Origin of the sequence: Pseudomonas sp. IPO3774 (genome assembly GCF_013386835.1) — a bacterium.
Taxonomy (GTDB): domain Bacteria; phylum Pseudomonadota; class Gammaproteobacteria; order Pseudomonadales; family Pseudomonadaceae; genus Aquipseudomonas.
Genome location: NZ_JACAQY010000014.1, coordinates 154500 through 212170 on the forward strand (window position 1 = coordinate 154500; position 57671 = coordinate 212170).

General features: G+C 58.3%; 52 protein-coding genes (2 of these 52 cut by a window edge). 36 read left to right on the forward strand and 16 right to left on the reverse strand.

Annotated elements, in window-relative coordinates:
- A protein-coding gene (locus tag HYE77_RS09180) for a LysR family transcriptional regulator (RefSeq protein ID WP_173883044.1) crosses the window boundary here: on the forward strand, positions 1-868 show its 3' portion. 29 nt of this gene lie to the left of the window's left edge; the window shows 868 of its 897 coding nt (coding positions 30-897); its start codon lies beyond the left edge, outside the window; it ends in the stop codon at positions 866-868.
- Here the strand turns inward: HYE77_RS09180 and HYE77_RS09185 are convergent.
- Positions 865-1713, reverse strand: coding sequence for a LysR substrate-binding domain-containing protein (locus HYE77_RS09185; protein ID WP_177068707.1), 849 nt, complete (start codon positions 1711-1713; stop codon positions 865-867). The genes HYE77_RS09180 and HYE77_RS09185 overlap by 4 nt on opposite strands.
- Before the next feature lie 97 nt (positions 1714-1810).
- Between HYE77_RS09185 and HYE77_RS09190 the strand changes: the two genes are divergently transcribed.
- The gene (locus HYE77_RS09190) at positions 1811-2710 is read left to right on the forward strand and encodes a DMT family transporter (RefSeq protein WP_177068708.1); all 900 of its coding nucleotides are present in this window, start codon (positions 1811-1813) and stop codon (positions 2708-2710) included.
- A 160-nt stretch (positions 2711-2870) separates the two neighbouring features.
- A complete protein-coding gene (locus HYE77_RS09195; protein ID WP_023659079.1) occupies positions 2871-3200 on the forward strand; it encodes a YXWGXW repeat-containing protein in 330 nt (109 codons plus the stop codon).
- A 15-nt stretch (positions 3201-3215) separates the two neighbouring features.
- Here the strand turns inward: HYE77_RS09195 and HYE77_RS09200 are convergent, their stop codons facing one another.
- The 3 genes from HYE77_RS09200 to HYE77_RS09210 form a co-directional block, all read right to left on the reverse strand.
- Complete coding sequence (locus tag HYE77_RS09200) at positions 3216-3590, reverse strand: hypothetical protein (protein WP_168197525.1); 375 nt, start codon at positions 3588-3590, stop codon at positions 3216-3218.
- A 74-nt stretch (positions 3591-3664) separates the two neighbouring features.
- Positions 3665-4060 carry a PIN domain-containing protein gene (locus HYE77_RS09205; protein WP_003218874.1) on the reverse strand — a complete coding sequence of 132 codons (396 nt, stop codon included), beginning with the start codon at positions 4058-4060 and terminating at the stop codon, positions 3665-3667.
- Positions 4057-4371 (reverse strand): AbrB/MazE/SpoVT family DNA-binding domain-containing protein, encoded by a 315-nt coding sequence (locus HYE77_RS09210; protein WP_174717775.1) that lies wholly within the window; start codon positions 4369-4371, stop codon positions 4057-4059. The genes HYE77_RS09205 and HYE77_RS09210 overlap by 4 nt, the downstream gene beginning before the upstream one ends.
- Positions 4372-4469: 98 nt before the next feature.
- Here HYE77_RS09210 and HYE77_RS09215 point away from each other — a divergent pair, with 98 nt between their 5' ends.
- The gene (locus HYE77_RS09215; RefSeq protein WP_003218870.1) at positions 4470-4862 is read left to right on the forward strand and encodes a RidA family protein; all 393 of its coding nucleotides are present in this window, start codon (positions 4470-4472) and stop codon (positions 4860-4862) included.
- 1 nt (position 4863) lies between these two features.
- On the opposite strand, the gene ppnN is transcribed toward HYE77_RS09215, so the two are convergent.
- Positions 4864-6237 (reverse strand): nucleotide 5'-monophosphate nucleosidase PpnN, encoded by a 1374-nt coding sequence (gene ppnN / locus HYE77_RS09220; protein WP_003218868.1) that lies wholly within the window; start codon positions 6235-6237, stop codon positions 4864-4866.
- Between the two features lie 147 nt (positions 6238-6384).
- Positions 6385-7209, reverse strand: a complete 825-nt coding sequence (locus tag HYE77_RS09225; RefSeq protein WP_177068709.1) for an aspartyl/asparaginyl beta-hydroxylase domain-containing protein — start codon at positions 7207-7209, stop codon at positions 6385-6387.
- A gap of 384 nt (positions 7210-7593) precedes the next feature.
- On the opposite strand from HYE77_RS09225, the gene fabV reads away from it, so the two are divergent.
- On the forward strand, positions 7594-8787 hold the full coding sequence (gene fabV, locus HYE77_RS09230; RefSeq protein WP_003218863.1) for an enoyl-ACP reductase FabV: 1194 nt from the start codon (positions 7594-7596) through the stop codon (positions 8785-8787).
- Between the two features lie 100 nt (positions 8788-8887).
- Positions 8888-9511 (forward strand): HAD family phosphatase, encoded by a 624-nt coding sequence (locus tag HYE77_RS09235; protein WP_177068710.1) that lies wholly within the window; start codon positions 8888-8890, stop codon positions 9509-9511.
- On the opposite strand, the gene HYE77_RS09240 is transcribed toward HYE77_RS09235, so the two are convergent.
- Complete coding sequence (locus tag HYE77_RS09240) at positions 9508-10413, reverse strand: LysR family transcriptional regulator (protein ID WP_102368413.1); 906 nt, start codon at positions 10411-10413, stop codon at positions 9508-9510. The genes HYE77_RS09235 and HYE77_RS09240 overlap by 4 nt on opposite strands.
- A 103-nt stretch (positions 10414-10516) precedes the next feature.
- On the opposite strand from HYE77_RS09240, the gene HYE77_RS09245 reads away from it, so the two are divergent.
- Complete coding sequence (locus HYE77_RS09245) at positions 10517-11686, forward strand: aspartate aminotransferase family protein (RefSeq protein ID WP_102368414.1); 1170 nt, start codon at positions 10517-10519, stop codon at positions 11684-11686.
- 65 nt (positions 11687-11751) lie between these two features.
- Here the strand turns inward: HYE77_RS09245 and punR are convergent, their stop codons facing one another.
- Positions 11752-12684 (reverse strand): DNA-binding transcriptional activator PunR, encoded by a 933-nt coding sequence (gene punR / locus HYE77_RS09250; RefSeq protein WP_003218855.1) that lies wholly within the window; start codon positions 12682-12684, stop codon positions 11752-11754.
- Positions 12685-12806: 122 nt separating this feature from the next.
- On the opposite strand from punR, the gene punC reads away from it, so the two are divergent.
- Positions 12807-14000 carry a purine nucleoside transporter PunC gene (gene punC, locus HYE77_RS09255; protein WP_177068711.1) on the forward strand — a complete coding sequence of 398 codons (1194 nt, stop codon included), beginning with the start codon at positions 12807-12809 and terminating at the stop codon, positions 13998-14000.
- Here punC and HYE77_RS09260 read toward each other — a convergent pair.
- Both HYE77_RS09260 and HYE77_RS09265 read right to left on the reverse strand, forming a co-directional pair.
- Positions 13997-14830, reverse strand: a complete 834-nt coding sequence (locus HYE77_RS09260; RefSeq protein WP_177028733.1) for a nucleoside-binding protein — start codon at positions 14828-14830, stop codon at positions 13997-13999. The genes punC and HYE77_RS09260 overlap by 4 nt on opposite strands.
- Positions 14831-14974: 144 nt before the next feature.
- Positions 14975-15925 carry a LysR family transcriptional regulator gene (locus tag HYE77_RS09265; protein ID WP_177068712.1) on the reverse strand — a complete coding sequence of 317 codons (951 nt, stop codon included), beginning with the start codon at positions 15923-15925 and terminating at the stop codon, positions 14975-14977.
- A 172-nt stretch (positions 15926-16097) separates the two neighbouring features.
- Between HYE77_RS09265 and HYE77_RS09270 the strand changes: the two genes are divergently transcribed.
- Entirely contained in the window at positions 16098-17609 is a 1512-nt protein-coding gene (locus tag HYE77_RS09270; protein WP_177068713.1) for a nucleobase:cation symporter-2 family protein, read from the forward strand.
- A gap of 116 nt (positions 17610-17725) precedes the next feature.
- On the opposite strand, the gene HYE77_RS09275 is transcribed toward HYE77_RS09270, so the two are convergent.
- Together HYE77_RS09275 and HYE77_RS09280 are read right to left on the reverse strand one after the other, a co-directional pair.
- Positions 17726-18658 (reverse strand): proline iminopeptidase-family hydrolase, encoded by a 933-nt coding sequence (locus tag HYE77_RS09275; protein WP_003218843.1) that lies wholly within the window; start codon positions 18656-18658, stop codon positions 17726-17728.
- Positions 18659-18752: 94 nt separating this feature from the next.
- Positions 18753-19517, reverse strand: a complete 765-nt coding sequence (locus HYE77_RS09280; RefSeq protein ID WP_008437673.1) for a LuxR family transcriptional regulator — start codon at positions 19515-19517, stop codon at positions 18753-18755.
- A gap of 182 nt (positions 19518-19699) precedes the next feature.
- On the opposite strand from HYE77_RS09280, the gene HYE77_RS09285 reads away from it, so the two are divergent.
- From HYE77_RS09285 to HYE77_RS09310, 6 genes are read left to right on the forward strand one after another with little or no spacing between them, the layout of a single operon-like run.
- Entirely contained in the window at positions 19700-20587 is an 888-nt protein-coding gene (locus HYE77_RS09285) for a proline iminopeptidase-family hydrolase (protein WP_008437674.1), read from the forward strand.
- A gap of 3 nt (positions 20588-20590) precedes the next feature.
- Positions 20591-21538 carry an ABC transporter permease gene (locus HYE77_RS09290; RefSeq protein ID WP_003218838.1) on the forward strand — a complete coding sequence of 316 codons (948 nt, stop codon included), beginning with the start codon at positions 20591-20593 and terminating at the stop codon, positions 21536-21538.
- Positions 21535-22392, forward strand: a complete 858-nt coding sequence (locus HYE77_RS09295; protein ID WP_177050895.1) for an ABC transporter permease — start codon at positions 21535-21537, stop codon at positions 22390-22392. Before HYE77_RS09290 ends, HYE77_RS09295 begins: the two co-directional genes overlap by 4 nt.
- On the forward strand, positions 22389-23345 hold the full coding sequence (locus tag HYE77_RS09300) for an ABC transporter ATP-binding protein (protein ID WP_102368420.1): 957 nt from the start codon (positions 22389-22391) through the stop codon (positions 23343-23345). Before HYE77_RS09295 ends, HYE77_RS09300 begins: the two co-directional genes overlap by 4 nt.
- Positions 23342-24313 (forward strand): ABC transporter ATP-binding protein, encoded by a 972-nt coding sequence (locus HYE77_RS09305; protein WP_177068714.1) that lies wholly within the window; start codon positions 23342-23344, stop codon positions 24311-24313. Before HYE77_RS09300 ends, HYE77_RS09305 begins: the two co-directional genes overlap by 4 nt.
- A 51-nt stretch (positions 24314-24364) precedes the next feature.
- Positions 24365-25879, forward strand: coding sequence for an ABC transporter substrate-binding protein (locus HYE77_RS09310; RefSeq protein ID WP_008437683.1), 1515 nt, complete (start codon positions 24365-24367; stop codon positions 25877-25879).
- Between the two features lie 140 nt (positions 25880-26019).
- Here the strand turns inward: HYE77_RS09310 and HYE77_RS09315 are convergent, their stop codons facing one another.
- The 4 genes from HYE77_RS09315 to HYE77_RS09330 all read right to left on the reverse strand — a co-directional run bounded on the left by HYE77_RS09315 (position 26020) and on the right by HYE77_RS09330 (position 29719).
- Positions 26020-26760 (reverse strand): YciK family oxidoreductase, encoded by a 741-nt coding sequence (locus HYE77_RS09315; RefSeq protein ID WP_177068715.1) that lies wholly within the window; start codon positions 26758-26760, stop codon positions 26020-26022.
- A 189-nt stretch (positions 26761-26949) separates the two neighbouring features.
- Positions 26950-27621, reverse strand: coding sequence for an N-acetylmuramic acid 6-phosphate phosphatase MupP (gene mupP, locus HYE77_RS09320; RefSeq protein WP_003218827.1), 672 nt, complete (start codon positions 27619-27621; stop codon positions 26950-26952).
- A gap of 4 nt (positions 27622-27625) precedes the next feature.
- Positions 27626-28324 carry a bifunctional 2-polyprenyl-6-hydroxyphenol methylase/3-demethylubiquinol 3-O-methyltransferase UbiG gene (gene ubiG, locus HYE77_RS09325; protein ID WP_003218825.1) on the reverse strand — a complete coding sequence of 233 codons (699 nt, stop codon included), beginning with the start codon at positions 28322-28324 and terminating at the stop codon, positions 27626-27628.
- A gap of 63 nt (positions 28325-28387) precedes the next feature.
- Positions 28388-29719, reverse strand: a complete 1332-nt coding sequence (locus HYE77_RS09330) for a TRZ/ATZ family hydrolase (protein ID WP_003218823.1) — start codon at positions 29717-29719, stop codon at positions 28388-28390.
- 108 nt (positions 29720-29827) lie between these two features.
- Here HYE77_RS09330 and mtnA point away from each other — a divergent pair, with 108 nt between their 5' ends.
- The 21 genes from mtnA to HYE77_RS09435 form a co-directional block, all read left to right on the forward strand.
- The gene (mtnA, locus tag HYE77_RS09335; RefSeq protein WP_003218821.1) at positions 29828-30904 is read left to right on the forward strand and encodes an S-methyl-5-thioribose-1-phosphate isomerase; all 1077 of its coding nucleotides are present in this window, start codon (positions 29828-29830) and stop codon (positions 30902-30904) included.
- 302 nt (positions 30905-31206) lie between these two features.
- Complete coding sequence (gyrA, locus tag HYE77_RS09340) at positions 31207-33870, forward strand: DNA gyrase subunit A (protein ID WP_003218817.1); 2664 nt, start codon at positions 31207-31209, stop codon at positions 33868-33870.
- 218 nt (positions 33871-34088) lie between these two features.
- Positions 34089-35174 (forward strand): 3-phosphoserine/phosphohydroxythreonine transaminase, encoded by a 1086-nt coding sequence (serC, locus tag HYE77_RS09345; protein WP_003218814.1) that lies wholly within the window; start codon positions 34089-34091, stop codon positions 35172-35174.
- Entirely contained in the window at positions 35174-36268 is a 1095-nt protein-coding gene (pheA, locus tag HYE77_RS09350; RefSeq protein WP_003218812.1) for a prephenate dehydratase, read from the forward strand. The genes serC and pheA overlap by 1 nt, the downstream gene beginning before the upstream one ends.
- Positions 36269-36277: 9 nt before the next feature.
- The gene (gene hisC, locus HYE77_RS09355; RefSeq protein ID WP_008437685.1) at positions 36278-37390 is read left to right on the forward strand and encodes a histidinol-phosphate transaminase; all 1113 of its coding nucleotides are present in this window, start codon (positions 36278-36280) and stop codon (positions 37388-37390) included.
- A 28-nt stretch (positions 37391-37418) separates the two neighbouring features.
- Positions 37419-39629, forward strand: a complete 2211-nt coding sequence (locus HYE77_RS09360; protein WP_256347164.1) for a bifunctional prephenate dehydrogenase/3-phosphoshikimate 1-carboxyvinyltransferase — start codon at positions 37419-37421, stop codon at positions 39627-39629.
- A complete protein-coding gene (gene cmk / locus HYE77_RS09365) occupies positions 39626-40315 on the forward strand; it encodes a (d)CMP kinase (protein ID WP_003172653.1) in 690 nt (229 codons plus the stop codon). Before HYE77_RS09360 ends, cmk begins: the two co-directional genes overlap by 4 nt.
- A 119-nt stretch (positions 40316-40434) precedes the next feature.
- Positions 40435-42129 carry a 30S ribosomal protein S1 gene (gene rpsA / locus HYE77_RS09370; protein WP_003218806.1) on the forward strand — a complete coding sequence of 565 codons (1695 nt, stop codon included), beginning with the start codon at positions 40435-40437 and terminating at the stop codon, positions 42127-42129.
- 339 nt (positions 42130-42468) lie between these two features.
- Positions 42469-42765 carry an integration host factor subunit beta gene (gene ihfB, locus HYE77_RS09375; protein ID WP_008437689.1) on the forward strand — a complete coding sequence of 99 codons (297 nt, stop codon included), beginning with the start codon at positions 42469-42471 and terminating at the stop codon, positions 42763-42765.
- A 24-nt stretch (positions 42766-42789) separates the two neighbouring features.
- Complete coding sequence (locus tag HYE77_RS09380) at positions 42790-43035, forward strand: lipopolysaccharide assembly protein LapA domain-containing protein (protein WP_008437692.1); 246 nt, start codon at positions 42790-42792, stop codon at positions 43033-43035.
- 387 nt (positions 43036-43422) lie between these two features.
- Positions 43423-44793: a Wzz/FepE/Etk N-terminal domain-containing protein gene (locus tag HYE77_RS09385; RefSeq protein ID WP_174717776.1), complete on the forward strand. Its 1371-nt coding sequence runs from the start codon at positions 43423-43425 to the stop codon at positions 44791-44793.
- Between the two features lie 786 nt (positions 44794-45579).
- A complete protein-coding gene (gene wecB, locus HYE77_RS09390; RefSeq protein ID WP_008437695.1) occupies positions 45580-46710 on the forward strand; it encodes a non-hydrolyzing UDP-N-acetylglucosamine 2-epimerase in 1131 nt (376 codons plus the stop codon).
- Positions 46711-46719: 9 nt separating this feature from the next.
- Entirely contained in the window at positions 46720-47985 is a 1266-nt protein-coding gene (gene wecC, locus HYE77_RS09395; protein WP_008437696.1) for a UDP-N-acetyl-D-mannosamine dehydrogenase, read from the forward strand.
- Positions 47982-49430, forward strand: coding sequence for a mannose-1-phosphate guanylyltransferase/mannose-6-phosphate isomerase (locus HYE77_RS09400; protein ID WP_008437697.1), 1449 nt, complete (start codon positions 47982-47984; stop codon positions 49428-49430). Before wecC ends, HYE77_RS09400 begins: the two co-directional genes overlap by 4 nt.
- Before the next feature lie 26 nt (positions 49431-49456).
- Positions 49457-50494, forward strand: coding sequence for a GDP-mannose 4,6-dehydratase (gene gmd / locus HYE77_RS09405; protein WP_177068717.1), 1038 nt, complete (start codon positions 49457-49459; stop codon positions 50492-50494).
- Positions 50478-51392 (forward strand): GDP-mannose 4,6-dehydratase, encoded by a 915-nt coding sequence (locus tag HYE77_RS09410; protein WP_008437699.1) that lies wholly within the window; start codon positions 50478-50480, stop codon positions 51390-51392. The genes gmd and HYE77_RS09410 overlap by 17 nt, the downstream gene beginning before the upstream one ends.
- Positions 51393-51473: 81 nt before the next feature.
- Positions 51474-52454 carry a glycosyltransferase gene (locus HYE77_RS32570; RefSeq protein ID WP_238544257.1) on the forward strand — a complete coding sequence of 327 codons (981 nt, stop codon included), beginning with the start codon at positions 51474-51476 and terminating at the stop codon, positions 52452-52454.
- Between the two features lie 47 nt (positions 52455-52501).
- Positions 52502-53749, forward strand: coding sequence for a hypothetical protein (locus HYE77_RS09420; protein ID WP_177068718.1), 1248 nt, complete (start codon positions 52502-52504; stop codon positions 53747-53749).
- 8 nt (positions 53750-53757) lie between these two features.
- Positions 53758-55077 carry an oligosaccharide repeat unit polymerase gene (locus HYE77_RS09425; RefSeq protein WP_371132929.1) on the forward strand — a complete coding sequence of 440 codons (1320 nt, stop codon included), beginning with the start codon at positions 53758-53760 and terminating at the stop codon, positions 55075-55077.
- Between the two features lie 10 nt (positions 55078-55087).
- On the forward strand, positions 55088-57016 hold the full coding sequence (gene asnB, locus HYE77_RS09430) for an asparagine synthase (glutamine-hydrolyzing) (protein ID WP_177008091.1): 1929 nt from the start codon (positions 55088-55090) through the stop codon (positions 57014-57016).
- A 99-nt stretch (positions 57017-57115) separates the two neighbouring features.
- A protein-coding gene (locus HYE77_RS09435; RefSeq protein ID WP_032899671.1) for a bi-domain-containing oxidoreductase crosses the window boundary here: on the forward strand, positions 57116-57671 show its 5' portion. It continues 1589 nt past the right edge of the window; 556 of the gene's 2145 nt are visible here — the first part of the coding sequence; the start codon lies at positions 57116-57118; its stop codon lies off the right edge, out of view.

Here is a 57671-nt window from a genome sequence, read left to right on the forward strand (position 1 = left end):
CTTTGTGATGGCTGCCGAACTGGGGTCCTACGCCCGTGCTGCCGAACGCCTGGGAATGTCGCCTCAGATGGTAGCCAAGCATGTGGCGGCGCTGGAGCGGCGGCTGGGCGCACGCCTGCTCAACCGCACCACACGCCGGCAAAGCCTGACGGAGTTGGGAAGCGCGTACTACGAGCGCTGCAAACATATCCTGACAGAGGCAGAGGCCGCAGACTCCCTCGCCCAGATCATGAATGACACACCACGGGGCAAGCTCAAGATCAGCGCCCCAGTGACTTTTGGCTCCTACAGCCTGATGCCACTGGTGACCGAATTTTTACGCGACAACCCCGAGGTGGAAATCGACCTGCACCTGACCGACCGGTTTGTCGACCTGGTGGAGGAGGGCTACGAAGTGGCGTTCCGTATCGGCCCGCTGGCGAACAGCAGCCTCACCGCCCGGCCGCTGCAGCCCTACCGCCTGGTGGTCTGTGCGGCACCCAAATACCTGGCCGAGCGCGGCACGCCGCTGACGCCCGCTGACCTTGAACACCACGAGTGCCTGGGATACGCCTACTGGTCACGTCCGGCTGATCGCGAATGGTCGTTCTACCAAGGCGCCGTCCTGCACAAGGCCCAGGTCGCCAGCCGCCTGCACGTGAATGAAAGCCGGGCCTTGATGTCGGCCGCGCGGGATGGTTTCGGGATTGTGCTGGGGCCTGAGGATTTCTTACGCTCGGCGCTCAAGAGCGGTGAGTTGGTGCGAGTGCTGCCGGACTATGAGGCGCCAAGTCGGCAGATGCATTTGCTCTACACCGCGAATCGCCAGCGCACCGCCAAGCTGCGGCGATTTGTCGATGCGGTGCTGTTGCGTTTCGGACCACCCTAGACGCTGAAGCCGGCCTTGACCTGCTCATACAGATGCAGTGCCAACAGGTTGCTGCTGTCGCCAAGCAGGTACAGGTGATGCAGCGGCAGCGGCGGCAGTTCAGCTCCAGCAATCCGGCGCGTCAATCCCTTACCCATGCGGCTTTCTTCCACCAACCCCACCGCCATGCCACTGCGGATACACGCTTCAACAGCGGGCGAACTCGCGCTTTCCAGCAGCACCCGATAGTAAGTGCCGTGCTCCTTCAGCGCTCGAATCGCTGCAGCGCGATAAGGGCAACCTGTCAGTTGCACGGCAATCGGCAGTGGCGCCTGCGGTGGGCAGCTGAAGTGTTCGGCGGCCACCCACAGCGGCTGGATTTCTCCCAGGCGCTCGCCTTGTTCCAACGGCTGGGCGCTGACAATCAGGGCCAGGTCCAGCTGCCTGCTGGCGAACAGCGTGAGCAGTTCGCCACTGGAGCGCGCTTCTACCTCCAGTTCCAGCAATGGGTTGTCGGCGACCAGGCGGGGCAGGAACTCCTGCATGAAGTCTGGCGCGTAAGAATCAGGCAAACCCAGGCGAATCTTGCCCTGCATGCGTTGCGGCGTGAGGGAGGCCAGCAAGCGGTCGTGGCTCTTGAGGAATTCGGTGGTTTCGCCCAGGAGTTTCTTGCCGTACATCGTCAGTTCAACCCCCTGGTTGCTGCGGCTGAACAGGCGTTGGCCGACCTGGTTTTCGAGCTTCTGGATCTGCGTGGTCACCGTCGAGGCACTGCGATGCACATGATTGGCCGCTTCGTTGAATCGCTGGAAGCGGGCCACCGCGTGGAAAGTGCGCAACAGGTCAATATTCAGTTGTTTGCTCATGATTCCACTTTTAAGGATTAGTGGTACAGATTATTCAAATATACAGAATCATGCGCGGCACTTAGCCTTTTGGTCAATCAAGCGAACCGGAGGCTCAATGAAGCGATCAACCGTGGGGCGGTTGCTGTTACAGGCGGTGTTCGTGCTGTCGTGGAGTTCGGGGTTTATCGGCGCGAAACTGGCGACCCGGAGTGATGGCGTGTTCAACGTGCTGTTCTGGCGTTTCTTGCTGGTGTCGTTGTGCCTGGCGCTGTTTTTGAACGTGCGGCTGCTGAAGGTTTCCTGGGCACAGATCCGCCATCACGCGGTGGTGGGTTTCCTCTCGCAGTTTCTCTATTTGACCTGTGTCTACGTGGCGATCCAGAACGGTTTGCCGCCGGGGATTGCGGCGATCATCGCGGCCCTGCAGCCATTGATGACGGCGGCGCTGTCATCGGGTAGCCACGCCGAACGCAGCGGCGGCTGGCAGTGGCTGGGGTTGATGATCGGTTTTGCCGGCGTGTCGATCGTCATCTTCGGGCAATACCGCAACAGCGGGGCCGAAGTCGGGTGGGTCATGTATGCATTGCCCCTGGTGTCGGCACTCGGTCTGACCGTGGCCACGCTGTACGAACGGCGGGCGGCCCGCACTGATTCCGGCGACCTGAGCCTGGCGTTGTTTATCCAGTCGTTGCTGACCTTGATCGGCTTTGCTGCAGCGGTGCTGTACACCGATACGCTGAGCATTCCGCAGACCCCCGACGTATTGATCTCCATCGTTTGGCTGACGGTGTTCTCTACCTTCGTGGCTTACCTGAGCCTGTGGATGTTGTTGCGCGTAATGACGGCTACCCATGTGGCGACATTGGTGTACCTGGAGCCTCCCGTGACACTGGTGTGGGCGGCACTGATGTTTGGCGATGAGATTCATGCATCGACGTATGCAGGGATCGCCGTGGTGGTGGCCGGGCTGATTCTGGTGCGACTGAAACAGCCGGTCGCAGTCTGTGCCTCTTGAAAAGGTCAGTTTTTCTTTACCTGCTGTCTGCCCGTGGGTTCAGCAAGCTGACAGTTGGCACCTGTTAAAAAGTCTTATAGCCAAGCAGGAGCGCGGCTGGAACAAGGGGGCACTTTTTTTACCGGTATAAACGCTGGGCGGTCACGCCCGAGGATTCTGTATGTTGTTACGTTATGCGGCATTGGCGGCTTTGGTCGTCGCGGCTTCCGGGTGTGTAGAGGAGCGGGTCGTACATGATCGACGACCGGTGCAGCGTGAATATGTAGAAGTCGTCGCGCCGCAACCGCCGCCGGTGCAGGTCATCGAGGTCGAGCCCGAAGGGCGGCCAGGTTACCTGTGGTCGCGTGGCTACTGGCGTTGGGAAGGCGGGCGCTATGTGGCGGTTCACGGCCACTGGGAGCCGGTACGGCCAGGTTATCGTTATGTCCACCCGCATTGGGAGCAGCGTAACGACGGCTATCACTGGCAGGGCGGCGGTTGGGTTCGCTGACCGTTATCCGATGGCTTAAATCGGCTTCTTCGTACCCAGAAGCCGAACTTCCCTGAGCAGCGCCGCGCCCAACTGGCCGGTGCCAAGCTCCTTGTAACCTACCGCTTTAACATCGCCATTCTCTTCCGCCTGGATGAGGATCACCGGTGTTTCCTTGCCGGTGCCTTCGTCGACATGCATGGCGTACTGCGGGATATCCAGCTTGATCGGCGTGCCTGCCGCCTTGCCCTTCACATTGATCAGAAACGCCGCACAACCGGTGTCCACATCCTGACTGGTAGCGGAGCGACCGCTGACGAAGCAGGTGTCGGGCAGGTCGGGCCAGGTGATGGCTTCGGCGAGGGTCAATGGGGACGTTAATGCCAGGCCGGCGAGAAAAAGCGTGCGCACGTTGGTCTTGTCTCTGGATAAAGTCAGTAAGGGCATTTTCTACCAAAGCCTTGACGCTTCTGCAACGCGACGCCTCAGGTCAGCCGCCGCATGCCGGTAGCCTTGGCCGCGCTGACATCAAATGTCGCCGTATATTCACAGCCTGCTGCGTGGGCGCAGCGTTCAATCAGGCAGTCGGCGAAATCGGCCCTGGTGCTTGTAAATCGCCGGAGTGCCTGCCAGATAACGTCGGCGTGCTCTACGGTCAGTTCGCGGGTACGCAGCAGCGTCTCCAGGACCGCAACCACTTCACTCTTGGCTGACTGGTAACTGGACTGCAGGACCCACACCAGTTCCACCACTGAAACCAGGCTGACAAAACCCGGCGAGGCAGTGGTGAGCGACTCGATCAGTCTGGATGCCTTTGGCGATTGGACGGGATCATCCTGGGTGACGTAACGCACCAGCACATTGGTATCCAGTCCAATCATCGTGCTTTGGCTCCCTGTGCAGCGATGGCCAGGTTCATTTCTTCGATGCTGACGGGATTGGCGGGTTTGCGGATCAGCCCTTTGAGGTCCGACACAGTCTTGCTGGCCGCGATGATCGCAAACTTGCCCTCTTCCATTTCGACGAATTCGACCCGGTCGCCAGTGTTCAGCCCAAGTGCGGCCCTGACTTGAACGGGAATGGTTATTTGGCCTTTTGAAGTGAGTGTGGCGGTAGCCATGTTGAAAGCCTCTCTCGTGATACTCCTTACCTTAGGGTAAGGAATAGTGGAGGGCAAGATCCATTGGTCCATAGGTTACTCATCTGGCGTGGGTGGGTCGGAACAGGTAAAACGATAGTCCGAACGTTTCCCGTCGACACGCCTGAAACCAGCCTTAAGAGATACAACATATGACCGACCGCCACCTCATCATCCCCACTTCCATGCACCCCATCGTCGAGCGCGCCGGCTACGTCCCGGCGGTAAAAGTCGGCAAGACCCTGTACTGCGCAGGGCAGGTCGGCCGCACGGAACACCTGGAAGTCATCACCGATCCCGAGGCACAGTTCGTCGCCGCCTGGGAGAGCCTGCGCCTGGTATTGGAGGAGGGGGGCTGTACGTTTGAAGACGTGGTCGACATGACCACCTACCACGTGAACATGAGCGAGCACATGGCGGTTTTCCGTGAAGTGAAAAACCGCCTGTTCCCTCGCGGGTTGTGCGCCTGGACGGTCATTGGCGTATCAGAACTGGCCAACCCGGGCTTGCTGCTGGAGATCAAGTGCGTAGCGGTTCAGCGCTGACTCACTGCACCACGCGGTAGCACGGCACGTAGGCGGCGCCGCCTGGCAGTTTCATCCGGTGCTGCTCTACGAACGCCTTCAGCAACTCATCCAGCGGTTTCATGATCGCTGGGTCGCCATGAATCTCATACGGCCCGTTCTGCTCGATCAGGCGGATGCCCTTGTCCTTGACGTTGCCCGCCACAATCCCCGAGAACGCCCGGCGCAGGTTGGCCGCCAGTTCATGGGGCGGCAGCGCGTGGCTCAGTTGCAGGCTGGCCATGTTGGCGTGGGTCGGGTCGAACGGGCGCTGGAAGCCCTCGTCGATCTTCAGCAGCCAGTTGAAGTGGAACGCGTCGTTGCGCTCGCGGCGGAACTGTTTGACCGCTTTCAAGCCGACGGTCATCTGCCGTGCCACCTCAGCCGGGTCGTCAATGATGATCTGGTAATGAGCCTGGGCCGCTTCGCCCAGGGTCGCGCCGACGAACGCGTGCAACTGTTGCAGGTACGGCGCGGCGTGTTTCGGCCCGGTGAGGATCACCGGGAACGGCACGTCGCGGTTGTCCGGGTGCATCAGGATGCCCAGCAGGTACAGGAACTCTTCGGCGGTGCCGGCGCCGCCCGGGAAGATGATGATGCCGTGGCCGACGCGCACGAAGGCTTCCAGGCGCTTTTCGATGTCCGGCAAAATCACCAGCTCATTGACGATCGGGTTCGGCGCCTCGGCGGCGATGATCCCCGGCTCGGTCAGGCCCAGGTAGCGCCCGCCGGTAATGCGTTGCTTGGCGTGGGAAATGGTCGCGCCCTTCATCGGGCCTTTCATCACGCCGGGGCCGCAGCCGGTGCACACGTCGAGGCTGCGCAGGCCGAGTTCGTGGCCGACTTTCTTGGTGTATTTGTATTCTTCGGTATTGATCGAGTGCCCGCCCCAGCACACCACGATCTTCGGCTCGACGCCCGGGCGCAGGGTGCGGGCGTTGCGCAGCAGGTGGAACACGTAGTCGGTGATGCCCTGGGAGCTGCTCAGGTCGATGCGCTGGCTGTCCAGTTCGTTTTCGGTGTAGACGATGTCACGCAGGGCGCTGAACAGCATCTCCCGGGTACTGGCGATCATTTCACCATCGACGAACGCGTCAGCCGGTGCATTCAACAGTTCCAGGCGCACGCCACGGTCCTGCTGGTGGATGCGCACTTCGAAATCTTTATAGGCGTCGAGGATGGTCTTGGCGTTGTCGATGTGCGCGCCGGTGTTGAGGATGGCCAGGGCGCATTGACGGAAGAGGGTGTAGATGCTGCCGGTACCGGCTTCGCTCAGTTGCTGGACTTCACGTTGCGACAGCGTTTCAAGGCTGCCTTTAGGGCTTACGGAGGCATTGATGACTTGTCTTTGGGGCATTCTGATTCCCTGAAAGCACAGCCACCGGACCATGCATGGCCAGTGGCTTGAGGATAGTGCGCGCCGTTTTCGGTCGCATTGGACTGGCATTTTCCCCGGCACTGGAGCCGAGCGCAAACACTGTCGCGCACCATCATGCCGCAGAAGTTACTGAATCAGCTTCCAGTTTTTGTAGAAAAACCGACGCAGGGTAAAGACTGCTCCGGCAAAGGCCGCGATCAGGCCGTTGAGCACCGACGGCACCAGGGTTGGCCGCACGATGTCGATGAACAGGCAGTAGCGCTTGGCGTCGTTCTTGTTGAAGGAGGCGTGCATCAGCGTGTCATCGAAGATAAACAGCGGATCATCGTGCCAGTAGTGTTTGTGCTTGCCGACCTGGATGTAGACGCCGTCGTGATGGGGCGCCGGTGCCATGTTGTAGAGCACGCGGAACATCATGCGCAGCGGGCCGAAGTGAAACGAGGTGGAACGGTTTTCGTTGAATACCGACACGCCGATGGTTTTCACGTAGGGCAGTTTTTCCCGCAGTTGCGGGATATCCAGGGTGGTCTCGATCGGGCGGCCGTACCATTGGAAAAACAGCATGCCGCGTTTTTTCTCGGCCATGCGCTCGTCCAGGTACTGAATGATCTCGTCTTTGTTGGCCATGGCGTCGTCGATCACCTTTTGCAGGTCTTCGCGCCAGGCCGGCGGCAGGTCGTTCATTTTATAAACGTGGCGATTGCGCTGGCTCATCAGGTCAAACAGCGTGTTGAACGGCGCCAGCAACCAGGTATTGCGGCCGTTGCCGATGAAATACTTCTTGATGGTCGCGCCGTCGTACAGGCCATTGCGCAGGAAATCGTACAGGCCGCAGAACACCACCAGCAGCAGAAACACCAGGGTGGTCTTGGGGAAGCAATAAATGAACAGCAAGACGCCAAGGACCCATGCGGCGGACGCCAGGCGTTTGCGGATGACACTCTTACTCATGAAACTGGGCTCCATCAGACGGTTTTCGATTGCTTCAAAACCGTCCGCGGTTGACTGGCAGGCCAGGCAAAGGAGTCAGTCAACCCGTGGGCATCATGCCCGAGCCGAAACATATCGAAATAATATGGTCATGATAGGGTGTTATCGCCCTCACGTGGCGTTTTAAATGCTGGAAATTTGTGAAGTCACTGCACAGATTTTTACCGCTGTCCCCCTAAAATGCCTCGGCGGATGGCCAGGCTGGCGGTGTTGCGGATAGCATTTTGTGAACAGAAGATTTGCGACTATCGTGACGCTTCGGTTTTCCGGGCGTCATAGACCCGTACGATTGACGCTGTAATGGCCACCATTGGCCTTCGGCACCTTGGAAGAGGCAGAAATTTTATGATCATCAAACCGCGGGTTCGTGGCTTTATCTGTGTGACCGCTCACCCGGTTGGCTGTGAAGCGAATGTCAAAGAGCAGATCGACTACGTGACCGAACACGGTGCCATTGAAGGCGGCCCGAAAAAGGTGCTGGTCCTCGGGGCTTCCACCGGCTACGGCCTGGCCGCGCGCATCAGCGCTGCCTTTGGCTGCGGCGCCGACACCCTGGGCGTGTTTTTTGAGAAAGAAGGCGAAGAAGGCAAGCTCAGCTCTGCCGGCTGGTACAACAGCGCCGCCTTCGAGAAGTTTGCGCTGGAAAAAGGCCTGTACGCCAAGAGCATCAACGGCGATGCGTTCTCTGACGAGATCAAGCGCCTGACCATCGAAACCATCAAGAAAGACCTCGGCAAGATCGACCTGGTGGTCTACAGCCTGGCCGCGCCACGCCGTACCGACCCGCAAGGCGTGGTGCACAACTCCACCCTGAAGCCGATCGGCAAGGCTGTGACCCTGCGCGGCATCAATACCGACAAGGGCGTCGTGGTCGACACCACCCTCGAACCGGCCACCCAGGAAGAAATCGACGGCACCGTGAAAGTCATGGGCGGCGAAGACTGGCAGCTGTGGATCGACGCCCTGCGTGACGCCGACGTGTTGGCCGAAGGCGCCAAGACCACTGCGTTCACCTACCTCGGCGAGAAGCTGACCCAGGACATCTACTGGAACGGCTCCATCGGCGAAGCCAAGAAAGACCTGGACAAGAAAGTCCTGACCCTGCGCGAAAACCTCGCGGCGCTGAAAGGCGACGCCCGTGTGTCGGTACTCAAGGCAGTAGTGACCCAGGCCAGCTCGGCGATCCCGATCATGCCGCTGTACCTGTCGTTGCTGTTTAAAGTGATGAAAGAGCAGGGCACCCACGAAGGTTGCATCGAGCAGGTCTACGGCCTGTTCAAGGACAGCCTGTATGGCAAAGAGCCCAAGCTCGACGCCGACGGCCGCCTGCGCGCCGACCTCGCGGAACTTGAGCCTAAGGTTCAGGACGCGGTAGCGGCCCTGTGGAATCAGGTCTCCGATGACAACGTCAACGAGATCAGCGATTTTGCCGGCTACAAGGCGGAATTCCTGCGCCTGTTCGGTTTCGAGATCGACGGCGTGGACTACGACGCTGACGTGAATCCGACCGTGAAGATCAAGGGCCTGATTCAGGCTTAAGCGCTTGCGGTAACGAAGAAGCGGCCTCCAGGGGCCGCTTTTTTGTGCGCGTCATGCCAGACTGCGGTCGTTATCACACCCACGCTAACGGAGGATCTACATGACGATTCGTGCAGTCGTTTTTGATTTCGGCGGTGTCCTGTTCGACTGGAACCCGCACCATCTCTACCGCCAGCTGATTACCGACGACCGGGAGCGCCAACAGTTCCTGGACACCGTCTGCACCCAGGCCTGGAACACCGAGCAGGACGCCGGGCGCAGCCTGGCCGAGGCGACCCGCACGCTGATCGCCGAACATCCGCAGCATGCACCACTGATCCAGGCGTACTACGACCGCTGGCACGAGATGCTGCGAGGCTCATTGCCGGAGGGCGTGGCGATCCTCGAAGCCTTGCATGAGGCGAAGATGCCGCTGTTCGGCCTGACCAACTGGTCCGCCGAGACCTTTCCCTATGCCCGCGCCCACTATCCCTTCCTGCAGTATTTTCGCGACATCGTGGTGTCCGGCGAAATCAAGCTGATCAAGCCCGATCCTGCGATTTACCACGCCAGCCTGGCGCAGGTGCGCGCCCATTTGCCGGATATCCAGCCGGGTGAAGTGGTGTTTATTGACGATGTAGCCGGCAATACCGAGGCGGCCACTGCGCTGGGTTGGCAGGGGATTCACCACGTGTCTGCCGCGCAGACCCGTGAGCGCTTGATCGAGCTGGGGGTGAGCCTCTAGCGCGCCCATTTCTCCATGACGAAGTCCACAAACGCCCGCAGCTTGGGCAGGCGATAGCGGTCCTGGGCGTACAGCAAATGCATGGGCCGGCTGGGCAGTTGGTAGTCCGTCAGTAATGCCACCAGTTTCCCGGCCCGCAGGTCTGGCTCGACCAGGGCGTCAGGCAGCATCACGATGCCCATGCCTTCCAGGGCAGCCTGGCGCAAGGCCTGCGAACTGTTGATGGTCAATGAGCCGGAAACCGGAATTTCCACTTCGCCCTCTGCGCCGCGCATTCGCCACAACTTGTCGGCGTTGCGCCAATCGTCGGTCGCCGGGTAAGCGAACGCCAGGCAGTCATGTTGCTGCAGATCATCGGGGCGTTGAGGTGTGCCACGGCGCGCCAGGTACTCCGCAGAGGCGCAGAGGGTGATGGTGTAATCCTGCATGGGGCGGGCAATCAGGCTTGGCGCGTCCAGGTCGCCCAAGCGGATGGCCACGTCGAACCCGCTGTCGACCATGTCCATCCGCTGGTTGCTCAGCACCACGTACAGCTTGATCTGTGGGTAGCGCTGGGAAAATTCGCTGAGCGCCGGTGCCAGGCGTTCGGTGCCAAAGGCCGGTGGTGCGGTGATCCGCAGCAGGCCCTTGGGCACGTCACTGTTGGCTTGTTCGGCCATCTGCTCGGAGTCGGCCACCAGGCCCAGCACCTCCAGGCAACGCTGGTAATAAATCCCGCCAAACTCGGTCAGGCTTTGCTTGCGCGTGGTGCGCTTGAGCAGGCTGACGCCCAGGCGTTGTTCCAGCGCGCGCAGGTGATTGCCGACCATGGTGGTGGACATGCCGCACGCCTGCGCTGCCGCCGTCATGCTGCCGGCTTCCACCACTTTTACGTACACCGTCATCGCCTGGAACAGATCCATTATCAAGCCCTGGTTTAAAGTGATCGCAGTGTTGTGCAGTTTATCCAGCTCGGGTGGCTAACGATACTGGTGCCATCACTACGATGCACTGGAGCCTGATGCCATGACCGCCGCCTGCCTGATGACCACTTATCAACCGTCGCCCCTGAGCTTTACCCGAGGCCTTGGCACGCGCCTGTGGGACCAGCAGGGCCGTGAATACCTGGATGCGGTGGCAGGTGTGGCGGTGACCAACGTCGGTCATTCCCATCCGCGGCTGGTAGCGGCCATCAGTGAGCAGGCCGGTTTGCTGCTGCACACCTCCAACCTCTACAGCATCGACTGGCAGCAGCGCCTGGCCCAGCGCCTCACCCGGCTTTCCGGGCTGGACCAGGCGTTCTTCAACAACTCCGGTGCCGAAGCCAACGAAACGGCGCTGAAGCTGGCCCGGCTGCATGGCTGGAAAAAGGGTATCGAACAGCCGCTGGTGGTGGTGATGGAGAATGCCTTTCACGGGCGCACCCTGGGCACCCTGTCCGCCAGCGACGGGCCTTCCGTGCGGTTGGGATTTCAAAAACTGCCGGGGGACTTTATCAAGGTCGGCTTCGGTGACTTGAAGGCGCTGGAGGCCGTGACCCGGGAGTTTGGCCCGCGCATTGTTGCGGTGCTGCTTGAGCCGATCCAGGGCGAAAGCGGCGTGCAAGTCGCGCCGCCGGGCTATCTGAAAGCCTTGCGCGAGCACTGCACCCGGCAAGGCTGGTTGTTGATGCTCGATGAGATCCAGACCGGGATCGGCCGCACCGGTCGCTGGTTTGCCTTCCAGCATGAAGGCATCGTGCCGGACGTGATGACTTTGGCCAAAGGCCTCGGCAACGGTGTGCCGATTGGCGCGTGCCTGGCCCGGGCCGCTGTTGCGCAACTGTTTACCCCCGGCAGCCACGGCAGCACCTTCGGCGGCAACCCGCTGGCCTGCCGTGTCGGTTGTACGGTGCTGGAGATCATCGAAGAACAAGGCCTGCTGGACAACGCGGCGCAACAGGGTGAGCGGCTGCTGGCGCGCCTGCGGGTGGAATTGAACGAGCATCCCCAGGTGCTGGCGATTCGCGGGCAAGGGCTGATGATCGGCATCGAACTGGCAACGCCTCAGCGCGACCTGGCCCACCGTGCGGCGCAAGAGCATGGCCTGCTGATCAACGTCACCCGGGGCAAGATCATCCGCCTGCTGCCGCCGCTGACCATCGATGCCAAGGAAGTGGAGATGATCGTGCGCGCACTTTCCCGGCTTCTGGACTAAACACGGATGAGGCTGACGCGGAGCGTCACTGGCTGCATTCCCACGCAGAGCGTGGGAACGATCAGTCAAACGGGGTAGCCGGAGCCCACCTGCACCCCGTTCAGCCATTCCTGGTTCAGGGTCTCGGTATCCCCCAGGTAATCCAGCAACCAGGCCATGGCCGGCGACAGTTTGTTCTGTGCCCAGGCCACGCACGACGGGCTGGCAGGGAAGGGCCGGGAAAGTTGCAGGGCGCTCAGCTCGCCGCGCTCGATCCACGGCTGCACCAGGTGCGCCGGTGCCATGCCGACGCACAGGCCATCCCGCAGGCAATCAATCGCCGAAGCCCAGTGCGGCACCACCAAACGACGCTGGTTATCCAGGGTCCAGGTGTCGCGCTTGGGCAGGTTGCGCGAGGTGTCGGTCATGCACAGGGAGGCGAAGGGCCGCAGTTGGTCATCGCTGAGCAGGCCTTCGACCGCTGCCAGCGGATGCCGGCTGCTGACCACGCACAGCCAGTTCAGCAGGCCCATGTCACGAAACGTGAATTGACTGGCCACCGGCACCGCGCTGGTGGCGCCGATCACGATATCGGTGCGGTCATCGGCCAGGGCATCCCACACCCCGTTGTACACCTCGTAATCCAACAGCAATTCCACCTCCGGGAACTGCCGATAGAAATCCAGTACCAACTGCCGGCAGCGCTGCTGTTTAACGATGGAGTCCACCGCGACTTTCAACTGGCCACTCCAGCCATTTGCCACTTGCTGGCACAGCCGGCGGGTGCCGAGCATTTTTTTCATGACGCCGCGGGCTTCGTCGATGAACAATTTACCCGCGGGTGTCAGCTCCACATCCCGATGCCGTCGGACGAACAGCGGCACCGCCAGCCATTCTTCGAGTTGCCGCACGGTGTAGCTGATGGCTGACGGCACGCGGTGCAGTTCCTGGGCGGCGGCGCTGAAGCTGCCGTGGCGGGCCACTGCATCCACCACATCCAGGGAATATTCAGACCACATGGGGTTTGCCTTCAAAATTATTGATAAGAGTGTCCAATTATTATCGCTTCACAGGGATTTGCTCAGCTTCATAATAGGCGCCAGTCAGCAAATAGTTTGATGGCAGGTTATACAAGGCTTCAATGAAAAATTCTTTTGGATTCACCTGGTACCTGGCGGGGCTGAGCATGCTCGGCTATCTGGCCATGGATATGTACTTGCCGGCGTTTGGCGCCATGGGCGAGCAACTGCAGATTTCCCCCGGCGCGGTGGGCGCGAGCCTGAGCATTTTCCTCGCCGGCTTTGCCGTCGGGCAGTTGCTGTGGGGGCCGCTATCCGACCGGTTGGGACGCAAGCCGGTGCTGCTTACGGGCCTTTCCCTGTTTGTGCTCGGCTGCCTGGGGATGTTCTGGGTCGAGACCGCACCGCAGCTGTTGGCCTTGCGTTTTGTCCAGGCGATTGGCGTGTGTTCCGCCGCCGTCAGTTGGCAGGCGCTGGTGATCGACCGCTACCCGGCGGACAAGGCCCATCGGGTGTTCGCCGGCATCATGCCGCTGATGTCACTGTCTCCGGCCCTGGCGCCACTGCTGGGAGCGCTGTTGCTGAATCACTGGGGCTGGCAGGCGATCTTCGGTGTGTTGTTGGTGGTTTCGCTGCTCCTGCTGCTGCCTACGTTGTTTCTCAGGCCGCTGCCGAAACGCCTGACAACCGACGGCGAACCGTCCCGACTCGGCTATGGGCAATTGCTCAAGTCGCGGGTGTTCACCGGCAACGTGATGATCTTTGCCGCATGCTCGGCCAGTTTCTTCGCCTGGCTTACCGCCTCGCCGTTCATCCTTGGCGGGATGGGCTACAGCCCGAATGACATCGGCTTGAGCTACGTATTGCCAACGCTGTCGTTCCTGATCGGTGGCTACAGTTGCCGCAGTGCGTTGCAGCGGTTCCAGGGCAAGACTTTGTTGCCGTGGCTGCTGCTGGCGTACTGCATCAGCATGGTCGCGCTGTACCTCGTCGCGACCTTGACCGTGCCGACGCTCGCCACCTTGCTGATTCCGTTCTGCCTGATGGCCCTGGTCAATGGCGCCAGCTACCCGATCGTGGTGGCGAATGCACTGATGCCGTTTGCGGAAAATTCCGGCAAGGCGGCGGCATTGCAGAACACCTTGCAGTTGGGGTTGTGCTTCCTGGCGAGCCTGATCGTGTCGTCGATGATCGACCAGCCGCTGTTGATCACTGCGATCGTGATGCTGGCGACCGCGCCATTGGCCGTGTTGGGCTACTGGCTGGCGCGACCGAAGGTCGACGATGGCGATGCCGACCTGGTGCGCGCCCGCTAGAACGTCACTTCCATGTTCACCGTCGGCGTTGACGTGCGGCTACCCCGGCCGCCGTCCACGCCGAACTTGTTATGCCAATACTCATACCCGACGCCCAGGTAGAGATTGGGCTTGACGCCTTTGCCCGGACGCACCGCCACCATCAGCGCGGTGCGCATCAGGGTTTCCGGCGCGGTGTCGCGGCCATGGAAGTCTTCGCCCTTTTCCCCGACGTGATTGATAAACCCCTGAAACTTCGCCCCGTGGTTGCCGATCTCGAAAGGCCGCATCCAGGTCAGGTTGAGCATGTAGGTATCGTCGAAGGTGTGATCGGGTTCTTTCGCGCCAGGGATGCCGGAATGGTTTCTTTCCTTGTAGTACATCAGGCTCAGGTCCAGCACGCCGACGGTGTTGAACTTCAAGGTCGGGCCAATCACCAGCGCACGTTTTTTCGCCGACGCCAGGTTGTTGTTGCGGTTAGCATCAAAGCCGAAGGTCAGTGCGTAATCCTTGATCACCCCGGTGCCCAGCGGCACATCGAATACCCGTGAGGCGTACAGCTGGTGCCGGTACACCGCATACACTTCGCTGCCGCCGTGGTCGGTGCCCTTGCGTGGGTCGCGGCTGTCGGACAGGAACACATCGAGGTTTAGGTAGTTGCTGCCGTACTGGTAGCCGCTGGCGTGGGTGAAGCTGTAGATGCGCTTGCTGAATTCATCCGGGTTGTTCGGGTTGGTGAACTGCTGGCCGTAGCGAAATCCCAGGCTGTTGTTCATCCATTCCAGCGCGACAGCCTCCCCGCCGCCGAACAGGGTGAGTAATACGGTTGCGCCGTGCAGTGCCTTTTTCATTGTTTTAATTCCTTTGGCGTTTTGGCTCATGGCGACCGCGCAAGGGTCGCCGGGCGCAGTATCGGCACATCCGTTGTGGGTTCCAAAGAACAGAATCTCGCCTGGGCCGATGCCGAAACGGCAGCACTGAAGCTGGCCTGAGAGTCAGGAAATACGTGGCGCCGAGGGCGTTTCCTGATGTTCGCGCAAACTGATTTCTTCACTGAGCAGATGGGCCATGGCTTGCACCGCCATCGGCAAGTCTCGGTCTTTGCGGGCGTACAAGCCCAGGTCGCTGAAGATCCCGCCCTGGTCGCTGAGCGGAATGTGCAGCAGTTCGCCGCGGGCTAAATCCACCTCCACGCCAATGCGCGTCTGGAACGCGATGCCCAGTTGCTGGCGCGCCAGTTGCCGGGCCAGCTCCATCGAGTTGCTGTGCAGCAGTGGCTTGTTCGTCGCCGCCGAACGCTTGTGCAGCGGTGCGATCAGGTGGTGAACCGAGAGCTCGCTCTTGGCCTGGATCACCCCGTGTTCACAGCAGCGCGCGTAACTCACGCTACTTTCACCGGCCAACGGATGCCCCGGTGCCATCAACGCCCCCAGGCGGAAATGGCCGACACACACCTGGATGGTTTCGCTGCTACGCGGTAAGGCAAAGGCCAACCCCAGGTCAGCCTGGCCGTTGACCACCGCACCGGGAATCGATTGCGAACCTTGTACCGTGACGCCAATGGTCACTTTCGGATAACGCTCACGCATGCGCTTGAGGGCGGCGGGCAGCAGCTCCACAGTGGCGCCTTCCACCGTGGCGATTTCCACGTGGCCGGTCTGTACACCGTTCAAGCCATCCAGTTCATCGCGCACGCGCTCCACGTCCTGCAACAGGAAACTCACGTGGCGGGTCAGGATTTCCCCGGCCGCCGTCAGGCGCAGGCCGCCGGGCAGGCGCTCGAACAGCGCCGCGCCCACCTCGTCTTCCAGCTTGAGGATCTGCCGGTTCACCGCCGAAGACGCCACGTTCAGGCGGCGCGCGGCTTCGCGGATCGAGTGGCAGCGGCGAACCATGTCGAAGTAGTAAATCGCCGGGGCGTGGATGCGCAGCTTGCGGTTGAGCATTTTTTTCAAGTCCTTGTGCGCAGCGCTTCGAGCCACGGGGCAGGGCGGCTGAATGGATTTTTGTAACGGCGTTCAGGGTGTTCTTGTGAAAATGATTGTATACAACTCTATGGACATCCAATCTTTCTATTGCATACAGTGAGTGCACAACAAAAACAGAGAACCCCTCACCATGACTATCCCGAAGACGTCACCGCAGCGGCCAGAAGATGAGAATCTCGGCGTCGCGGCCAACATGGCTTACGGCCTGCAGCATGTGCTCACCATGTACGGCGGCATCGTGGCTGTACCGTTGATCGTCGGCCAGGCGGCCGGGTTGTCGCCGGCCGATATTGGCCTGCTGATCGCTGCCTCGCTGTTTGCCGGAGGCCTGGCTACGCTGTTGCAAACCCTGGGCCTGCCGTTTTTCGGCTGCCAGTTGCCGCTGGTGCAAGGGGTGTCCTTTGCCGGGGTGGCGACCATGGTGGCGATTGTTGGCAGCGACGGCGCGGGTGGCGTCCCGGCGATTCTCGGGGCGGTGATGGCCGCCTCCCTGATAGGCCTGCTGATCACCCCGGTGTTCTCGCGAATCACCAAATTCTTCCCGCCGTTGGTCACCGGGATTGTGATCACTACCATCGGCCTGACGTTGATGCCCGTCGCCGCCCGCTGGGCCATGGGCGGCAACAGCCGCGCCGCAGATTTCGGCAGCATGCCGAACATCGGCCTGGCGGCGCTGACCCTGGTACTGGTATTGCTGCTGAGCAAGATCGGTAGCGCGACCATCTCGCGACTGTCGATCCTGCTGGCGATGGTGATCGGCACGGTTATCGCGGTGTTCCTCGGCATGGCTGACTTCTCCAGCGTGACCCAGGGCCCGATGTTCGGCTTTCCCACACCCTTCCATTTCGGCATGCCAACCTTCCATCTCGCGGCGATCATTTCCATGTGCATCGTGGTCATGGTGACCCTGGTGGAAACCTCGGCGGACATTCTGGCGGTGGGTGAAATCATCGACACCAAAGTCGACTCCAAGCGCCTCGGCAATGGCCTGCGTGCGGATATGCTGTCGAGCATGTTTGCGCCGATCTTCGGCTCGTTCACCCAGAGCGCGTTTGCACAAAACGTCGGACTGGTGGCGGTTACCGGGGTCAAGAGCCGTTATGTGGTCGCCACCGGTGGGATATTCCTGGTGATCCTCGGCCTGCTGCCGTTCATGGGGCGGGTGATTGCGGCAGTGCCGACTTCGGTGCTGGGCGGGGCCGGAATCGTATTGTTCGGCACCGTGGCTGCCAGTGGTATCCGGACCTTGTCCAAGGTCGATTACCGCAACAACATGAACCTGATCATTGTCGCCACTTCCGTCGGTTTTGGCATGATCCCGATTGCGGCCCCGAGTTTCTACGATCACTTCCCGAGCTGGTTCGCGACCATTTTCCATTCGGGGATCAGTTCGTCGGCGATCATGGCGATCCTGTTGAACCTGGCGTTCAACCACTTCACCGCGGGCAACTCGGACCAGCAGTCGGTATTCGTTGCCGGGACGGAACGCAGCCTGTGCTTCCAGGATGTGGCGGCGTTGCGGGACGGGGATTACTTCAGCGGCGGCAAGCTGTTTGATGCCGAGGGCAAGGAAATTCCGTTGCTGGAGGAAGTGCCGAAGAAAGCGGCTGTGCACGGCAGGGCACAGACCAGCGAGGTGTAACAGCCACAAAGAGTCCAATGTGGGAGCGGGCTTGCTCGCGAAGGCGGTGTGTCAGTCGCTAAATATGCTGACTGATCCACCGCCTTCGCGAGCAAGCCCGCTCCCACATTTTGATCTCAGCCAGTCTTGAGCGTTCTGTGGGGCACCGAACAAGCCTCATCCAAAAACTGCACCACCGTCCCCATGCACGCCTGTCGCTCTTCAACATGCGGCATGTGGCTGGAGTCTTCGAACAGCGCCCAGCGCACATCGGCAATCTCATCCAGGAACGGCTTGACCACCAGCGGCGTGGCCTCGTCATGGCGACCGGAAATCACCAGGGTCGGCACATTGACCTTCGACAGCCGGCCGATCACGTTCCAGTCTTTCAAGCTGCCAATCACATGGAATTCCGTCGGGCCGCTCATGGCGTGATACACCGTCGGGTCCGAATCCACCTGGGCGAATGTGCGGGCGACTTCTTCCGGCCACGGATTGACCCGGCACACGTGCTGGTCATAGAAAATCCGCGAGGCGGCCAGGTACTCAGGGTCCTGGTAGGTGCCGGCCTGTTCATGCTTGAGCAAGGTCTCGTGCACGCCTTCAGGCAGTAGCTTGCGCAGGCGGTTGGCCTCGGCAACCCAGGTACGCATGCAGGTCGGCGAGTTGGCCGGAATAAATGCACGCAGGCCCTTGGGTTGCAGGATGGCGTGTTCGCTGCCGAGCATGCCGCCCCAGGATTGACCCAGGATCGCGTAGTTGTTGCTGATCTGCAGATGGTCCAGCAGGTTGTCCAGTTCTTCGAGGAACAAGCCGACGGTCCAGAATGAAGGGTCTTTGTCAGGCAGGTGGGTGGAGCGGCCGTTGCCCAGTTGGTCGTAGTGAATGACCGCGTGGCCACTGGCGGCTACGTCCTTGTAGGCATCGACATAATCATGGGTACAACCCGGGCCACCATGGAGGATGACCAGCGGCGTGAGGCCGCTGTCCAGGTCGCCGGTTACCCGATACCAGGTCTGGTAGTCGCGAAAGGCCGCATAGCCTTCGCGGATTGTTTCGATGAATTCCATTTCGTGCCCTGCCCTGAGAAAAAGTGATCAGGTACACGATAGTCGGCACAGAAAGTTTAAGTAACTAGCAAAACAGCTAGGTTTTTCCTTCGGATCAGTCTTCCAGCAGCCGGTAATGAGTGGCCCGTACCACCGCTTGCACCCGGTTCTTGGCCCCCAGTTTGTGCATGGCCGACGCCAGGTGCAGGGTAACCACTGCCAGGGAGCGGCTCAATTGCGTGGCGATTTCGGCGGCGGTCAGGCCGTCGGCGGCCCATTTCAGGCATTCGCGCTCACGCTTGGTCAGGCGGATATGCGGGTAGGAGCGCAGTTCCTTGCTGAAAAGCGGGTAGGCCGCTTCCTGCAAGGCGTGGGTAATCAGGCTGAATTCCGACAGCGTCTGGCGGGCGTCCTGCAACACTGCGCTGGCCTTGCCGGTGCGCAGGCCGGTCAGCGAGGCGAAGCCGCCACGGGGCAAATGGATCGGCACGCTGACGCCGCAGGTCATCTGGCGGTCGTGCAGGTAGCTGGAAACCGGGGCGTGGCAAGGGTCGATGATTTTTTGCAGAGCGGTATCGGCCTTGGCCTCGTAGGACCACACAAACGGTGAAACCGTCGACAGCGCGAGGTGTTGCACCGGATCGATCTGATAAAAACCGGAGCTGCACCACAGGTTGTACCAGTCGGGCGGGGTATTGCGCAGTTGCAGCACAGAAGGGGTGATCAGTGCACCATTATGGTCAATGGGCACGGGGGTGTAGTCGTAGACCAACGCATCAAAACCCAGGTCCTGGGCCAATACGAGGGTGTTGTCCATCTGTTCATCCAGGCTCCTGCCGGGGATGAGACGGTCATTAAACGCAGTTAGCCTGGCCAGCATCCGTTCTGCTCCCGATTTCATTTGAATCTCGTCTTGCTGCAAGTAGAATGCCACGCCCCGGCGAAGGACTGCCAGACCAAACCTATAAGAATTACCAGGTTATGGACACGCGGCATCCTCGGTAGTGTTGGCCTCTAAACGGCCACTCTCCACAGGGCCGACACACAACAAGGAATGTATGCATGTGGCGTGAAATTGCCCCCGACCAGCGGTACAACGTGCAGGTCGATGGCCACAACCTCGTGGCCTATAGCTTTGGCGAAGGCGATGAGGTGTTGCTGTGCCTCAATGGCGGCCCCGGGCTGCCTTGCGACTACTTGCGCGACGCCCATGGCTGGCTCAAGGACAATGGCCTGCGAGTGGTTGCATTCGACCAGCTTGGCACGGGCGCTTCAGCCAGACCGACCGATGTTTCGCTGTGGGAAATCAGCCGTTATGTCGAAGAAGTCGAAACCGTGCGCCAGGCCCTTGGCCTTGGCCGCGTGCACTTGCTGGGGCATTCCTGGGGCGGATGGCTGGGCATCGAGTACGCCATTCACTACCCCGATGCGCTGAAAAGCCTGATCCTGGAAAACACCGTCGGCGACATTCCGCACCTGTCCCTCGAGCTGGAACGCCTGCGCGGCGCCCTGGGCAGCGAAACCGTGGCGATGATGCAACGCCATGAAGCCATGGGAACCCTCGATCACCCGCAGTACCAGGCCGCCATCACCTTGCTCAACTACCGCCACGTCTGCCGCCTGGACGAATGGCCGGCGCCGGTCCAGCGTTCCCTCGGCGACTGGAACATGGGCCCCTACGAAACCATGCAGGGCCCCAACGAATTTCTCTACATCGGCAACCTGAAGGACTGGAACCGCATCCCCGAGATGGCCGAGTTCAAGATGCCGATACTGATCACCACCGGCCAGCACGACGAACTGACCCCGGCCTGCGCCATGCGCATGAAAAGCGCGGCCCGGCACGCCGAGCTGCACGTGTTCCCCAACAGCAGCCATATGCCGTTTTACGAAGAGCCCCAGGCATACTTCCCGGTGTTGCTGGACTTCCTCGCTCGTCATCGAGGCTGACGGATGAACCTGGCGCGTTACCGTTTTGTGCTGTCCCGGCCGCTGCAATTGCTGCCGGTGCTGTTTGGCATCAGCCTGATCACCTTTGTGCTGGTGCGCTCGATTCCCGGCGACCCGGCGCGGGCCCTGCTGGGTTCGCGCAGCACCCCGGACGCGTTGCTGAAGATCCGCGCCCAGTACGGCCTCGACCAGCCGCTGTGGCTGCAATATTTCTACTTCCTGAAAAACCTGCTCAAGGGCGACCTCGGCCAGTCACTGCTGTACAAGGTCGACGCGCTGAAACTGATCGTCACCCGCATCGAGCCGACCCTGTTCCTGGTGCTCGGCAGTGTGCTGCTGGCGCTGTTGATCGCGGTGCCGCTGGCCACCGTGGCCGCGCGTAATAAAGGTGGCTGGGCGGATAACCTGATCCGGCTGTTCACTACGGTGGGCCTGGGCATGCCGGCGTTCTGGCTGGGGTTGATGCTGATCCTGTTGCTCAGCGTGCAATGGGGCCTGTTCCCGGTCTCCGGGTATGGGCGCACCTGGCTGGACAAGGCGCACCACATGGTTCTGCCGTGCCTGACCATCGCCCTGGCGCTGTCGGCGGTGCTGGTGCGCAACCTGCGGGCGAGCATGTTGATGGAGTTGCAGGCTGACCACGTTACCGCCGCCCGGGCGCGCGGGTTGTCGGAGGCGGCGGTGTTTCGTCGTCATGTGCTGCCCAATTCCCTGGTGCCGGCGGTGAACCTGCTGGCGGTGAACATTGGCTGGCTGATCAGCGGCACGGTGGTGATCGAAAGCCTGTTTGCGATTCCCGGCATCGGCCAATTGCTGGTGCGCGGCATCTTCACCCGCGACTACATGGTGGTGCAGGGCGTGGCGATGGTGCTGGCCTGTGCCACCGTGCTGGTCAACTTTGTTGCCGATGTGGTGACGGTCACGCTGGACCCGCGAGTGAAGATGCAATGAGCAGCCGCCCATTGATCGCCCCATGGCGCCTGCGCCTGCGCTTTGGTTTTCGCAATGGCCGGCTGACGGCGGCCTGGGGCCTGTTGATTCTGCTGACATGGCTGGCGCTGGCCGTGTTCGCCCCCTGGATCGCACCCTTTGACCCGATTGCGCAAAACACCGACATCAGTTTGCTGGGTCCCAGCCAGGTCCATCCATTTGGCACGGACAACTACGGGCGAGACATCCTTTCGAGGGTGATCTGGGGTGCACGCATCGACCTGCAACTGGCGGTGGTCGGGGTGATCTTTCCGTTCCTGATCGGCACCTTCGTCGGTGCGGTGTCCGGCTACATCGGCGGGCGTTTCGACAGCTTCTGCATGCGGGTGATCGACGTGATCCTCGCGTTCCCTTTCCTGGTGCTGATGCTGGCGATCATGGCCATTCTCGGTCCGGGTTTGAAAAGCTTTTACATCGCCATGGCGCTGGTGGGCTGGGTGTCCTACGCGCGGCTGATCCGCTCGCAGATCCTGGTGCTCAAGGAAAGCGACTTCGCCCTGGCCGCCAAAAGCCTGGGCTTTGGCCATGGGCGCATTCTGTTCCGGCATTTGTTGCCCAACGCGATGTTCGGTTCGATTGTGTTCTCGATGTCTGACGCAGTGCTGGTGCTGCTCAACGGCGCAGCGGTCAGCTACCTCGGCCTGGGCGTACAACCGCCGACCGCCGAGTGGGGCACCATGGTTGCCGAAGGCCAGGCGTTCATCACCACCGCCTGGTGGATTTGCACCTTCCCGGGCCTGGCCATCGTGACCCTGGCCATGGGCTTCAGCCTGCTGGCCGATGGTGTGGCGCAAGTGCTGGGGGATCGCTCATGAGCCTGTTGCAGGTGCAGGACCTGAGCGTCATCGCCAATAACACCGGGCGCGACGTAACGTTGGTGGACCGGGTGTCGTTCGACCTGGCCGAAGGTGAAATCCTCGGCCTGGTGGGCGAAAGCGGTTCGGGCAAGACCATGGCCTGTCGCGGGCTGATGCGCTTGCTGCCGTCCCCGAGCCTGCGGGTGCAGGGCGGTTCGGTGCGCCTGGCGGGCCAGGACCTTCTGCAGCTGGATGACGCCGGCATGCGCGCGGTACGCGGTGGGCAACTTGGGATGATTTTCCAGAACCCCAGTAGCCACCTCGACCCGTTGATGCGCATCGGCGAGCAGATCGCCGAAGGCATCCGACTGCACCAGGGCGCGTCGAAAAAGGAGGCGCGCTTGCAGGCTATCGAAGTGCTGCGCCAGGTCGGCATTCCCGATCCCCAGGCGCGGATCGACAATTACCCCCACGAGTTTTCCGGCGGCATGCGCCAGCGGGCAATGATCGCGGTGGCCCTTGGCTGCAATCCCAAGGTGCTGATTGCCGACGAACCGACCACCGCCCTCGACGTGACCGTGCAAGCCCAGATTCTGCGGCTGTTGCTGGACCTGCGGGACCAGCGTGGCCTGTCGATCATCATGATCACTCACGACCTGGGCGTGGTGGCGCAAACCTGCGACTCCATCGCCGTGATGTACGCCGGGCGCCTGTGCGAACACGGCAGCAAATACGAGCTGCTGGCACACCCGCAACACCCTTACACCGCCGGCCTGATCGAGTGCCAGCCCGCCACCAGCAGCGGCCACGCCCTGTTGCGCACCATCGCCGGCCAACCGCCATTGCTCGACGCATTGCCCAAGGGCTGCCGGTTCAACCCGCGCTGCCCGCAAGTCGGCAGTTTGTGCACCGAGCTGCTGCCGGAAGGCGCGCGGGTGGCCTGTCACTATCCCCTGGGAGTTCGCCCATGACGTTGTTGCAGGTGAATGACCTTGAGGTGCGTTTCGCCGCCGCCGGCAGCGGCCTGTTCGGCCTGAATAAACAGTGGGTGAGGGCGGTCAACGGGGTGTCGTTGACCCTGGCCGCCGGTGAAACACTGGGTTTGGTGGGCGAGTCCGGCAGCGGCAAAAGCACATTGGGGCGGGCGATCCTGCACCTCAACCCCATCAGCGCCGGGCAGGTGGTGTTTGACGGCATCGACATGGCCCACGCCGGGCCGGTCGATATCGCCCGTTTGCGGCACGAGACGGCGATGATCTTCCAGGATCCCTACGCGGCCCTGAACCCGCGTCTTACCGTCGGCGAAACCATCGCCGAAGTCCTGCGGGTGCAGCGCAAGGTGGCGTCGGAAAACATCCCACGCCGGGTCGACGAATTACTCGACCTCGTAGGCCTGCGCCCCGAGCTTGCCAGCCGCAAGCCCGGCTCCCTGAGCGGCGGCCAGTGCCAGCGCATCGGCATTGCCCGGGCGCTGGCGGTGGAGCCGCGGCTGATCATCGCCGACGAATGCGTGGCTGCCCTGGATGTGTCGATCCAGGGCCAGATCATCAACCTGCTGCTGGAACTGCAACAGCGCATGAACCTGGCGATCCTGTTTATCGCCCACGACCTGGCCATCGTCCGCCGCCTGTGCGACCGGGTGGCGGTGATGTACCTGGGGAAAATCGTTGAGGAAGGTCCGGTGGAGGCGGTGTTCACCACGCCGCGCCATCCCTACACAGCAGCGTTGATCCAGGCGATCCCGGAGATTGATCCTTACCGCCCGTTGCCCAGCGAACCGTTGCCGGGCGAGCCGCCGAGCCCGTTGAAACTGCCCAGTGGTTGCGCCTTTCACCCGCGTTGCCGACATGCACGAGCCGTGTGTGCCGAGGTATTGCCGCCGACTCACGTTGTGCAAACGCATCGGTACAGTTGCGTGCTTGAAGAACCTTTGCTTTGAACCCTTCCTGCCGATCATGAACAACCGCCGTTATAGACAAGGAGTTATGACATGCAATCCCGTCACTTGAAGTTGCTCGCCGCCGCCACACTCACCGCCTGGTCGCTGACCGCCGGTATCGCCCACGCGGCGGGTGTGCTGACCATCGGCTGCCGCGAAGACAGCACCACGTTTGACCCGATCAAAAGCGCGCAGAACCGCGACACCTGGGTGTTCGCCAACGTCTATGACACCCTGGTACGCGTGGACAACCTGGGCACCAAGATGGAACCGGGGCTGGCAGAAAGCTGGGACATTTCCAAGGACGGCCTGACGTACACCTTCAAGCTGCGTGCCGCGAAGTTCTCGGATGGCTCGCCGATCACCGCCGACGACGCTGCCTTCAGCCTGTTGCGCATCCGCGACAACAAGGCCTCGCTATGGAGCGACCCGTTCAGCCTGATCAACACCGCCAAGGCAGCTGATCCGCAGACGCTGGTCGTGACCTTGAAAACCCCGGCGGTGGCCTTCCTCTCGCAACTGGCTTCGCCGACGGTGTCGATCCTGTCGGAAAAAGCCATGACCAAGATGGGCGAAGACGCCTACTCGGAAAACCCGGTGACCTCCGGCGCGTTTACCGTGGACGAGTGGCGCAAGGGCGATCGGGTGATCCTGAAGAAGAACCCGAACTTCTGGCAGGCCAGCAACGTCAGCCTGGATGGTGTGGAATGGGTCTCCGTCACCGACGACAACACCCGCATGCGCATGGTGCAGAACAACGAGCTGGACACGGCGATCTTCGTCCCGTTTTCCCGGGTTGAAGAGCTGAAAAAAGACAAGAACGTGGTGGTGCACTCCGACCCGTCTACCCGTGAAGATCACTTGTTGATCAACCACGCCCACGGCCTGCTGGCCAAGCCGGAAGTGCGCCAGGCGCTGGACATGGCCATCGATAAACAATCGCTGGTGAAAACCGCCACCTTCGGCCAGGGCACCGTGGCCTATTCCTACATTCCAAAAGGCTCGTTGTACCACTACGCCAACAACCTGCAACGCCCGTATGACCCGACCGAAGCCAAGAAGCTGCTGGCGGCTGCCGGCGCCCAGGATTTGAAGCTCAACTACGTGGTCAACGCCGGCAACGAAGCCGACGAGCAGATTGCGGTGATGATCAAGGATCAACTGGCCAAGGTCGGTGTGACGGCCAACCTGCAAAAGGTCGACCCGACCCAAAGCTGGCAGATGCTGGTGGACGGCGATTACGATATTTCGGTGATGTACTGGACCAACGACATCCTCGACCCGGACCAGAAGACCACCTTCGTGCTGGGCCACGACACCAACCAGAACTACATGACCCGCTACAAGAACGACAAGGTCAAGGACCTGGTGGCCGCGGCGCGGATCGAGGCGGACCCGGTCAAGCGTGAGCAGATGTACGTCGACCTGCAGAAAATGGCGAAACAGGATGTGAACTGGATCGACTTGTACTACAGCCCGTACATCAACATCTCACGCAAGAACGTCAGCAACTTCCTGCAAAACCCGTTGGGGCGCTTCACGCTTGAGGAAGTGGTGAAGAACTAAGTTCTAGAGATCACCGCAATACAAATGTGGGAGCGGGCTTGCTCGCGAAGGCGGTGGATCAGTCGATATCTCTGTTGACTGACACTCCGCCTTCGCGAGCAAGCCCGCTCCCACATTAGGTTGTACTGTGTTCCAGATGGTTATTGCGCGTCAAACGCCTGCCCATTGATGCCGGTACTGTCCGGCCCCATCAGGTACAGGTACACCGGCATGATTTCCTCCGGTGTCGGGTTATCGGTCGGGTTCTCCCCTGGATACGCCTGGGCCCGCATGCTGGTGCGGGTGGCGCCCGGGTTGATGCTGTTGGCGCGCACTGGTGCGACGTTGTCCAGCTCGTCCGCCAGGGTTTGCATCAGCCCTTCGGTGGCAAACTTCGACACCCCGTAAGCCCCCCAATAAGCCCGGCCCTTGCGGCCCACGCTGCTTGAGGTGAACACCACCGACGCATCCTGGGACAGCTTGAGCAGCGGCAACAGCGTGCTGGTCAGCATGAACATCGCGTTGACGTTCACATGCATCACCCGCATGAAGTTCTCGCCGGACAACTGCTCGATCGGTGTGCGCGGGCCGATGATCGAGGCGTTGTGCAGCAAACCGTCGAGGTGGCCGAACTCCTTTTCGATCATCGCTGCCAGCTCATCGTATTGATGGGGCAGGGCGGTCTCCAGGTTGAACGGGATCACCACCGGCTGCGGTTGGCCGGCGACTTCGATTTCGTCGTAGACCTGGGCCAGGTTGGCTTCGGTCTTGCCCAGCAGCAGCACGGTGGCGCCGTGGGCAGCATAGGTTTTGGCCGCCGCTGCGCCAATCCCGCGACCGGCGCCGGTGACCAGGATGACCCGGCCCTTGAGCAGTTCTGGACGTGCGGAGTAATCAAACATAAACAACCTCGACAAAGTTCACAGAAAATCCATGTGATTGATTGCGGCTAAGGCTGGCCAAGGCTTCTGTGGCGAGGGAGCTTGCTCCCGTTGGGTTGCGAAGCAGCCCCAGCTTTTCGCGACTGCTGCGCAGTCGAACGGGAGCAAGCTCCCTCGCCACAAAGTTGCAGCAACCTCAGGCAGTCCCGATCAGCAGCTGCACAGCGCGCTGTCCAGCACTTTGCGCAATTCCAGCGGGTGATCCACCACCACATCGGCACCCCAGTTGCGCGGGTTGTCGTCCGGGTGGATATAGCCGTAGGTGACCGCCGCGGTGCGAGTGCCGGCGTCGCGGCCCGACTCGATGTCCCGCAGGTCATCCCCCACGAACAGCACGCTGGCCGGGTCCAGGTCGAGCATCTTGCACGCCAGGATCAACGGTTCCGGGTCCGGCTTGCTGTTCTTCACGTGGTCCGGGCAGATCAGCAGCGCGGAGCGCTCGGCCAGGCCTAGCTGCTGCATGATCGGTTCGGCAAAGCGCAGTGGCTTGTTGGTGACCACGCCCCAGATCAGCCTGGATTTCTCGATATCCACCAGCAGCTCTTCCATGCCCTCGAACAGCTTGCTGTGGATCGCGCAGCCCTTGAGGTAACGCTCGAGGAATTCCTGGCGCAGCTCTTCAAAGCCCGGGGACTCGGGGTCCATGGAAAAGGTCACGGCGACCATCGCCCGGGCGCCGCCGGAGATTTCATCGCGGATGTGCTGGTCGTTGATCGGTGCCAGGCCGCGGTCAGCGCGCATGGCCTGGCAGATGGCGATAAAGTCTGGCGCGGTGTCCAGCAGGGTACCGTCCATGTCGAAAAGAACCGCTCGCAACTTCACAGGCTTACTCCTCGCGCAGGGTCTGGATCATGTAGTTGACGTCAACGTCGCTGGCCAGCTTGTAGTGCTTGGTCAGCGGGTTGTAGGTCAAGCCGATGATGTCCTTGACGGTCAGCCCGGCCTGACGGCTCCAGGCGCCCAGCTCGGAAGGGCGGATGAATTTCTTGAAGTCATGGGTGCCGCGGGGCAGCAGCTTCATGATGTATTCGGCACCGATGATCGCGAACAGGTACGCCTTCGGATTGCGGTTGATGGTGGAGAAGAATACCTGGCCACCGGGCTTGACCATGCGGAAGCAGGCGCGGATCACCGAGGACGGGTCCGGCACGTGTTCGAGCATTTCCAGGCAAGTGACCACGTCGAACTGCCCGGGCATCTCTTCGGCCAGCTCTTCGGCGGTGATCTGCCGGTATTCGACGTTCACGCCGGACTCCAGTTGGTGCAACTGGGCCACGGCCAATGGCGCTTCGCCCATGTCGATACCCATCACGGTGGCGCCGCGCTGAGCCATGGATTCACTGAGGATCCCGCCGCCGCAACCCACATCCAGTACCTTCTTGCCGGCCAGGTTGACGCGCTCGTCAATCCAGTTGACCCGCAGCGGGTTGATGTCGTGCAGGGGTTTGAACTCGCTTTCGCGGTCCCACCAGCGATGGGCGAGGGCTTCGAATTTGGCGATTTCAGCGTGGTCGACGTTGCTCATGGGGAATCCTCTAAATCTGATAAAACGTTTTGCCGGCCCTGGCATGCGTTGCCAGGGCGGGTGTTATTCGCTGTGTCCGCTGATGCGCTGGCCCCAGGCGATGGCCGTGGCGCACAACTGTTGTTCATCCAGGCGGGTCAGTTGCCGGTCGTCGAGCAATTGCTTGCCGCCGACCCAAAGGTGTTTCACACAATCGCGTCCGGTGGCATATATAAGCTGTGAGACCGGATCGTAGATCGGTTGTTGCGCCAGGCCCGACAGGTCGAAGGCCACGATGTCAGCGGCCTTGCCGACTTCCAGCGAGCCGATTTGACTTTCCAGGCCCATGGCCCGGGCGCCGTTGAGGGTGGCCATGCGCAGGGCGCGGTGGGCATCCAGGGCGGTGGCCGAGCCGGCGACGGCCTTGGCCAGCAGCGCGGCGGTGCGGGTTTCGCCCAGCAGGTCGAGGTCATTGTTGCTGGCCGCGCCGTCGGTGCCTACTGCCACATTGACGCCGGCTTGCCACAGGCGTTCCACCGGGCAGAAGCCGCTGGCCAGTTTCAGGTTGGATTCCGGGCAATGGATCACGCTGGTGTTGCTTTCTACCAGCAAAGTCAGGTCGTCATCGCTGATTTGGGTCATGTGAACGGCCTGGAAGCGCGGCCCCAGCAAACCCAGGCGGCCAAGCCGTGCCAGCGGGCGTTCACCACGCTGTTCAACGGACTGCTGCACTTCGAAGGCGGTTTCATGCACGTGCATGTGGATCGAGGCGTCCAGTTCCTCGGCGATCACCCGGATTTTTTCCAGGTTTTCATCGCAGACGGTGTACGGCGCGTGCGGGCCGAAGGTGATTTTGATCCGTGGGTGATGCTTGAGGTCGCCGAACAGCTCGACGCCCTGGCGAATCGCCTCGTCGGCGTCAGCAGCGCCGGGAATCGGGAAATCCAGGATCGGGATGGCGATTTGCGCACGCATGCCGCTGTTGTGCACGCGTTCGCTGGCGACTTTCGGGAAGAAGTACATGTCCGAGAAACACGTGATGCCGCCCTTGATCTGCTCGGCGATGGCCAGGTCAGTGCCGTCGCGGACGAAGGCTTCGTCGACCCACTTGGCCTCGGCGGGCCAGATGTGGTTTTCCAGCCAGGTCATCAGCGGCAGGTCGTCGGCCAGGCCGCGAAACAGCGTCATGGCCGCGTGGCCGTGGGCGTTGATCAGGCCGGGGCTGAGCAGCATGCCCGGCAGTTCACGCACTTCGCTCGCTGCGAGCTTCAAGGCCGCGGCGCGTGGGCCGATAAACGCAATGCACCCGTCACGAATGCCCAGGGCGTGCTCCTTGAGCACTACGCCGGCAGGCTCGACAGGTACCAGCCAGGTGGGCAGCAGCAATAAGTCGAGCGGGGCGGCAGTCGGTGTCATCGAGGGCAGTTTCCCAGGCATCTATAAAGAACGGCGAAGTATACCCGAGCGTCCTGGCTGGCGGATCGCTATAATCGGCGGCTTTTGTTCATGAGTGCGGGGTGAGGGATGCGCGATCGACTGTTGGCTGCGGAGAAAGTGAAGGCCATCGACTGGCGTGATGGCGCACTGTACCTGCTCGATCAGCGTATTTTGCCGTCTGCAGAAACCTGGGTCGCCTGCACCAGTGCTGCCGAGGTGGCCGAGGCCATTCGCACGATGGTGGTGCGCGGTGCGCCGGCCATTGGCATCAGTGCGGCGTATGGCCTAGTGCTAGCCGCTCGTGCCCATATCGCCGAGGGCGATGACTGGCAGGCCGCCTGGGAAGAGGACTACGCGCTGCTGGCGGATACCCGCCCGACCGCGTCGAATCTTTTCTGGGCCATGAAGCGCATGCGCGATTGCCTCGATCGCCTCAAGAAACACGCCGATCCGTTGAAGGTGCTGGAGGCCGAGGCGGTGGCGATTCACCAGAGTGATCGTGAAGCCAACCTGACCATGGCGCAGCTGGGTGTAGAGCTGATCCGCAAGCACCAGGGCAATGTCCAGGCGATCCTGACCCATGGCAATGCGGGTGCGTTGGCTACCGGCGGCGTCGGTACCGCGCTCGGGGTGATTCGCGGGGCGTTCCTGGAAGGCATGGTGGAGCGCGTCTACGCCAACGAAACCCGGCCCTGGCTGCAAGGCTCGCGGCTGACGGCCTGGGAATTGGCCAATGAAGGCATTCCGGTCACCGTGAATGCCGATTCGGCGGGTGCGCATATCCTCAAGACCAAAGGCGTGACCTGGGTGATCGTCGGTGCCGACTGCATTGCGGCCAATGGCGATGTTGTCAGCAAGATCGGCACCTATCAGCTGGCGGTGTGCGCCATGCATCACGGCGTGCGTTTCATGGTGGTGGCGCCCAGCTCAACCATCGACCTGATGGCGGCCAGCGGTGATGACGTGCCGCTTGAAGAGCGCGACGCCCGTGAACTGCTGGAAGTCGGCGGCACCCGCGTAGCCGCTGATGTAGACGCCTTCAACCCGGTGTTCGACGTGACGCCGGCGGACCTGATTGATGTGATCGTCACTGAAAAAGGCATCGTCGAACGCCCCGACACGGCGAAGTTGGCGCAACTGATGTGTCGTAAACGCCTGCATTGAGGCAATTTGCCCGCAAAAATCCCCTTGGATCCAGCTCTAAGGCCCTCTCGTCGCCGTCAAGCCTGTCATCCGTCAACTTACTATGCTCCATGCGCATCAGGGGGATAGGTGCGTGGCGGCGATTGTGATAACATCCGGCGGTTTCCAGGGTCACCCCAAGGGGTAACCTTTAATGCGCAGATCCGTGTCATAACTCGTTGATTTGTCGTAAGTCGTTGCCAGGCATCATGCCGGCAGCGGCGAGCTTCGTTCGTCCCATAGGATGTGACGAGGTTTCACCCGAAAAAGGAATCAGGCTTCTCATGGGCGAACTGGCCAAAGAAATCCTCCCGGTCAATATCGAAGACGAGCTGAAACAGTCCTACCTCGACTACGCGATGAGCGTAATTGTCGGTCGGGCACTGCCTGATGCGCGCGATGGCTTGAAGCCCGTGCACAGGCGTGTGCTGTTCGCGATGAGCGAGCTGGGTAACGACTGGAACAAGCCGTACAAGAAATCTGCCCGTGTTGTCGGTGACGTGATCGGTAAGTATCACCCTCACGGCGACACTGCGGTGTACGACACCATCGTTCGGATGGCCCAGCCGTTTTCCCTGCGCTACCTGCTGGTAGACGGCCAGGGCAACTTCGGTTCGGTCGACGGCGACAACGCTGCGGCCATGCGATACACCGAAGTGCGCATGACCAAGCTGGCGCACGAGCTGCTGGCTGACCTGCACAAGGAAACCGTGGACTGGGTGCCGAACTACGACGGCACCGAAATGATCCCGGCGGTCATGCCGACCCGTATTCCCAACCTGTTGGTCAACGGCTCCAGCGGTATCGCCGTGGGCATGGCCACCAACATCCCGCCACACAACCTCGGTGAAGTCATCGACGGTTGCCTGGCCCTCATCGACAACCCCGAGCTGACCGTCGATGAGCTGATGCAGTACATCCCGGGTCCGGACTTCCCGACCGCCGCGATCATCAACGGTCGCGCCGGCATCATCGAAGCCTACCGTACCGGTCGCGGCCGCATTTACATGCGTGCCCGCTCGATCATCGAAGACATCGACAAGGTCGGTGGCCGCCAGCAGATCGTCATCACCGAACTCCCTTACCAGTTGAACAAGGCGCGTCTGATCGAGAAGATCGCCGAGCTGGTTAAAGAGAAGAAGCTGGAAGGCATCACCGAGCTGCGCGACGAGTCTGACAAGGACGGTATGCGCGTGGTGATCGAGCTGCGTCGTGGCGAAGTGCCTGAGGTGATCCTCAACAACCTCTACGCCCAGACCCAGCTGCAAAGCGTATTCGGTATCAACGTGGTAGCGCTGATCGACGGCCGCCCGCGCATCCTGAACCTCAAGGATCTGCTGGAAGCCTTCGTGCGTCACCGCCGCGAAGTGGTAACCCGCCGTACCGTATTCGAACTGCGCAAGGCCCGTGAACGCGGCCACATCCTGGAAGGCCAGGCTGTTGCGCTGTCGAACATCGACCCGGTCATCGCCCTGATCAAGGCTTCGCCGACGCCGTCGGAAGCCAAGGAAGCGCTGATCAAGATGCCGTGGGAATCCAGCGCCGTAGTAGCGATGGTGGAACGGGCCGGTGCAGATTCGTGCCGTCCGGAGACCCTGGACCCACAATACGGCCTGCGCGACGGCAAGTATTTCCTGTCCCCGGAACAGGCCCAGGCCATTCTGGAACTGCGTCTGCACCGTCTGACCGGCCTGGAACACGAGAAACTGCTGGCCGAGTACCAGGAGATCCTCAACCAGATCGGCGAGCTGATCCGCATCCTCAACAGCGCGGTGCGCCTGATGGAAGTGATCCGCGAAGAACTGGAAGTGATCCGCGCCGAATACGGCGATGTGCGCCGCACCGAGATTCTCGATGCCCGTCTCGACCTGACCCTGGGTGACATGATCCCTGAAGAAGATCGCGTCGTGACCATTTCCCACGGTGGCTATGCCAAGACCCAGCCGTTGGCTGCGTACCAGGCCCAGCGTCGTGGCGGTAAAGGCAAATCGGCTACCGGCGTCAAGGATGAGGACTACATCGCTCACCTGCTGGTTGCCAACAGCCACACCACGCTGCTGCTGTTCTCCAGCAAGGGCAAGGTGTACTGGCTGAAAACCTACGAAATCCCGGAAGCGTCCCGCGCTGCCCGTGGTCGTCCGCTGGTCAACCTGCTGCCGCTGGACAGTGATGAATACATCACCACCATGCTGCCGGTAGACGAGTACACCGAAGGTCACTTCATCTTCATGGCCACTGCGAAAGGCACCGTGAAGAAGACCCCGCTGGAATCCTTCAGCCGTCAACGCAGCGTGGGCCTGATCGCCCTCGAACTGGACGAAGGCGACGTATTGATCAGCGCGGCCATCACCGACGGCGAGCGTGAAGTCATGCTGTTCTCCGACGGCGGCAAGGTCACGCGCTTCAAGGAGTCCGACGTTCGTGCCATGGGCCGTACCGCCCGCGGTGTGCGCGGCATGCGTCTGCCGGAAGGGCAGAAGCTGATTTCGATGCTGATCCCGGAAGAAGGCAGCGAGATCCTCACTGCATCGGCCCGCGGCTACGGCAAGCGTACGGCCATCAGCGAGTTCCCCGAGTACAAGCGTGGCGGCCAGGGCGTTATCGCCATGGTCAGCAACGATCGCAACGGCCGCCTGGTCGGCGCGGTCCAGGTGCTGGATGGTGAGGAAATCATGCTGATTTCCGACCAGGGCACCCTGGTACGTACCCGGGTTGATGAAGTGTCGAGCCTGGGGCGTAACACCCAGGGCGTGACCTTGATCAAGCTGGCCAGCGACGAAACGTTGGTAGGCCTGGAGCGTGTCCAGGAGCCATCGGAAGTCGAAGGCGAGGAGCTGGAAGGTGAAGAGGGGATTGCACTCGAGGGGCAAGTGATCGGCGATGCCGATGACGGCGTCGACGAGCCAACACTCGACGCTGCCGCAGACGAAGAAGAACCGCAGGAATAAGCGGACACACAGGGGGCGGATGAAGATTCGCCCCCTTGTTGTTTGTCCCGTTTGAAATACGACGCCGCGCCGCTCTTGTAGGAGCCGGCTTGCCGGCGATGGCATCAACTCGATTCAAGTGAGGCACCGAGTCGTTTGCATCGCTGGCAAGCCAGCTCCTACAGGGTTCCGCGTTGCGGGATGTTGATTGCAGTCCCACCAGATCAGAGAGATTGGATGTGAGCAAGAGAGCCTATAACTTCTGTGCCGGTCCCGCGGCGCTTCCTGAAGCAGTCCTGCAGCGCGCGCAGGGTGAACTCCTCGACTGGCATGGAAAAGGCCTCTCTGTGATGGAAATGAGCCATCGCAGCGATGAGTTCGTGTCCATTGCCACCAAGGCCGAGCAGGATATGCGCGACTTGCTGGACATCCCGTCCGATTACAAAGTGCTGTTCCTGCAGGGTGGTGCGAGCCAGCAGTTCGCCCAGATCCCGCTGAACCTGCTGCCGGAAGACGGCACTGCGGACTATATCGACACCGGTATCTGGGGGCAGAAGGCCATTGAAGAGGCCTCCCGTTACGGTCACGTCAATGTGGCAGGCACGGCCAAGCCCTACGACTACTTCGCCATCCCCGGTCAGAACGAGTGGAAGCTGTCGAAAGACGCGGCCTATGTTCACTACGTGGCGAACGAAACCATCGGCGGCCTGGAGTTCGATTGGGTGCCGGAAGTGGGTGATGTCCCGCTGGTCTGCGACATGTCCTCGGACATCCTCTCGCGCCCGATCGATGTGTCCAAGTACGGCATGATCTACGCCGGTGCACAGAAGAACATCGGCCCGAGCGGCATCCTGGTCAACATCGTCCGTGAAGACCTGTTGGGTCGTGCGCGTTCGCTGTGCCCGACCATGCTCAACTACAAGGTCGCGGCCGATAACGGCTCGATGTACAACACCCCGCCGGCCTTCGCCTGGTACCTGTCGGGCCTGGTGTTCGAATGGCTGAAAGAGCAGGGCGGCGTGGCTGCCATGGGCAAGCTCAACGAAGAGAAGAAACGTACCCTGTACGACTTCATCGACGCCAGCGGCCTGTACAGCAACCCGATCAACCTGACCGACCGTTCGTGGATGAACGTGCCGTTCCGCCTGGCGGATGATCGCCTGGACAAGCCTTTCCTCGCCGGCGCCGACGAGCGCGGCCTGTTGAACCTCAAGGGCCACCGTTCGGTAGGTGGCATGCGCGCCTCCATCTATAACGCTGTCGATATCCACGCCGTCAAGGCGCTGGTGGCTTACATGGCAGAGTTCGAAAAGGAACACGGCTAATGTCTGAGCAAGAACTCAAGGCCCTGCGCGTACGCATTGACAGCCTGGACGAGAAAGTCCTGGAGCTGATCAGTGAGCGCGCGCGGTGCGCCCAGGAAGTTGCACGGGTGAAGATGGCTTCCCTGGCTGAAGGCGAAGTGCCGGTATTCTACCGTCCGGAGCGTGAAGCCCAGGTGCTCAAGCGCGTGATGGAACGCAACAAGGGCCCGTTGGGCAACGAAGAGATGGCGCGGTTGTTCCGTGAAATCATGTCGTCGTGCCTGGCACTGGAGCAGCCGCTGAAAGTGGCTTACCTGGGCCCGGAAGGCACCTTCACTCAAGCCGCGGCCATGAAGCACTTCGGTCACGCGGTGATCAGCAAGCCGATGGCTGCGATCGACGAAGTGTTCCGTGAAGTGGCCGCCGGGGCGGTGAATTTTGGCGTGGTGCCGGTGGAAAACTCCACCGAAGGTGCCGTCAACCACACCCTCGACAGTTTTCTTGAGCACGACATGGTGATCTGCGGCGAAGTCGAGCTGCGTATTCACCACCACTTGCTGGTGGGCGAAAACACCAAGACCGACAGCATCAGCCGCATCTACTCCCACGCCCAGTCCCTGGCCCAGTGCCGCAAGTGGCTGGACGCGCACTACCCGAATGTGGAGCGCGTGGCGGTGTCCAGCAACGCCGAAGCGGCGAAGCGGGTCAAGGGTGAGTGGAACTCGGCGGCGATTGCCGGCGACATGGCTGCCGGCCTGTATGGGCTGACGCGCCTGGCCGAGAAAATCGAGGATCGCCCGGATAACTCCACGCGCTTCCTGATGATCGGCAGCCAGGAAGTGCCGCCGACCGGCGACGACAAGACATCGATCATCGTCTCCATGAGCAACAAGCCCGGCGCGCTGCATGAGCTGCTGGTGCCGTTCCACGACAACGGGATTGACCTGACGCGAATCGAGACTCGTCCTTCGCGCAGCGGTAAATGGACTTATGTGTTCTTTATCGACTTCGTCGGCCATCACCGCGACCCACTGGTCAAGGGTGTGCTCGAGAAAATCAGTCAGGAAGCCGTGGCACTCAAGGTGCTGGGCTCTTACCCGAAAGCGGTTTTGTGAGGCTTTAACATGAGTGGCAACTTCCTCGCCCTGGCACAGCCGGGCGTGCAACAACTGTCGCCTTACGTTCCGGGCAAGCCTGTGGACGAGTTGGCGCGCGAGTTGAACCTGGATCCGTCGAAGATCGTAAAGCTGGCCAGTAACGAAAACCCGATGGGCCCAAGCCCCAAGGTACTGGCTGCGATTCGTGAGGCGCTGGCCGAACTGACCCGTTATCCCGATGGTAACGGCTTTGAGCTCAAGTCCCTGCTGGCGAAAAACTGCCGCGTTGATATCAACCAGGTGACCCTGGGTAACGGCTCCAACGATATTCTGGAGCTGGTCGGCCGCGCCTATCTGGCGCCGGGCCTGAACGCGGTGTTCAGCGAGCACGCGTTTGCGGTCTATCCGATCGTCACTCAGGCCGTTGGCGCCGAGGCGCGTGTGATTCCTGCGAGAGACTGGGGTCATGACCTGCCAGCCATGCTGGCGGCCATCGATGACAATACTCGTGTCGTGTTTATCGCCAACCCGAACAACCCGACCGGCACCTGGTTCAGCGCCGAGGTGCTGGATAACTTCCTGCAGGACGTGCCGGAGCATGTACTGGTGGTGCTGGACGAGGCATACATCGAGTACGCCGAAGGCAGCGACTTGCCGGACGGCCTGGACTTCCTCGCGGCTTATCCGAACCTGCTGGTCTCGCGCACGTTCTCCAAGGCTTATGGCCTGGCGTCGCTGCGGGTCGGTTACGGCTTGTCCACTGCGGTGGTGGCCGATGTGTTGAACCGTGTGCGCCAGCCATTCAACGTCAACAGCCTCGCGCTGGCGGCGGCTTGCGCTGCGGTGCAGGACACCGAGTACCTGGAAGAAGGCCGTCGCCTCAACGAAAGCGGCATGCTGCAATTGCAGGAAGGCTTCCGTGAGCTGGGCCTGGGCTGGATTCCGTCCAAGGGCAACTTCATCTGCGTCGACCTCGGCCAAGTGGCGGCTCCTGTGTTCCAGGGCTTGCTGCGCGAGGGTGTGATCGTGCGTCCGGTGGCCAATTACGGCATGCCGAACCACCTGCGCATCACCATCGGTCTGCCTGCTGAAAACAGCCGCTTCCTCGAAGCGCTGGCCAAGGTTCTGGCTCGTGGTTGATGTCACTGCATTGCAACCTGCTGTACCTATGATCGGTCGCCTGGTGGTGGTCGGTCTGGGATTGATCGGCGGCTCCTTTGCGAAGGGCCTGCGGGAAAGCGGCCTGTGTGGCGAAGTGGTCGGTGTGGACCTGGACCCGCAATCGCGCAAGTTGGCGGTGGAGTTGGGTGTGGTGGACCGTTGCGAGGCTGACCTCGCTGTAGCCTGCCAGGGCGCGGATGTCATTCAGCTGGCGGTGCCGATCCTGGCCATGGAGAAGTTGCTGGCGCTGTTGGCCGGCATGGATCTGGGCCAGGCAATCCTGACCGATGTCGGCAGTGCCAAGGGCAATGTGGTGCGTGCGGCGCGGCTGGCCTTTGGTGGCATGCCTGCACGGTTTGTGCCCGGGCATCCGATTGCCGGGTCCGAGCAGAGCGGGGTGGAGGCGTCCAATGCGCAGCTGTTCCGTCGCCATAAAGTGATTCTGACACCACTGGATGAAACCGATCCTGCGGCACTGGCCGTGGTGGATCGGCTCTGGCGCGAGCTGGGGGCGGATGTCGAGCATATGCAGGTCGAGCGCCACGATGAAGTGCTGGCAGCGACCAGCCATCTGCCGCATTTGCTCGCATTTGGCCTGGTGGATTCGCTGGCCAAGCGCAACGAGAACCTCGAGATTTTCCGCTACGCCGCCGGTGGTTTCCGCGACTTTACCCGGATCGCCGGTAGTGATCCGGTGATGTGGCACGACATCTTCCTTGCCAACCGCGATGCGGTGTTGCGCACCCTGGACACGTTCCGCAGCGACCTCGACGCCTTGCGCGACGCGGTCGATGCTGGCGACGGGCACCAGTTGTTGGGCGTGTTCACCCGTGCGCGGGTGGCACGGGAGCATTTCAGCAAGATTCTGGCGCGTCGGGCCTATATGGATGCTGCAGTAAACGCGGATGACCTGGTGTTTCTCGCCAGTCCCGGTGGCCGCTTGAGCGGGCAGATCCGCGTGCCTGGGGATAAATCGATTTCCCATCGCTCGATCATGCTCGGTTCTCTGGCGGACGGTGTCACTGAAGTCGAAGGTTTTCTGGAGGGTGAGGACGCCCTGGCGACCTTGCAGGCGTTCCGCGACATGGGCGTGGTGATTGAAGGCCCGCACCATGGGCGCGTCACCATCCACGGGGTTGGCCTGCATGGCTTGAAGCCGGCGCCAGGTCCGATCTATCTCGGTAACTCCGGCACCTCCATGCGGTTGTTGTCCGGTTTGCTGGCGGCCCAGCGCTTCGACAGTGTGTTGACGGGTGACGCCTCGCTGTCCAAACGCCCGATGAATCGCGTCGCCAAGCCATTGCGCGAAATGGGTGCGGTGATCGAGACCGGGCCGGAAGGGCGCCCGCCGCTGACCATTCGTGGCGGCCAGGCACTCAAGGGCCTGACCTACGCATTGCCGATGGCCAGCGCTCAGGTCAAGTCCTGCCTGTTGTTGGCCGGGTTGTATGCCGAGGGTAAAACCTCGATTACCGAACCGGCGCCGACCCGCGACCATACCGAGCGGATGTTGCGTGGTTTTGGGTATCCGGTGGACGTGGTGGGCGCTACGGCTTCGGTCGAGTCGGGCCATGCGTTGACCGCGACCCATATTGAGGTGCCTGGGGATATTTCCTCCTCGGCGTTCTTTCTGGTGGCGGCTTCAATCGCCGAAGGCTCCGAGCTGTTGCTTGAACATGTGGGTATCAATCCGACCCGTACCGGCGTGATCGATATCCTGCGACTGATGGGCGCTGACATCACCCTGGAAAACCAACGGGAAGTGGGTGGTGAGCCGGTCGCTGATTTGCGTGTTCGTGCGGCGCCGTTGAAGGGGATCGAGATTCCTGAAGCCCTGGTCCCGCTGGCTATCGATGAGTTCCCGGTGTTGTTCGTGGCTGCGGCGTGCGCCGAAGGCCGGACGGTATTGCGTGGGGCAGAGGAGCTGCGGGTCAAGGAGTCCGACCGGATCCAGGTCATGGCCGACGGTCTGCTTGCGCTGGGCGTGAAGTGTGAACCGACACCTGATGGGATTATCATCGATGGTGGCGTGATCGGCGGTGGTGAAGTCCACGCCCATGGCGATCACCGGATTGCCATGGCCTTCAGCGTGGCTTCCCTGCGAGCGGCTGCGCCGATTCGTATCCATGACTGCGCCAACGTGGCTACGTCTTTTCCGAATTTTCTTACACTGTGTGCCCAAGTCGGCATCCGTGTTGCCCAAGAGGCTCAATTGTGAATATCAAAGCACCGGTGATTACCATCGACGGGCCAAGTGGCTCGGGCAAGGGCACGATCGCCGGCATCCTGGCCAAGCGCCTGGGCTGGTGCCTGCTGGATTCCGGGGCGCTGTACCGCTTGCTGGCCTTTGCCGCCCGCAACCATGGCGTCGACCTGACCAACGAAGAATCGCTGAAGTTGCTGGCTGCGCATCTTGACGTGCAGTTCGTCGGGGCGACCGAAGGTCATCCCCAGCGCATCATCCTGGAAGGGGACGATGTGACCGACGACCTGCGCAACGAGCAGGTCGGCTCCTGGGCTTCCCAGGTCGCCGCATTGCCGGCGGTGCGCGATGCTTTGCTGCAGCGCCAGCGGGCTTTCCAGGAACCGCCGGGTCTGGTGGCCGATGGCCGCGACATGGGCACGGTGGTCTTTCCCGAGGCGCCGCTGAAGATTTTCCTCACGGCCAGCGCCGAGGAGCGGGCCCGTCGCCGTTACTTGCAGTTGAAGGGCAAAGTCGATGGTGTTAGTCTGTCGAGTCTGCTAGATGAGATCCGTGCACGCGATGAGCGTGATACCCAGCGTGCGGTAGCCCCGCTCAAGCCGGCGGCTGACGCCATACAGCTGGATTCCACGGAGTTGTCCATCGAGCAGGTGCTGGAACGCATCTTGAGTGAGATCGCCATTCGCGATATCGCCGGGTGACCAAGAAGGCCGCAGGGGACCAGTCATAGTCCTGTGGTGCTTCTTTTAATTGAAACTGACCCACACCGTCTGGGGTGCGGAGATGGGCGTATTCTTCGCCCTTATCAACAGGAATTAAAATGAGCGAAAGCTTTGCGGAACTCTTTGAAGAAAGCCTAAAAACCCTGAACCTTCAGGCAGGCTCCATCATCACCGGTGTTATCGTTGATATCGATTACCAAGCTCGCTGGGTAACCGTTCACGCTGGTCTGAAGTCTGAAGCTCTGATCCCGCTGGAACAGTTCTACAACGATGCTGGTGACCTGACTATCAATGTCGGTGACGAAGTTCACGTTGCTCTGGACTCGGTTGAAGACGGTTTCGGTGAAACCAAGCTGTCCCGTGAAAAAGCCAAGCGCGCTGAATGCTGGATTGTTCTCGAAGCAGCCTTCGCAGCTGAAGAAGTGGTCAAGGGCGTTATCAACGGTAAGGTTAAAGGCGGCTTCACTGTCGACGTTAACGGCATCCGTGCGTTCCTGCCAGGTTCTTTGGTCGACGTTCGTCCTGTGCGCGACACCACGCACCTGGAAGGCAAGGAACTCGAATTCAAGGTCATCAAGCTCGACCAGAAGCGCAACAACGTTGTCGTTTCCCGTCGCAGCGTCCTGGAAGCAGAGAACTCCGCCGAGCGTGAAGCTCTGCTGGAATCCCTGCAGGAAGGCCAACAAGTCAAAGGTATCGTCAAGAACCTCACCGATTACGGCGCATTCGTCGATCTGGGTGGCGTCGATGGCCTGCTGCACATTACCGACATGGCTTGGAAGCGTATCAAGCATCCATCGGAAATCGTCAACGTTGGCGACGAGATCGATGTCAAGGTTCTGAAGTACGATCGTGAGCGCAACCGTGTCTCCCTGGGCTTGAAGCAGCTGGGCGAAGATCCATGGGTCGCTATCAAGGCTCGTTACCCAGAAAGCACTCGCGTCACCGCGCGTGTTACCAACCTGACCGACTACGGCTGCTTCGCAGAGCTGGAAGAAGGCGTGGAAGGCCTGGTACACGTTTCCGAAATGGACTGGACCAACAAGAACATCCACCCTTCGAAAGTCGTACAAGTCGGCGACGAAGTGGAAGTTATGGTTCTGGACATCGACGAAGAGCGTCGTCGTATCTCCCTCGGCATCAAGCAGTGCAAATCTAACCCATGGGAAGATTTCTCTGGCCAGTTCAACAAGGGCGATAAAATCTCCGGCACCATCAAGTCGATCACCGATTTCGGTATCTTCATTGGTCTGGACGGCGGCATCGACGGTCTGGTTCACCTGTCCGACATCTCCTGGAACGAAGTTGGCGAAGAAGCTGTTCGTCGTTTCAAGAAGGGCGACGAGCTGGACACCGTTATCCTGTCGGTTGACCCAGAGCGCGAGCGCATCTCCCTGGGTATCAAGCAACTGGAAAGCGATCCGTTCTCCGAGTACGTTCAAGAGAACGACAAAGGCGCAATCGTTAAAGGCATCGTGAAGGAAGTTGACGCTAAAGGCGCCATCATCACTCTGGCCGACGATATCGAAGCGACTCTGAAAGCCTCCGAAATCAGCCGTGACCGCGTTGAAGACGCGCGCAACGTTCTGAAAGAAGGCGAAGAAGTAGAAGCCAAGATCATCAGCGTTGACCGCAAGAGCCGCGTAATCCAGCTCTCCATCAAGTCGAAAGACGATGCTGAAGAGAAAGAAGCCATCCAGAGCCTGCGCGACAAGCCAGCTACCTCTGAGCCTTCTGCTGGTCCTACCACTCTGGGCGACCTGCTGCGTGCACAAATGGAAAAGCAGAACTAAGTTCTGTCAGACCATAGAAAAAGGGCGACTTCGGTCGCCCTTTTTTGTGCCTGGGATTTAGTGTTGTGCGCAACGTCGCCTTGGTGTTCTGCAGGTGGAGCGCTGTGGTCACGCTGGCAGCGCATCGGCTCCTGCAGGCTCTATCTGGCAGTGATCGCCGTGGAGTGGCTTCAGTGAAGCTGAGCGGCGGCTAGCGGCCGTGCGGCGCAATGCCAACTCTCATCGAGTTACGCCCCAACTCTTTGAATATAAGTCAATACTTGGGCTGTTCAAATTCCTCCGGTCATGCTAAAACCTTCGAAGCGCTTTTCCTAGCTGCTTGAAAAAGAAGGGAAAAATATGACGAAGTCGGAGTTGATCGAACGAATTGTCACCCATCAAGGGCTGCTCTCATCCAAGGATGTGGAGCTGGCCATCAAGACCATGCTTGAGCAGATGTCCCAATGTCTGGCTACCGGCGATCGGATTGAAATTCGTGGGTTTGGTAGCTTCTCGCTGCACTATCGTGCGCCTCGTGTGGGTCGCAACCCAAAAACCGGGCAGTCCGTCAGCCTTGACGGCAAGTTCGTGCCTCATTTCAAGCCGGGCAAGGAATTGCGCGATCGGGTGAACGAAGACGAAGAAGAAAGCGTCTGAGTGTTTTTGGGGTAGGAGAAGGTTATGCGTGGGGTTAAGCGCGTTGTTCTGGTGCTGGCTATGCTAATTGTCGTGCTGGCAGTGTTGGGGTTCGTGCTGGAAAACCAGCAGGGCGCGTCTCTTTCATTCCTGGGCTGGGTGACCGGGCAGATGCCGGTGTCGGTGTTTGTGGTCGTGGCCTTGATAATTGGAATGCTGCTGGGACCACTGTTTAGTGTCATCGTTGGGTGGGGCCGACGTCAAAAGTCCATGCCCGCAAGGCGTGGGTAGAGGCTCAATGGTTATTGTGTCACTCGCGAGCCGTTCGTCGGATTTTTCTGGTGCGGTGCGCATCGGTTACGTCGAGTGATCGGCATGTGGTAAGTCCGGCGATACCACTGACTATTGTTTCGCGGCTACGAAATTTGCTTTTCTGCCCTTTTCGGACGGCCTATATAAGGGTTGCCCCTATCTGTGTAGGAAGACTCCTACAGATATGTCAAGACTTGTAATATGTCAGTGAGATGGCAAAATGGAATCTGTTCTCGATAACAGGCATTTTGTGCGCTAAAGTCCGGCAGCGACGCTGGGTTTTTTCGGCCATATAACTAAAATAAAAATACACAATCTTGTCTGCATAACGAGCCCGCAGTTTCTCTTTGAAGGCAGGTTTTTGTTGTGAGTAGTAGCTTCCGTGCTCCCCCGGTTCGATCGTCCGACGAAATTGATTTTGTGCGACTTTTCGCGTCTGTCTGGCAACAAAAAAAACTTCTGCTTTTCGTCACTCTCGGGGCGGGATTGATTGCGGCGTCCTACGCATTTTTAGCTGCCCCTGTATATAAGGTCAGCACGGTTTTGCGGCCTGCGGCGATTAATGATTTGGATGCGCTAAATCGATCAGAGATATATCAGCTTCCTCCGGCTGACGCGCTCCTCAAAGTGGGCGCAGCGCTCGACTCTTATGATACGCGCCTGAGCTATTTCAAGAAAAATCAGAAGCTTTTCGAGAAATTTGTTCGTCCTGGGCAGACTCTGGAGCAGAGTTTTCAGGAGTTCAATCATGACTCTATTCGTTTGATTCTTCCTGATGCAGATAAGAAAAACTCGCTGAGTTCCTACATCAAGCTCGAGATGATGTATCCGAAAGGCGTCGACGGCGTCTCTATTCTTAATGGCTTTGTCGACTACGCTATCGAAAGTGAGCGCGAACGCGTCACGGCTGATTTGAATGTGATCGTTAAAAACCGTTTGAGGGAGCTTAAAGGCAAGCTCGATTCGGCTCGCTCAAACTACGATATTGAAAAAGAAGCCAAAATAGCGTCATTGCGAGAAGCTGACTCGTTGAAACGCGCGCAATTGCAGGATGAGTTGAAGGCGCTGCGTTCTCAGTTGAAAACCTTGCGTAGCGACCGTATTGCTCAGCTGAATGAGGCTATAGGGATTGCCCGTTCCCTGGGCATTCAAAAGCCGGCTACGCCTTCTTCACTTGGTGAATCGGCCGTGACGAACGCTGGTAGCGTGATGCGTACGGAGGTGAACAACCAGCAGATCCCACTTTATTTTATGGGGGTAGATGCGCTTAAGGCTGAGCTTGCTGCATTGCAGTCACGCAAGTCGGATGATTTTACCGAGTCGCGCATCGCTCAAATCGCCAAGGAACTTCAGTTGCTCGCATCCAACCGAGAGATTGAGGTCCTGGATGCTCGAAAAAATGAAGATATCTTTCTTGCGGGCGTTCAACCGTTGAGAACAGAAATTTTCCGTTTGAGTAGCCTGAATATCGACCTGGCGAAGCTGCGGCTGGTGAGTATTGACCAGCAGGCCCTTGAGCCGTTGGTTCCGTCGAGTCCGAATCGTCCATTGATCATTTTTCTTGGCCTGCTCCTGGGGGCGATTGTCGCGATTGGTATTGCGTTGGTCAGGCAGGGGTTACGTGCTGTTCGCGACAATGCAGAACGCGATGGGCACGAGCCGGCAGGCTCACTTCTCCATTCGGTCGCTCAGTTGGATCGGCAACAAGAGCCTGGCAATAAGTTAAACCGAAAATAACTCCAAGGCCGTGAAGCTTTTGGCTTCACGCGTTTTCCCCTCGGGGCCGTATTTCTTGCTTTCATACGGAACCTGCATTACGTGCTTGCGCAACTGTGAACCGCCGAGGGGCATTCCTGGGTGGTTTCTCGGCTATCAAAAGTTACTAAGACTTTGCGTCGAGTCTTCATGGCGTTTCGGCATTTGATCTTTGTTTACTTGTGCGGGCGTCAAGCGTCCTGCACAGGTTTGTATTGTTGGTTTAATAGTTGATGGTGCACCGCCTAATACGGTTTGATGTGGATTTTTATGTGCGGTCTCCAGGTTAATGGCTTATGGCTAGTATTGGTTCGGAATTTGATAAGGGCGTCCCGTTCGGCCAGGTCGGTCGTGCAGAGTGCGCTGGCGATTAGCAACGAGCTGCATGGCACAGTCGGGCGTGGGCCCAATTGCGATCTCGGATAAGTCGGGTTCCTGTGGGGCAATAACCAAAAGCCCAATTTCAATGAGAGGTTGCGACGCACCATTGCGGTGAAGCGACTCACCGCAATGGTGCGGTAAAACGTTGTCCTGTCCTGAACTGAGTGGGGGATGATGGGGTCTCATGGGGCGTGTGGTTGAGCCAGCCAGGCGTTATGTTGGCACGCTTGTTGATGATATGCTGCGCTGCAAAGCAGAGGCGGTTGCAGTTGGAGCGGCGAAAACTCGCTTGCGCGTAATCGGTAGGTCAGGCAGGGGCATGGCAGCGTTGCTGGTTTCCAGACTGATTCTCTGACTAAATAATGATATGGAATCGTTGGTAATCTAATGACTTTAAAGATCTTGAGTGTTTTCGGTACGCGACCGGAAGCTATAAAAATGGCTCCATTAGCTTTAGCGTTGAATGCAGATGAGCGTTTTGAGGCCAAAATCTGCGTCACGGGTCAACACCGTGAAATGCTGGATCAAGTGTTAGAGTTATTTAAACTTGAACCTGACTTTGATCTTAATATCATGAAGTCGGGTCAAGACCTTACCGACGTGACAACTGGTATTCTTCAGGGAATGAAAGAGGTCTTCCGGACTTATCGGCCGGATATTGTCTTGGTGCATGGTGATACCGCTACGACCTTTGCAACTACATTGGCGGCGTACTATCAGCAAATTCCTGTGGCTCATATCGAAGCTGGGCTTCGCACCGGAAATTTATATTCTCCCTGGCCGGAAGAGGCCAATCGAAAGTTGACGGGAGCACTCGCGCTTCTTCACTTCGCTCCTACTGAACGATCGCAACAGAATTTACTGCGTGAAGGGGTGTCACCTGACGCGATTCATGTGACTGGGAATACTGTAATCGACGCTCTGCTTGAGGTCGTACAGAAGCTCGAGACCAATGACCAGTTAAAACAGAAGTTCTCCGAGCAGTTCGCATTTTTACCTGCTCAACGCCGCGTCATCCTTGTGACAGGGCATCGGCGTGAAAGCTTCGGCGATGGATTCGAAAGGATCTGCAGTTCGTTGGCTTCGATTGCCCATGAGTTTGATGACGTGGAGATCGTGTACCCCGTTCATTTGAATCCAAATGTCCGTGAACCGGTCAACCGTTTGTTGGCTGGTATAAAAAATATTCACCTCATCGAACCATTGGATTATCTACCTTTTGTCTATTTGATGAATCGGTCGTACTTGATTCTGACGGACTCCGGTGGTGTGCAGGAAGAGGCACCTTCTTTGGGCAAGCCCGTGCTGGTCATGCGGGACACTACCGAGCGGCCTGAGGCGATTGAGGCGGGTACCGTCAGATTGGTCGGTACAGAGAAGGACAAGATAGTTCACCACTTGCGTGAGCTTTTACTTGATCAAAAGGCTTACGAGGAGATGAGCGTTGCTCATAATCCTTATGGTGACGGTCACGCCTGCATGCGTATTGTTAATGCTCTAGCCACTTTCAAAAATTAAGGTTTGGTCATGGATTTTTCCACTATTTCTGTAATTGGTTTGGGCTATATAGGTTTGCCAACCGCAGCCGTTTTTGCTGCGCGAAAGTTAAAGGTCATTGGTGTCGACGTTAATCAAAAGGCCGTCGATACGATCAACGGCGGACAGATTCATATCGTTGAGCCTGATTTGGACATAGTCGTGCACGCGGCCGTGACCGAGGGGTATCTGCGCGCCAGTACACGACCTGAGCCGGCGGACGCCTTCTTGATTGCGGTGCCCACTCCTTTCAAGGATGGTCATGCTCCGGACCTTTCTTACATTGAGTCCGCAAGCAAATCCATTGCGCCAGTATTGAAAAAGGGTGATCTGGTCATCCTCGAGTCCACTTCTCCCGTGGGTGCGACTGAAAAGATGTCGGCATGGCTGGCTGAAGCACGCCCTGACCTGACGTTCCCGCAGACCCATGGCGAGGCGTCGGACATTCGCGTGGCTCACTGCCCTGAGCGCGTGCTTCCCGGTCACGTGTTGCGCGAGTTGGTACAGAATGATCGCGTCATCGGCGGGATGACACCCAAGTGCTCAGAAGCCGCCACACGTCTGTACAAATTGTTTGTGGAGGGCGAGTGCATTATCACCAACGCCCGAACAGCAGAAATGTGCAAGTTGACCGAGAACAGCTTTCGCGATGTGAATATTGCCTTCGCGAACGAATTGTCGATGATATGCGATAAGTTCGATGTCGATGTGTGGGAGCTTATCAAGCTCGCCAACCGGCACCCTCGCGTCAATATCCTCCAACCAGGACCTGGCGTGGGTGGGCATTGCATCGCCGTCGACCCTTGGTTCATCGTGAGTCAGGCTGAAGGCCAGGCGAAACTGATCCAAACTGCACGCGAAGTCAATGACTCAAAACCGTCGTGGGTTATGGAGAAAGTTGATGCTGCTGTGGCCGATCATCTGTCGAGTCACCCCGGGAAGTCGGAAAAAGACATTGTTATCGCGTGCTTCGGCCTGGCATTCAAACCTGATATTGATGACCTGCGGGAAAGTCCATCTCTGGAAATTACGAAAAATATCTCAAGCCGGCACGCCGGGAAGGTTATTGTCGTAGAACCTAATATTGATTCTCTGCCTGCGACGTTGCCGAACGCTGAGTTGTGCACAATAGAAGAAGCGTTTGAGCGCGCGGATGTCTTGTTGTTACTGGTGGATCACAAGCCATTCAAAAGTGTTTCTTCTTCACTTCTCGAGGGTCGCCGGATTGTTGATACCCGGGGAATCTGGCTTGTATGAAAATTCTTCCGGTTATTATGTCTGGAGGCTCGGGAACGAGACTCTGGCCGCTTAGCAGAACTCTTTACCCGAAGCAGTTTCTGGCAATTTCGGGGCGGGAGACGTTGTTTCAGCAGGCGATTGCCCGACTGTTGAAGATTGACGGTCAAGGCTCGGATTTATTGGCTCCATGCATCGTTGCCAACGATGAGCATCGTTTCCTGTGTCTCGACCAGATCCGGGAAATGAACGTTTCTAAAGCTGTTGTCATTCTTGAACCGGTAGGACGCAATACGGCCCCTGCGCTTACGTTGGCGGCGCTTTATGCGCGCGATGAGGTGGGAGAGGAGATTGACCCGGTTCTGGTCGTTGTCCCGGCCGACCAGATGATTCTCGATATTCAAGCTTTTACTGACACGGTCAGTAAAGCGGTCGATGTTGCGAAAGACGGCAGCATTGTGATCTTGGGGATTACGCCTGATCGCCCTGAGACGGGTTATGGTTATATCCACTCGGCAGATCCCTCTACCGTCAAGAGGGTGGATGCGTTTGTTGAAAAGCCTGAGCGGACAACCGCAGAAAAATACCTGGAAGATGGAAGCTATTTCTGGAATAGCGGTATTTTTGTGCTGCGCGCGTCAGTCTGGTTGAAAGCACTGGGCGCGTTCAGAAGTGACATCTTCGATGCCACTGAGGCCGCGTGGAAGGGCCGAGTTGAAGATAATGGGTTTATTCGACCACAACTTGACGCGTTTTCCCTGATACCGCCTGAGTCGATTGACTATGCCGTGATCGAGCATTGCGCGAAAACGCCTTCAGCTGGCCTGACGTTGAAAATGCTCACGATGGATGCCGGTTGGTCTGACCTGGGAGCATGGGATGCTGTTTGGCGTTCGAGTGAAAAGGACGAAAAACAAAACGCTACCCATGGCGACGTAATAATAGACTCCAGCTCCAATACATTGGTTTACGCCTCTCACCGTTTGGTAACGGCCGTGGGGCTTGAAAATATTGTTATCGTCGAAACGCCTGATGCCGTATTGGTTGCGGATAAAGATCGTAGCCAGGGTGTGAAGGCTATTGTCGAAGCGTTGAATATCAAGGCCAGGCCAGAATCAAAGCTTCATCGTCGTGTTCATCGCCCGTGGGGCTGGTACGACAGCATAGATTCGGGCTCACGCTTTCAGGTGAAGCGGATATTGGTGAAGCCGAAAGCAACCTTGAGTTTGCAGAAGCATTACCATCGGGCGGAGCATTGGATTGTTGTGTCTGGCACCGCTGAAGTCACCTGTGAAGATCGTGTTTTCCAGCTGAACGAAAACCAGAGTACATATATCCCTATTGGCCATGTTCATCGCCTTTCCAATCCTGGCACCATTCCTCTTGAGATCATAGAGGTGCAGTCGGGAACGTACTTGGGTGAGGATGATATTGTTCGATTTGACGATACCTATGGACGTGTTTAAGGCTTAAATTTTTAGGAGTTGTACAGATGCAGAAGCATGCGCTGGTTACTGGTGTTACAGGTCAGGATGGGGCTTACCTTGTCGAACTGCTGCTGTCCAAGGGTTATAAGGTCTATGGCGCCTATCGCCGCACAAGTTCTGTAAGTTTCTGGCGATTAGAGGAACTTGATGTTTTTGGGCATGATGATCTTCATCTTGTCGAATTTGATTTGACTGATCTCTCCGGAACTATTCGTTTAATTCAGAATTGCGCCCCGGACGAGGTTTATAACCTGGCGGCTCAAAGCTTCGTAGGCGTTTCCTTCGATCAGCCAATTACTACCGCGCAGATTACCGGAGTCGGTGCGCTTAATTTGCTCGAAGCGATCCGAATAGTAAATCCGAAGATTCGTTTCTATCAAGCTTCGACATCTGAAATGTTTGGGCTGGTACAGGCTGTTCCTCAATCTGAAAGCACGCCTTTCTACCCACGCAGCCCTTATGGTGTTGCGAAGTTGTTTGCGCATTGGACAACCATCAACTATCGCGAATCATATGATATTTTTGCCACCAGCGGCATTCTGTTCAATCATGAGTCTCCGCTGCGAGGAAAAGAGTTTGTTACTCGTAAAATTACCGATGCTGTAGCCAGTATCGAAATGGGCGAGCAGCAAGTGCTGGAACTCGGAAACATGGATGCCAAGCGAGACTGGGGTTTCGCTAAAGAGTATGTAGATGGCATGCACCGGATGTTGCAGATCGACACACCGGAAACATTTGTGCTTGCTACTAACCGTACTGAAACCGTTCGTGATTTTGTTGCCATGAGCTTCAAGGCCGTAGGGGTTGATATCGATTGGTCTGGAAGTGGCGAGAACGAATTCGGCGTTGACCGTCGTACCGGCATCACCCGGGTAAAAGTTAACCCACGCTTCTATCGACCCGCGGAAGTCGAGTTGTTGATTGGCGACGCTTCGTTTGCAAAAGAGCGGTTAGGCTGGAAACCAGAAACGACGCTGGAGCAACTGTGCCAGCTGATGGTTGAAGCTGACTTGAGAAGGGTTCGCAATGGCACTTCAAAGTAAAGATCGGACAGTACTGATTACAGGGCTCTCGGGTTTTACTGGAAAGCATTTGGCGCAAAGCCTCACCAAGGCCGGCTGGCGGGTTGCCGGCCTTGGTGGGGAGCGCCTGGCCTGTGAGTTTGACCACTTGGATGCGGACCTGAATGACACGGCGCGACTCAGTGGTTGGATAAAACAGGTTCAGCCCACCCATGTTATTCACTTGGCCGCGCTGGCGCATGTCACCAGCAGCGATGCCTTGTCATATTACCGAGTCAATGTATTGGGTACAGAAAGCCTTCTTAATGCGATTAAGGAGGCTGAGGTGGTCGTTGAAAAAATCATCATTGCGAGCAGTGCAAACATTTACGGGAACGCTATTTCATCGCCCATTTCAGAAAGCAGTGAACCGCAGCCCGTTAATCATTACGCACTGAGCAAGCTGACGATGGAGGCCCTTGTCCGCAAGTGGTTTTCTCGTATGCCTATATTGGTGGTACGGCCATTCAATTACACTGGACCCGGCCAGTCGGAGTCATTCGTTTTCTCCAAGATCGTGGGCGCATTTGCCCGTGGAGAAAAGGAGCTCAGATTGGGCAATCTGGATGTATCCCGCGACTTGTCTGATGTCGGTTTTGTGGTGGAGGCCTATTCAAGGCTGTTGACGTCCAATCAACGTGGTGAGTTTATAAATATCTGCTCGGGGCGCAGCATTTCCTTACTGAGCGTGATTGATGAAATGGAACAGATTGCAGGTTATCGGCCAACGATAACAGTTGATCCTGCCTTTGTCAGGGAAGATGAAGTTAAAGAGCTTTATGGTAGTCCGGCCAAGCTCTTTGATGTGGTAGGTGAAATTAATGTGCCTAGTTTGCACGATACATTGCTGTCAATGTATCAGCAGAAGGCACGTGTTTAATACGGTTGGCAAGTAACGGGTTGGTGCACTGTGCGTATATGTTTTTTTGCTAATATGTCCGCTCACGCTAATTGGCGCGAGATGTTTGATAAAGTTGAGTTTTATCGGGTTGATATTCGAATTCTCAAGGAGCTCGGACACGAAGTCGTTCTGTCTGGGACGCCGGGCACTCTAGATTGGAAGGCCGATCTCTATTTTTGCTGGTGGTGGGGGCATTCACCATTTCCGTTGCTCGCCGGAAAGCTACGTCGTCGTCCGGTGATCGTAACTGGCGCTTTTGACTACTCCACCTGCAGGAAGGAAATTCCGGGTCTTTGCTATCTGGATCGCCCATTATGGCAGAAGGCGGTACTGCGCACCTCGTTGTTATTAGCCGATCGAAACTTGTTTATCTCACGCTCCGAGTGTGAAGAGGTTACATCTAACCTGCCGGTTAGGAACCCGGTGTACGCGACGCTGGCGATTGATACGGATTACTATTCTCCTGGCGAGCTTTCAGCGGTCGAATCGGATTATTTTTTTACAGTGACCTGGACAAGTCGTACAAACGCCATTCGTAAGGGACTCATTCCGACGATAGAAGCGTTCGCAAAAGTTTCGTCTCATTCAAGTCATCTTCGACTTGTCGTTGCTGGTAAGCACGGCGATTACCTGCAGGAACTAAAAGATTTGGCGCAGCGCCTGGGTGTAGCAGACAAGGTGGAGTTTGTCGGGATGATTTCCGATGAGGAGAAATTGCATCATTACAGGAATTGCCTGGCTTATGTTCAACCGACACTCTATGAAGGTTTTGGACATGCGATCGGCGAAGCGCTGGCGTGTGGCGCGCGGGTAATCACCTCGCCACGGGGCGCGGTGCCGGAAGTCGCAGGCGACTTCGCTTACTGGGTTCAGCCAGATAGCCAGGAGGAAATTGCAGCGGCCATGGCGGCAGTTGTGGCGACACCGGTTTGTGCTGAAGACGCCAAAGCCAGGCATCAGTGGATTTCCTCGAATTATTCCATCGCGGCCCGTCGTGTGGCGCTTAAGAGTGTTCTGGATTCCTTATCACCGGTGAAATAAATGAGAGCGTCGTTGAGAATATTTATAAAGGTTGATGGCGGTACCGTGTGTTGAATCGTCTGATCGGCATGTTTGAGAACTCAAAGCTTTTGCAGCTTATTGTTATTACGGCCTGTATTCAGGGTGGCGTAATAATAAGTCAGTTTTTAATCACGCCTTGGGTTGATCCTTCAGTGGTCGGTACGGTGCGCTCGCTGGAAACAATTATCGCACTGGTGGTACTTGCGGGCAGCTTGGGCATGCAGAGTATCGCTATCCGCGACACCGCGGCGAGCAATGGTGTTTTTCACCAAAGTGAAGTGCTTCGCCAGGTTTTTTTGTTAGTTGCGATGGCTTCAGGTGTAGTGATCTCAGGGGTATATATAGCGCATGAGTTTTTATTCACTTCAGTGATCAGTTCATATGTTTTTAATGCCTGTGGCCTGGTCCTGCTAACTAATCTGCTTCGTGTGACTACGGGATTTGCCCAAGGTGCGAAGGCAATGCGCGAAATTTATTTCGTGCTGATGCTGGTTACGTCCATTGGCGTTATTATGCATGTTGTATTGACGAAACTGTTTGGCATCAAAGGGTGGATGGTCGCTCGTTACATTGGAGAGTTTTCCTGTCTTGCTGCGATATGGTGGAAGCTACGAGCTCATATTGTGCTGGCGTTGGATTTCCGTTGTGTGAATCGCAGCGGATTGGTGGCTAGCGCCAAGTCCGGGGCGATTAACAATGCAGGTCTATTTGTTCGTTTGTTAGTGGACAGTTTGCCTGTTTTGATGTTGACCGCCTATCATGTAAAAGCTGATGAAATTGGATTTTTTGGTATTGCCATATTGAGTCTCATACTTGGTTTACTTCCGTTGGCAATAATTGCGCAAAGGGCGTTGCCGGACTTGGTAGAAGTAATCAATAATAAAAGTGAGCTCCGCGACAGGTATCACGCACTTTCCAAAAGCATGTTGAAGATTTCGTCTACGGTTGCACTGTTGCTAATTTCAGTCTCTACAGTGTGGGCGTTGTTTGTTGGTGGTGCTTATAAGCAGACCGCCATCTATGTAATTGTGCTGGCATTGACCCTGCCGTTGAAGGCCGTTGCACTTACGAGCGGTACGCTACTGGTCGCGTTGCGTATTTTTGGTTTGAGCCTCAAAACCAATATCGTCGAAGGCTTGTTTGTTTTTTTGATTCTATACGTAGGTATCCCCATTTTGGGTGCTTGGTCTGGAGTCCTGGGATATTTCGTTGGTGCTGCGTTATCCTCAGTACTTCTCCTGGTTGCGGTGAGAGCCCGCCTCGCTGAATTATGATCCAAGAGGTGAAAACGTTGGAAAATAAATATACAGAGCAAGAGGGCTTGTTACCCAAACCAGGGAAAGGGGTTTTCGATTGTTTTAGTTTTGGTTTTTTCTTTCTGGTTATATGGTTCGCAGGTGTCATCGTCCCTCTGTATCCCTTTATCATGGGGTTTGACGGGTTTACTCAATATTGGGAGTATCCTTTTTTCGATAAGGACAGCTCTATAGGTTATGCAGTTTTACTGTATGCCGGGACGTTGATTTTCGTTTTGATGGGGTGCTGGCTGGGGCGAAAAACTTATCTTAGTTTTCCCGGTAGAACTCGCAAAATCGTAAGCTCAAGGATTTTTTTTCAAAGGGCAGTTATATTTACCTTGGTGGCGTTGCTAGGATTTTTAACTATCCTTTTTATTCTGGGGGGGATATCCGGTTTGCTTCATGGCGCCAGTGATCGGATAAGGGCGTTTGCAGGGTTAAACGGCCTGTTTCTTCTGGAAAACCTGATGCTTTCTGTCTCGCTTGCCTGGTTCATACGTTTGACGCGTAGTGGAAAAAAATCACGTGCCGAGCGTTTTTGTTTCTGGCTGTACTTTTTGGGCGGGTTATTTATTTGCGCGCTTCAAGGGCAGAAGTCAACAATCTTCATTATCATATTGTCGTTGATTATAGTCCGGCACTATCGTGTCAAGCGTGTCAACCTCGTAAAAGGTGCTGTGCTCGGCGCAGTAATGTTTGTTTCTCTGATGGCTTACCACTTGTTTAAGCAAGAGTATCTCGCAACAGGTAAGTTTTATTTTGTCGACGAAAATCAAGGTGTCTTTTTATCGTTTGTTCATTTTTTAGCGATACAGTTCACGGGTAATCTGATGCAGTTGCAAACAATGACCGTGCTCATAGACGCTATGCCACAGAAGCTAGAGTGGCAAAACGGTTCAATGCTGCTGATGGTCGTATTGATCTTGTTACCTTCGGGGCTTTTTCCTGACAAGCCGCTTACCACTGCCGGCGTATTTACAAGTGCTTTTTGGCCAGATAAATGGCTCACGGAAGGAACGACATTGCCGCCGGGCATATTTGGCGAGATTTATATGAATTTTGGCACCTTAGGCGTATTGTTCGGCGGCTTTTTTATCGGGCTTATAGGTGGGCGGCTTTATGGCGCAGTCGTCTATAACCCTAAAAGTGATAGAGCATTGGGTATCTATGCATTGGCAGTCGCATCCATGCTTCATTTTTTTCGTGGGGAACTGGCTTCGGTCGTTCTTCTCATGGCGTCTATATCGCTTCCTTTTTTATTCTTGAGCTCAAAGCGCGAAGAGCCAGTCAATAACCCAATCTAGAGAAACTGATATGTGCGGAATTTTGGGCTACATTCACAACGGAACGCGGGAATCTATTGACTTCTCTTCAGCGCTTTCGTTTATTCGACGTCGTGGGCCTGATGATCAAGGCGTCTGGGCCGATACCGACGTTGGTGTATGGTTGGGCCAGGTGCGCCTTTCCATTCTCGATACCACTTCCGCCGGTCATCAACCCATGGTCTCTGCCGATGGGCGAGTGGTCATGGTGTTTAACGGTGAAATCTATAACTTTCGGGAGTTAAGGGCTCATCTCGAAGCGGCGGGGGATCATTTTTCCAGCCAGTCCGACTCCGAAGTATTGCTCGCACTGTTCTGTCGTTATGGGATTGAGTGTTTAAACCGTTTGAACGGGATTTTCGCGGTCGTATTCTGGGAACGCGACACCGAAACGCTTTGGGTGGCTCGAGATCAGATGGGCGTCAAACCCCTCTATATCCATTCCAGTGATGGTTGTTTTGCATTTTCAAGTGAAATGAAGGGCTTGATCCGAGGCGGCTTCAGTAAAACTGAAATCGACCCGCAAGCCGTACTCGCGCACCTTGGTTTTCTCTGGTCGCCGGGTGATCGGACGATCGTGCGGGATATCAAAAAGGTTTTACCTGGCCAAGCGTTATGCGTCCGTAATGGGCATATCGAGAAGAGTTGGTTTTACTACGAACTGCCGATTTCCGAGAAACCCCTGACAAAAACGGTTGCTGATGTCGCTGTTGATGTCGCCGATGCCGTCAGGACTGCCGTCCAGCGTCAGTTGGTGTCCGACGTACCCTTGGGTTCATTCTTGTCAGGCGGCTTGGACTCCAGTGCCATCGTCGCGTTTGCAGCGCAGGAAATGCGCGATAAGGGGCGGTTGCAGTGCTTCAGTATCCGTGTAGACAACGGCTCCACTGCGAACGAGGGGTTCGCCGATGACCTTCCGTACGCACAGCGCGTTGCCAAGCATCTGGATGTCGACCTGCATGTCGTAGGCGTCGGCGATGAGATGATGGATCGTCTGCCTGAAATGGTTTATCTGCTCGATGAACCTACGCCGGATCCGGCGGCGCTGAATGCGTTGTTCATCTCGGAACTGGCAAGCCAGAACGGCATCAAGGTTCTGCTGTCGGGTGCCGGGGGAGATGACATTTTCACGGGCTATCGTCGTCATTTCGCGTTGGCGCAAGAGCGTTGGTGGGGCGGAATGCCTCGACCGCTGCGTTCGGTTTTGGCCAGCAGTTCAAACCTGCTTCCTGCATCCTCTCCGCTGTCTCGTCGTCTCGGGAAGGCTTTTCGCTATGCGGACTTGCCTGCTGATGATCGCTTGATCAGTTATTTCCTCTGGCTTGAACCTGAACAGGCGTATGGCCTGTTGGCGCCAGACTTGCGACGCCAGCTGGCGGCCGATGATCTGTTTGCGCCGATGCGAGAAACACTTTCGCGGCTGCCTTCGGATGCCACGCCCCTTGATAAAATGCTCACCCTGGAGTGCAAGCATTTTCTCACCGATCACAATCTCAACTACACCGACAAGATGGGTATGGCGACGGGCGTTGAAGTGCGTGTGCCGCTGCTGGATCTTGACCTGGTCCGCCTGGCTGGCTCACTGCCATCGGATATCAAGCAAAAAGGCCGGGAAGGGAAATGGATTTTCAAGAAGGCCATGGAACCCTATCTGCCTCACGACGTCATCTACCGGCCCAAGACGGGCTTCGGCGTACCGCTTCGCAACTGGTTGCAAGGACGCCTGAAGCCTTTGGTCGATGAGGTGCTTTCTCCTGCATCCCTGCTGAAAAGGGGGATATTCGATCCCAAGGCGGTGGCGCATCTGATCGAAGCAGATCGTTCAGGCCGGATAGACGCTGCTTATACGTTGTTCGGCATCGTTTGCATGGAACTCTGGTGCAAACAGTATCTGGACGGCGATTTCGCCCTCGACGGTTGAGTGGGCGGCGACGCCGCGGCCTTATCCGATGGTAGGATACATAGCTCTATACAAGTTTCTCAGTGATGAGTGAATTTTTAACTTTATTGGTGTGAATGCATGAAGCAGGTTGTTCAGAACATGGCTAGCGGTGAGACGTCATTGGTTAATGCACCCGCTCCCGCCGTTCGTAGTGGCACGCTAAAGATCCATACAACCAATACGCTGATTTCTGCCGGCACGGAACGCATGCTGGTAGGGTTTGGCCGTGCCAACTGGTTGGAAAAAGCTCGCCAGCAACCTGACAAGGTCCGCATGGTTCTGCAAAAGGTCCAGACCGATGGCTTGGCGACAACGGTGGAAGCCGTTCGCTCGAAGCTTGCGCAGCCGTTGCCGCTTGGATACTGCAACGTGGGTGTTGTGGGTGCCGTGGGCAATGATGTGTCCGGGTTCAAGCCGGGCGACCGTGTGGTTTCCAATGGTCCTCATGCCGATATCGTTGTTGTTCCCAAGAATCTGTGTGCCTTGATTCCGGACTCGGTCAGCGACGAAGCCGCTTCGTTTACCGTGCTTGCCAGCATCGGCTTGCAGGGCATTCGTCTGGCTCAGCCGACATTGGGGGAAACCTTTGTAGTCACCGGCGTAGGCCTGATCGGACTGATGACGGTCCAGCTCC

Coding starts and splice junctions, on each gene's coding strand:
- HYE77_RS09185 (WP_177068707.1), bottom strand. CDS start 1,713: ATGAGCAAACAACTGAATATTGACCTGTTGCGCACTTTCCACGCGGTG.
- HYE77_RS09190 (WP_177068708.1), top strand. CDS start 1,811: ATGAAGCGATCAACCGTGGGGCGGTTGCTGTTACAGGCGGTGTTCGTG.
- HYE77_RS09195 (WP_023659079.1), top strand. CDS start 2,871: ATGTTGTTACGTTATGCGGCATTGGCGGCTTTGGTCGTCGCGGCTTCC.
- HYE77_RS09205 (WP_003218874.1), bottom strand. CDS start 4,060: ATGATTGGACTGGATACCAATGTGCTGGTGCGTTACGTCACCCAGGAT.
- HYE77_RS09210 (WP_174717775.1), bottom strand. CDS start 4,371: ATGGACCAATGGATCTTGCCCTCCACTATTCCTTACCCTAAGGTAAGG.
- HYE77_RS09215 (WP_003218870.1), top strand. CDS start 4,470: ATGACCGACCGCCACCTCATCATCCCCACTTCCATGCACCCCATCGTC.
- ppnN (WP_003218868.1), bottom strand. CDS start 6,237: ATGCCCCAAAGACAAGTCATCAATGCCTCCGTAAGCCCTAAAGGCAGC.
- HYE77_RS09225 (WP_177068709.1), bottom strand. CDS start 7,209: ATGAGTAAGAGTGTCATCCGCAAACGCCTGGCGTCCGCCGCATGGGTC.
- fabV (WP_003218863.1), top strand. CDS start 7,594: ATGATCATCAAACCGCGGGTTCGTGGCTTTATCTGTGTGACCGCTCAC.
- HYE77_RS09235 (WP_177068710.1), top strand. CDS start 8,888: ATGACGATTCGTGCAGTCGTTTTTGATTTCGGCGGTGTCCTGTTCGAC.
- HYE77_RS09240 (WP_102368413.1), bottom strand. CDS start 10,413: ATGGATCTGTTCCAGGCGATGACGGTGTACGTAAAAGTGGTGGAAGCC.
- HYE77_RS09245 (WP_102368414.1), top strand. CDS start 10,517: ATGACCGCCGCCTGCCTGATGACCACTTATCAACCGTCGCCCCTGAGC.
- punR (WP_003218855.1), bottom strand. CDS start 12,684: ATGTGGTCTGAATATTCCCTGGATGTGGTGGATGCAGTGGCCCGCCAC.
- punC (WP_177068711.1), top strand. CDS start 12,807: ATGAAAAATTCTTTTGGATTCACCTGGTACCTGGCGGGGCTGAGCATG.
- HYE77_RS09260 (WP_177028733.1), bottom strand. CDS start 14,830: ATGAAAAAGGCACTGCACGGCGCAACCGTATTACTCACCCTGTTCGGC.
- HYE77_RS09265 (WP_177068712.1), bottom strand. CDS start 15,925: ATGCTCAACCGCAAGCTGCGCATCCACGCCCCGGCGATTTACTACTTC.
- HYE77_RS09270 (WP_177068713.1), top strand. CDS start 16,098: ATGACTATCCCGAAGACGTCACCGCAGCGGCCAGAAGATGAGAATCTC.
- HYE77_RS09275 (WP_003218843.1), bottom strand. CDS start 18,658: ATGGAATTCATCGAAACAATCCGCGAAGGCTATGCGGCCTTTCGCGAC.
- HYE77_RS09280 (WP_008437673.1), bottom strand. CDS start 19,517: ATGCTGGCCAGGCTAACTGCGTTTAATGACCGTCTCATCCCCGGCAGG.
- HYE77_RS09285 (WP_008437674.1), top strand. CDS start 19,700: ATGTGGCGTGAAATTGCCCCCGACCAGCGGTACAACGTGCAGGTCGAT.
- HYE77_RS09290 (WP_003218838.1), top strand. CDS start 20,591: ATGAACCTGGCGCGTTACCGTTTTGTGCTGTCCCGGCCGCTGCAATTG.
- HYE77_RS09295 (WP_177050895.1), top strand. CDS start 21,535: ATGAGCAGCCGCCCATTGATCGCCCCATGGCGCCTGCGCCTGCGCTTT.
- HYE77_RS09300 (WP_102368420.1), top strand. CDS start 22,389: ATGAGCCTGTTGCAGGTGCAGGACCTGAGCGTCATCGCCAATAACACC.
- HYE77_RS09305 (WP_177068714.1), top strand. CDS start 23,342: ATGACGTTGTTGCAGGTGAATGACCTTGAGGTGCGTTTCGCCGCCGCC.
- HYE77_RS09310 (WP_008437683.1), top strand. CDS start 24,365: ATGCAATCCCGTCACTTGAAGTTGCTCGCCGCCGCCACACTCACCGCC.
- HYE77_RS09315 (WP_177068715.1), bottom strand. CDS start 26,760: ATGTTTGATTACTCCGCACGTCCAGAACTGCTCAAGGGCCGGGTCATC.
- ubiG (WP_003218825.1), bottom strand. CDS start 28,324: ATGAGCAACGTCGACCACGCTGAAATCGCCAAATTCGAAGCCCTCGCC.
- HYE77_RS09330 (WP_003218823.1), bottom strand. CDS start 29,719: ATGACACCGACTGCCGCCCCGCTCGACTTATTGCTGCTGCCCACCTGG.
- mtnA (WP_003218821.1), top strand. CDS start 29,828: ATGCGCGATCGACTGTTGGCTGCGGAGAAAGTGAAGGCCATCGACTGG.
- gyrA (WP_003218817.1), top strand. CDS start 31,207: ATGGGCGAACTGGCCAAAGAAATCCTCCCGGTCAATATCGAAGACGAG.
- pheA (WP_003218812.1), top strand. CDS start 35,174: ATGTCTGAGCAAGAACTCAAGGCCCTGCGCGTACGCATTGACAGCCTG.
- hisC (WP_008437685.1), top strand. CDS start 36,278: ATGAGTGGCAACTTCCTCGCCCTGGCACAGCCGGGCGTGCAACAACTG.
- HYE77_RS09360 (WP_256347164.1), top strand. CDS start 37,419: ATGATCGGTCGCCTGGTGGTGGTCGGTCTGGGATTGATCGGCGGCTCC.
- rpsA (WP_003218806.1), top strand. CDS start 40,435: ATGAGCGAAAGCTTTGCGGAACTCTTTGAAGAAAGCCTAAAAACCCTG.
- ihfB (WP_008437689.1), top strand. CDS start 42,469: ATGACGAAGTCGGAGTTGATCGAACGAATTGTCACCCATCAAGGGCTG.
- HYE77_RS09380 (WP_008437692.1), top strand. CDS start 42,790: ATGCGTGGGGTTAAGCGCGTTGTTCTGGTGCTGGCTATGCTAATTGTC.
- wecB (WP_008437695.1), top strand. CDS start 45,580: ATGACTTTAAAGATCTTGAGTGTTTTCGGTACGCGACCGGAAGCTATA.
- wecC (WP_008437696.1), top strand. CDS start 46,720: ATGGATTTTTCCACTATTTCTGTAATTGGTTTGGGCTATATAGGTTTG.
- HYE77_RS09400 (WP_008437697.1), top strand. CDS start 47,982: ATGAAAATTCTTCCGGTTATTATGTCTGGAGGCTCGGGAACGAGACTC.
- gmd (WP_177068717.1), top strand. CDS start 49,457: ATGCAGAAGCATGCGCTGGTTACTGGTGTTACAGGTCAGGATGGGGCT.
- HYE77_RS09410 (WP_008437699.1), top strand. CDS start 50,478: ATGGCACTTCAAAGTAAAGATCGGACAGTACTGATTACAGGGCTCTCG.
- HYE77_RS32570 (WP_238544257.1), top strand. CDS start 51,474: ATGTTTGATAAAGTTGAGTTTTATCGGGTTGATATTCGAATTCTCAAG.
- asnB (WP_177008091.1), top strand. CDS start 55,088: ATGTGCGGAATTTTGGGCTACATTCACAACGGAACGCGGGAATCTATT.